Consider the following 57,519-nt stretch of genomic DNA (forward strand, 5'->3'; position numbering starts at 1 on the left):
CGGCTGGTCGGCATCCGGAAGCAAGCCCATGGAAAAATTGAAAGAATATATCAAGGATCAAATCTGGATACTTGAATATCCAGTCAGGTTTGCGGGCATGGATATATTTGGGCGCACAACGATTATCCGATTAGAAAATGGAGATTTAATCGTTCATGATCCATGCAAAATTGATGACGCTACCAAACGAGAAATTGACGAAATAGGGAAGGTAAAATACATCATTGCACCTGGCTCTTATCATTATTTATTCGTTACGGACTTCCAGAAGCAATACCCAGACGCAGAAACGTTTATATGTCCCGGATTAGAGAGAAAGCGGCCGGATATTAATTTCGATTGGATTCTTGGAAACAAGCCCGACCACAGATGGGAAGACGCAATTGAACAAGTCCTGGTGCAGGGAACCAAAATTATCTGGGAGGTGGCCTTTTACCATAAATCCTCCAGGACACTTATTCTCGTTGATTTACTAGAAAATATCGGAGACGACTATGGGCACGAAGCGGGGCTTTTGCTTCAGTTCTGGTGGAAGGCGATATTGAGAATGTGGAACAACCCAAAACCCGCCCCCGAATATCAAATGGGTTGGGGGAAAAAAGAAGTAGTCAAAATCGCGCTCGAAAAAATTCTTAGCTGGGATGCGAAAAGGGTGATTATTGCGCATGGAGAAAATATTGAAGAACAGGTAAACGAAACGCTTGCTAAAGCATGGAAGCGGGTACTGAATGACTAACAGAAGAATACATTCAGACAAAGTGCCTGCTTAGCCAGAGATTGAGTAAGAGCAGAGTGTCTTAATTGGTTCGTTTCTCGTCGCCCATCGAATTCCAACATGCATCAATACGGATTAGTAACTCCTAGATAACTGATGCAGGTCAACATTGCCGATGTTCCAGCATGGTTTAATTAAGTTTTTCGGCCAGCATTAACCGTATAAGCAAGGCGCGTTGTCCGTCGTGGCGCCAATGAAGAAAGGAGCTTCACCATGACGCAGCCCATCCAGCGACTGGCTCACCTGCAGACTGGAACCGTTGATCTTCACGTGCAGCACGTGGAGGGCAGTCCCTGGAATGCACTGTTGTGGATCTTCTTCGGTCGTGAGCGCATCGAGGGGCTACCGCTCAGCGTCTTCGTCATCGAGCACCGCGACGCGCTCATCCTAATCGATGCGGGCATATCGCCGCGAGCTGTGACCGACCCCGAGTTTTGGCCTGATCCGGTCACGCGCGTCATCATGAACAATATTTTCCGCTTCCACGTCGAGCCCGAGGATGCGCTCGGGAAGCAGCTGAGTCGCGCCGGTTACGTGCCGGAACACGTCGACAAAGCCATCATCACGCATCTTCACTTTGATCATGTCGGCGGAATCGCGGATATTCCTGGAGCAGAGCTCATTACCTCCAGAGAAGCATGGGAACACATGCTCGGTCCTCACCCGGAGCGAGAGGGCGTGCTGCGTCGCGACATCGAGATCCCGGGCGCGAAGTGGCGACAGATCGAATACGGTCCAATCGAAGACGCCACGCTGCAACCGTTCACCCACGGGCACGATCTCCTGGGCGAGGGCTCGATCGTGCTGCTGCCGACCCCGGGACACCTCGATGGATCCTTGTCGGTATTCCTGCGCGTCGATCCACCCATCCTCTTTGCTGCAGATCTCTGCTACCGCACCGATCTCCTCCTCAATGAACAGTTCCCCGGTACCGGGGAGCACGATTTACTCGCAGAGAGCTGGGCCAGGGTACGCGAACTAAAAGCGCATTTGCCCGATCTTCTTATCGTGCCGAGTCACGAAGAAGCCGCGGTGGCTCGGCTTCTGGCGCATCCCTTGGCCACCGGGGGACGATGACGATCCGGCAGCAAAGGCTATGTCCTGGACGATGCCCCCGCCATCGTCAAGGAACGGTCCGCATAAGTAGGGGAGACGAATACGATGTCCCTAATCTCAATACTGCTCTAAAGCATAAATTGGATAAGTTACGGGTACTATCGACAGACATGCGAATGTATAAAGGGAAGGGTGCCGTTAAATGACAACTAAGCAATCAGCAAACGAGTTCGATGTCATTGTCATTGGCTCAGGTATGGGTGGAATGACGACGGCCACTGCACTTTCCCGGCTTAAGCATAAAGTCCTGCTGCTAGAGCAAGCGCAGAAGATTGGCGGGCTAACTCATACTTTCAGTCGCGAAGGTTTTACTTGGGATGTCGGTCTCCACTATTGCGGCACATTCGGTCATGACCAATTTGGGGGCCAGATCCTTGACTGGCTCAGCGGCGGAACAATCGATTTTCAGTCGGTTGGCACCATCTATGACACGCTGCACTTCCCGGACGATTTCGAGATCTCTGTAGGGCGCCCGGCTGAAGCCTACAAGATGGAGCTTAAGGACCGTTTTCCCGATAATGCTTCCGAAATAGATGCTTACTTCGAGGCGTTGCTGTCTGCGGAGGAAGCCGGACATATGATTGGTGCCCACAGAGCGATGCCCGAACCATTTCGTTCTGCCCATCAATGGTGGAATAAGAGGAAGATCCAGCGCTGGTGCGGTCGTACCACCGGTGAGGTCATCGATGAGCTCATCAGCAACCCGAAGCTTGCCGCTGTGTTATCGGCACAGTGGGGCACCTATGGTGGCAAACCAAAGGAAGCGAGTTTTGCCGTTCATGGCACCATCATGGGCCACTATCTCGAAGGCGCCGCCTATCCCGTCGGGGGTGCCAGCGCCATCGCAAAGGGGCTTGTTCCGGTGATCGAGGCAGCGGGTGGCAGTGCACAGGCTGGAACACCGGTTAGTGAGATATTGATAGAAGATGGCAAAGCGTTTGGTGTGCGTACTAAGTCCGGTGAAGAATTCTATGCTCCCGCTATCGTTTCGGCGATTGGCGCAAGAGAAACCGTGAAACGCCTGCTTCCGCAGGAAGTTAGCCAGCAGGACTGGGCCCGTGAAATAACTACCTTCAAGCCTTCGATCTGTCACTACGATCTCTTTCTTGGCTTCGAGGGAGACATTACCAAACATGGAGCCTCGCGCTCGAACCACTGGTTTTACGAGAGCTGGGACACCAGTGATGCTATCTGGGCAGGAGCGGGTGAGGATCCAATCCAGATGATGTTCGTGTCGTTTGGGTCTCTCAAGAATCCTGCTCATGACCCGGGGCCGACGAACAGGCACACTGGCGATATGTTGGTGTGGGCCGATTGGTCATCGGTGGCGGAATTTGCAAGTGGAGGTGCTGACGAACGTCCCGAAGAGTGGAAGGCATTCAAGCAGGCTATAGAGTCCAGAATGATGGACTTTTTCAAGGAGAAGTTCCCAAGTTTGGCGCCGCTTATCACCTACCATGAGCTTGGTACGCCGCTTGCCACTGCTGAATTTACCCGCCACGAGAAGGGCGGGTTCTATGGCGTCGAAACGTCCCCGCGCCGCATGTTGTCAGAAGCGCTTAACGCTCGCACGCCTGTTCCTGGTCTATTTCTGTCAGGCCAGGACGTTATGAGCCCGGGAATCGCCGGAGCGCTTTCGGGTGGCATTTTCGGCGCTGCGGCAATTGATCCGCGCGTATTTCAGAAACTCAATTAAGGGATGGGATCGAAATGACATACAAGCAAATCTTACCTCTCCACAATCTGAATTTTCAGATGAATCGCGTCCTAACTCATGGCGAAGAAGCCTGCCGTGAGGAGGAGTTATTGGAGATTGCGCCGAAACTTCAGGAGTTTGATCCGATAGCCTGGTTTGAGCAGTGGAACATGTTGGCGCAAAGAGCTGAAAGTGATGGCCGGTTGATGCACGCCGCTTACTACCACCGAATGTCCGAATTCTTCCTGTCGAACGGCCTACACGAGAAAGATGAAGCCTACGAGAATTTCTCCCGATGCTTTTATGCGGCTACGGAGGGCGAGAATCTGGAATTGTTCGATATTCCGTACTTGGGATACGAGTTACCGGCAATCAGACTAAAGGCCGAGGAAGAAAAGGGGGTAGTTCTCCTGCACGGCGGATTCGATTCATTCATCGAGGAATTCTACCTGTACCTTCGAGAATATCCCGCGGCCGGGTATACGGTCATCATTTTTGAGGGCCCTGGGCAGGGTCGCCCACTGCGAGACGGCCTGAAAATGACCCATGAGTGGGAGAAACCGGTAGCGGCGGTGATTGACTATTTCGAAATGAACAACGTCACGCTGATCGGGGTTAGCCTGGGCGGTTACCTCGCCCTTCGCGCTGCGGCATATGAGCCTCGGATTCAGCGCGTGGTTGCCTGGGACATCATTTGGGATGCACTCCAGGGCTTTAATCGCGACAAGCCCGAGAGCTTTATCCAGTTGATCCTCAACGGTGAGAGAGATACGGTCAATGCACTGGCAGCCCAGGCCAGGCAGCAAAACGATATGGTTGACTGGATGCTCACGCACGGCATGCACGTGACAGGGACGGAGACGCCATTTGATCATCTCTACGAATTCACAAAGTACCAAACCAGGGACTTGTCACCGTTGATCAATCAGGACGTGCTGCTATTAGCCGGTGAAAACGATCATTTTGTCCCCGTGGAATTCTTTGAGCTTCAAAAAGCCGCCCTGACGTCGGCTCGATCGGTTCGGGGCCGAATCTTTACTGCCGAGGAAGGGGGGGACCAGCACTGTCAGGTTGGGCGGATAGATTTGGCAACAGACGAGATACTGGATTGGTTGGACAGTCTCAACAAGATCGAGGAGCGTCGCGGAGCTTCGAACCAGGCCGTGTAAACGTCTGTCATTGGGAATTGACGCTTAGTTGAGAAAGTTCGACTCACAGATCCACGTTCGGTGGATTGCGTGCGCGTTGGCGCTGTTCAGAATTAAACACCTAGCAGCACTTATGTAAGATGGATATCGAAAACGGAAACTAATTACTGCTGGAGGTACACGCATGTTATACGCACTTGATCGAAGCGAACTGCAGCAACTTCGCAACGTCAACTGGACTGCAGAATTCACGGGTGCTGAAGTGCTCGCTGCTGTATTTCGGACTGACCCAAGTGTTCTGGCGCAAATACTGCCACGCCCGTTACGTCCACCGGCTAATCCTCTTGCGCTCACGTTCGTAGCGCACTACCCCCAGACCAGTTTTGGTACTGTCTACAACGAGGCCGCGTTGTTCGTTCAAGCCGAGTACCGCGGCCGCTCAGGGATGTATTGTCTGTCGATGCCCGTCGATGATGACATGGCGATGGCTGGGGGACGCGAAGTCTTCGGTTACCCAAAGAAGATGGCTGAATCGATCTCACTGGAAACGGTGGGTTCCAAAGTTATCGGAAGCGCTGTGCGTAAAGGGACCGAGATTCTTCGTATCGAGGTTGAGCCTAAAACAGCGGAGGGGATTGAAAGGCTCGCAATGACCGGCGTACTTGATCCAAATGGAGCACGGTCGTTTGAGGTAACCGCCTATATGTTCAAGTATTTCACGGCACCCAACATGCGTGGCTTTGACTATCTCCCTCGGCTAGTGGCGGAGCCCATTGTGCTACGTCCACGCCCCGATGTGCTATTCGGGGATGGGACTGTCACTCTAACTTCTTCGCCATTTGATCCATTGGGGGAGGTGCCAGTGGTTGAAATGGTCACCTGTGCCTATGGCTTACATGACAATACCATGTTACCGGGCAAGGTTGTCGGCCGGGTTTGGAATCCCATTGCCTTCGCCAAGCACGCCTTCTTCAAGGTTGATGTGGTGCCGGTGAAGCTCGGCTATGTGGAGACCTCTGAAGAGACGGGAGCAAGAGGATGAGCACACTGGGCAAGCTATTCAAAGTGATGGCCGCACGGATGCCGCGCGTTCGCGGCTTCGGGAGCAGGTTCTACTTCGGCCATCCGTTTTTGGACGCTTGGTTCGCTTGGTTCCCGCTGAACCAGATTCTGTACGACGGCGCCGCCGTGGGGGAGATCTACAACGTGGCCTCGCGGATCGATGAGCGGAAGGGTGCAAGTTGGATTGTCGAGTGGACCAAAGAGGCCGAACGGGTCTCCGCGTATGCGGAGACGCTCTGGAGTGCCAGGCATGCTTTCAGCGCCGCCAATACATTCCTGAGAGCCTACACCTACTACCGAACCGCCCACCTCGCCACCGATCCGATCAACTATTCCGAGGAGCTAAACGCCACCTACGAGGGGCTTTCCCGCTGCTACGCTCGTTTCGTCGAGCTGTCGGATGTCCAAGCCGAGTCCATCGAGATCCCGTTGCGGTCCGACGGCCCCGGAGATGCCCAGCACGTGCGTGGATGGTTCTTTCACACGGCAACATCCACCGACGAGACTCCGAAGCCGACGCTGCTATGGCTCAGCGGCGCCGAAAGCATCGCGGAAGACGTCTACTGGTGGTGCGGCGCCGAGGGCATCCGCCGAGGGTTCAACGTCCTCGCCGCGGACCTGCCAGGCGACACGGCCACGTTGATCAAGAATCCGAACGTTATGATTGAGGGGGCGGGAGACCGCGGCTTGCTTTCCGTCGTCGACTACGCGTTGGCTCGACCGGACGTTGATTCCAAACTGCTCTACGTCTACGGCATCAGCATGGGCGGGTACAGGGCGGGCCGGCTGGCGCAAATCGACCATCGGACCGCGGGCATCATCGCCAACGCGCCAATGCTGAACGCCTCCGGTGTACTCGCCGCGGTCAAAGACATCCACAAGAAGCCGGGGGAAGCACATGGATGGGCCTACCGGATGTTTTGGCAGTACGGCGTCGATCCCAAGCAGCATCTGAAGACCGCCTTGGAGGAGCTCGTGGATGGGGTATGGGGCCGATTCGTGGTCGATCCGTCTCAGATCTCGGTTCCGTTCCTCACCATGGCCGGCGAAAACGAGCTGGGTCACGAGGGAATACGCCAGGCCAAGGCGTTCCACGAAGGAAGTCGCAGCCGAGCGAAGGAACTTCGCATCACCACGGCCGCCGAAGGAGCCGGGGCGCATTGCCAGTTGGACAACTTCCCTCTTGCTCGGCAGATCGTTTTCGATTGGATCGAGGACCGGATGCGCGAAGGGGAACGATGACAATCCGTGAGAGTCGACTTCGGGTCGAACTCGGAAGCTCATTTTCCCATGACGAGGGTCAGCTTTCTCCAAAGGAGACGCTGAATCGCAGGTGCCGAGCTTCTCAGTTCGGCCAGGAACGGACACTCAGTAGAACCGCAATAAAAGAGCTATCGACCTAGAAGCCGTACAGAACCGTTGCTTTTTACATAGGCCTCAAAATTCAACTCGCTCCACCCAGATTTCTTGCTTCAAATTGTCAATTATTGAGTATCCAAATACCCAGGCACCGACTTCATCCGCAAGCATACCACCGGTAAAAACCTTTATATCCATTTGCAGCTGTACGTATGCGTCAAGCTCACGATCACTATCCAGACGGACGATGTAGGATGGCCGGTTCTCGCTTGGACTTCTCCCAAGTAGATAGACACTTTTGGCATTGGGTGCATCGAACGTCTCGAATAGCACCTTAAGATGCTCGGCCGCTGGGTGTAAGTAGGTGGAGCGGTTGCGTTTACCGGACCGATATTCATCAAAAGAGTAGCCAGAAACCTCTGATAAGCGCTTACCTGAATTGTTCTTTACAAGAACGCCATAACCGTCACCCACGGACTTGATCACATCCATGTTCCGGCCAGCAAACGAGTTACTCTTCTCCACCCTGGTTTCGTTGCCATGCTCGATCCCGTGCAGTCGCTGGTGGTCGGCAAATTCTTGCATGGCTGCCCTCGCATTTTCGGTTTTACTCAGTTTTTCAATACCGGACCAGATAAAACTCCGGTCTAGGCCTGTGAAGGCCTCTGAAACGGCGCCATCACGACCAAGATGCATGATACGTTTTTCAAAGTTGACACCGGGTGTCAGGGTCACCCCATTGATCGAATATTCCTCTGCAATAAAATTGGTCTTTATGGCCTCACCGGACTTGCGCCGCACTAACATCACAAGACCCGTACCACCGTCACTGGTTCGAAACCACGACTGCGGATAGATGATGTCTCCCTCTGAGTGAATCTCTCCATTTTTTACTAGGTCGCCATCTGTTGATATTGTAGCCCAGGCCGTTCCGGATTCGGGCGATGAGCTTAGGATCGACGAAAAATAAAGCAAATGGCCGGCCCCCGTGGTAATGCGTAGATCATTCTCACCCGGGGTCCTGCTAGCTACCCACGGCAATTTTGGTAGGTCTGCAGAGTTTTTTAGCTTCCTGTCCGACACGGACCATGTTTGCAGAACAGAATCATTGTCACCCTTGTTGTGACGGTTCTCGACAACCAGTTCATTAGAAGCCGGGCTCAGGCGGCCGACGATCATCCGTTCCTTTGGCAAGACGGCAACCAGATGTTGCACCACGCTTCCTGCTTTATCGGCTTCGATCACATAAATTCGAACGCGGGCATCTTCGCGTCCATACTGCTGTGGTGATGGACGGGTTACGTAGAGAATGCGGGCCTTGTCTTTGTACTTGTCAAAATCCTGAATCTCGGCCCGATACATGTCCTCATCACGTGCAACATATAGGCCCTTCAATGTGCTGCCTGTCGGGGGCTTCTGCAGCACTGCCGGTATCGGCATGACTTTTTCCGGCACGCGATTTTTCTCAAGTTTGGCACGCTCTGCGCGTTTGGCCTCAAGCTCTTCGCGCTGCTTCTCCCGCAACGCCTCGCGATCTTTTTTCTTCTGAGCGGCCACGGCTTCTTGCTCTTCTGCAGATCGCGTTGGCAACAGTTGCTCGAAGCCTTCCATCATTTTTTCGAGCGTCGCCGTATCGAGAAAACCACAGGATTGGAGCACGCTATCACGCATCTGCTTCGCAATATTAACTTTCTGATCAGAGTATTTCCCAGATTCGATTCGGGCATCGATATCCTTGATCGCGTCATTGCATTCCGATTCGGAAACTGCCGCGACATTACCAGCGATACCAATTACCAGCAAAAGCGAAATAATTCGGAGGATGAATTTGCACATGATTTTTCTTCTTTATTTAGGCTTGGGTACACATTATCTTTTAAAATTATCAAGGCCACAAATCTTGGAATAATAAAATCGATTTGAGCTTGTAGCTTACATCCTCATTTAATGTGGATTTTTATTAGAGTCTCAAATGGGTCGGAAGCCGACGCTTTTCAATAATTTCCGTGCGCCTGCTTTCAGAGAAAAATCTTATTGTCCGCCTCCAATATTTCCAGGGTTCAATCCCGAGTTCCTAATCCGCGTCAGTTTCGGGAACCTTAACCCGGAGTAGCAACAGGAATCCGGCGGCAAACAGGATTAACAGCGACAATATCGCGAGTCGCGGGCTACCGGTCAGCACGCCAAGCCAACCCATCATGATCGGCCCGATGACTGCCGCTGATTTGCCCACCATGTTGTAAAAACCAAACAATTCGGCTGCCTGACTTGCCGGAATCAGGCGCGCGAACAGCGAACGGCTCAGCGCCTGCACCCCACCCTGTACCAGGCCGATGATGGCTGCGAGCAGGTAAAACTCCCACACCGATTGCATCATTGAACCCCAGACCGTAACCAGCGCGTAAACCGTAATACCGAACAAAATGCCGTTACGCGCACCGATGGAATGCGACATCCGGCCGTAGAGGTAGGTTGCTGGAAATCCGACAAATTGGGTAATCAACAACGCCACGATCAGTTGCCTGGATTCGAAGCCAATCGAAATGCCGTAATCCACCGCCATGCGGATCACGGTAGCGACCCCATCGATGTACAACCAGTATGCGAGTAAAAGCATCGCTGCCTGACGCAATGCATGCAGTTCCCGCAGCGTTAGTAGTACTCGGCCTATCGCTGCGCGCAGCGATGCACTGGCCGCTTCAGGCGCGTGGTGTTGTTCCTTGACGAAAACCAGAAGCGGAATCGAAAATAACGCCCACCACAATGCGACCAGCACAAACGAGATCCTGACTGCGGCGACCTCATCGGCAATCCCGAACCAGGCAGGTTGCCGCGTTAACATCACGCACAACGCAAACAGCAGGCCGCCGCCGAGATACCCCAGCGCGAAACCGAGAGCTGACACGCGATCTGTATCTCGGCCGCTGTCACCACTGACCGTCAACAACAATGCATCGTAAAATATGTTGGCGCCGGTAAAGCCGAGCAATGCCAGCAAGTAAAGCACTACCGCCAATTGCCAGGCACCCTGGGCTGCGAGACTCAGAGCTGCGGTCATGACGATACCGAGGCTCGCCATCACCAGTAAAAATCCTTTGCGCCGTCCTAGATGATCTGCGATCGCGCCGAGCAGTGGCGCCAGCACGACGATGACCAGACTGGCCGCCGAATTGATTGCACCGAGCCAGAACGTCGACTCGGTCGGCGCCAGCGACGACGCCCAGTACTGTTTAAAAAACAGCGGAAAAAATCCGGCGATCACAACCGTGGCGAAGGCCGAATTGGCCCAGTCGTAAAACGCCCAGGCAAGTTGGCTGGATGGGTGCGCTTGCAATACGCCTTTGATGTTCCAAACCACGCTTTAGGAGATATTCGTTGCCAGAATTGATGAGTTCGAATTTAGGTGACAGTATACCTATTTCAGCCGATAAACCGCCGCTGAAAATATTTCTGTTAGTGGTAGCTAATGGCCGTGGTTTCAACCGCTCTTTGGGGTACATTGGTTAAATCGTTCTGTGGACGTTTCAAAGTTTAACGCTTTCCCAGGTCTTTCGTTGGCCAGGAACAGAAATTGGCGGGTTATTTTGGTCCAGTTGAGTTGCATCAATACGCCAAATCGAGATCCAGGTATAGTAAATTTTAACTAACTGGCATCAAGAGGAAGCCTGTCATGTTTAACAAAATACTATGTTCCATCGACGGATCAGACCATTCCAACAAAGCGCTCGATCTCGCGATTGACCTGGCTAAAAAGTATGGTGCTCCACTTGTTATATTGCACGTACCTCATCGTTCCGGGAATATCGATGCTCTGCAACGATTTGCCGAAATCGAGGGTCTGGCCGAACATGTCAACACGGAGATAAAACGCCTGCAATCAATGGAACCCGGGCTAAACCTGGCTACGGGATCGGCCTTCCAGGATACTGGGATATCATCCCGTTTACTGGTTGAAATAGGCCAGCATATTATTGATGGGGCAAAGGGTCGTGCTGAGCAAAATGGGCTGGAAAATGTCGATGCCCGACTTGGTGGTGATGATCCAGCCGATAGCATCCTGCGTTGTATTGACGAAGAAAACATTGATTGCGTGGTGATGGGTTCACGTGGGCTGAGCGATATAAAGGGTCTGTTTCTTGGCAGCGTGTCACACAAGGTAGCGAACCATGCGAGCTGCACCTGCATCACGGTCAAGTAGCTCCGTAAAGGAGAATGGGCTGAAGCCGACACTTAAGCCGAAGATCCATAAGCAGTAATCAAGGGGAGCTGACCTGACCACACTGAATTTGACCTCAATCAACTCGGTTGCCAACGAGTGCGCATAACATCAATATTCTATTTGAATACTGCAAGAGGAGATAGCAATGCGTGTTGGTGAATATTGTAATCGCGAAGTCGTTGTAGTCGAGGAAGAAAAATCAGTTACCGAGGCGGCTGCCATTATGCGGCAGTATCACGTCGGAGATGTCGTCATCTGCAAGGCGAAGTATGGAAAACAAATGCCGGTTGGCATCATTACCGATCGGGATATCGCGCTCGAAATTGTAGCCAAGGGTACCGATCCAGATAGTATACGAGTCGGTGACGCGATGAGCTTTGACCTGATCACCGTAACCGAGCATGACGACCTCATGCATGTTATTGAGTTAATGCGTGACAAGGGAATTCGCAGGGTTCCCGTCATCGACGCAGATGAAGCGCTGGTCGGTATTCTGACAGTCGATGATATTGTTGACTTGCTGAGTGAAGTGCTCGTTGACCTTGCTCATCTCGTGGATCGACAGAAAAGGCGGGAAACCAGGCTGCGGCCATAACTCGTAAGACCAGGCAGCTTAATGGTGGGGGCGGTAAGCGTTAGTTAATGGGTCTGGAGATTTCCCGGGTCGTCGGGATCTGGAACAACGACGGGTAGAACCTTCAGTCAGGGCGAGGTAATTGCTTTGATCAGTTCCAACAACGAATTCCAGCTAAGTTCAAGCTCGGTTTTAAACTCTTCCCACTTTTCATCTTGCGTTTGCTTGAGCAATTCAAATTTCTGCTCGGTTGTTTCGAGCTTCAAATGCAGTTCGTCGATTAGCGTGTAGTATTCAAGTTGCAGGTTGGTTTCCGCCTGGTCGGCTTTTTCCCTGAGTTCATGGATCTCTGCTTTCAACTCTTGAAGCTGGGCCTGCATTTTCGCTTCGTAGGTCTCTCGAATGCTCATTCGGGTTCCGTTGTTAACCTGCCGGCGGCAGCGCCAATGGCTCTACAAAGCTAATTATCTGCTCGGTACCATCAGCCGAGCGAACCTGGAGGCTGTTTATCCCTTCGGTCCCATCGGCGACAAATATCTGTTTCGGTGAGTGGATAACATGTTCGATTTCTTCAGTACTGATGATGAAGGCATCATCTTTCTTGTCATAGGTTAAGCCGTTAAGAGAGAGTTTGTCCAGTTCGGTCTGGGCGCCCAGTTCAAGGCTGTCGACTTCGATCTGGATAAGTTTGCCCTGTAACACCCTGGAAACCTGATCAAAAAAGCTTTGCCAATTGTCTTTTTCGATTTCTCTGGTCTGCATTATTTTTCTCCTTTCTGTAATCAGTCACTGGAAAATACCTGCCAATCTATATGAATTTGAAGCAGGTGGAGTTGATGATAGTCAATCAAACTATCTACTCTGCTTATAAGATGGTCATGTCATGTTGCGGTAGATAACTTATGCGAGATCCAGGTCGGGTGCTGCATCCAGCAACGGGTAAAATGGCTCCGGAACATAGTGATGACAACTCCCAGTGTAACTATTGATCTCGACAAAATTGAGCATAATGCTCGCACTATCGTCGGGCTGTGCCAGGCACATGGCATCGAGGTGTGTGGCGTTACCAAGGTAACTTGCGGTCATCCGGAAGTGGCCAGGGCCATGCTGCGCGGAGGCGTTACCACGATCGCGGACTCGCGCCTGGAAAATATTCAGCGGCTGCGGGCAGCGGGCGTCGATGCCTCATTTATGTTGTTGCGAATTCCAGCCCTGTCCACCGTGGATGCAGTTGTCGATGCAGTGGACGTTAGTCTGAATTCGGAGCCCAGCGTACTTGAAGCCCTGTCGGACGCGGCGCAACGCCTCGGTCGGATACACGATGTGATCCTCATGATTGATCTGGGCGACCTGCGCGAGGGAGTCTTGCCGGATGATCTGGTCCGCCTGGTAAAAGTCACGTCAGGATTACCGGGTATTCGAATCAGGGGCCTTGGAACCAATCTCGCATGTTTTGGGGGTGTCGTACCCAGCGAGGAAAATATGCGACGGTTGGTGGAGCTGTCGGTTGAGGTCGAGCAGGCTTTAGGCCTTGAACTCAACTGGATTTCCGGTATCAATTCCAGCGGTCTCGAGTTGATCGCTGCAGGCAAGATGCACACGCGGGTAAATCATGCCCGCATCGGCGAAGCAATCTTACTCGGTCGTGAGACTACAAAACGCAAGCCCTGGCCGAAAACCTCCCAGGATGCCTTTGTGATTCATGCTGAAGTACTGGAAGTCAAAAGCAAACCATCGCAGCCCATGGGCAAACGCAGCGAAGATGCATTCGGCAGCCTGGAACAATTCGAGGATCGTGGCAATGAACTGAGGGCGCTGTTGAATCTGGGGCGCGAGGATGTGGATTTAGCGGGCATTGTGCCGTGCGAACCAGGGGTTGAAATTCTGGGTGCCTCCAGTGATTATCTGGTTGTCGATGTCAGCGCTACAGCCGGAAAGATTCGCGTGGGGGATGAGCTGACATTTGTTCCCAACTATAGCGCTTTACTAGCGGTTATGACCTCGGAATACGTACAAAAGTATACGCTGAGTGAAGGCAAACGGATGGGCCGGTAACCATGAACGAATCAGCACAAATCATCATGTACGGGAGTTTTTCGGAAAAGACCTGGCTGCGCGAGAAAGCGATCAGCGCGTACGGACCGGCGGATCAACTTGCGACAACACACTATGAATTAGCAACCGGCATAGGACGCCATGTTCCACGACTTGAGGGGGCGACAAATGGCACCTGACCTGAAACAGCGAAACTTCTTGAAGTTACTTGATTTCGAATCGGACGAAATCCGGTATTTACTTGATCTGGCGGGGCAGTTAAAAGCCGATAAATACGCGGGAACCGAACAAGCGCGATTAACCGGTAAAAATATTGCGCTCATTTTTGAAAAGACCTCGACCCGCACGCGCTGTGCGTTCGAGGTAGCCGCCTATGATCAGGGTGCAAACGTTACCTATCTCGGTCCATCCGGTAGTCAGATTGGCGTTAAGGAATCGATGAAGGACACGGCCAGGGTATTGGCGCGAATGTACGACGGCATTGAATACCGTGGTTTCGAACAGCAAACAGTTGAAGAGCTGGGACGGCACGGCGTACCGGTCTGGAATGGCCTGACCAACGAATATCACCCTACCCAGGTGCTCGCCGATTTGCTGACCATGGAAGAGTTTTCGGAAATACCACTATCCGAAATCAGTTTCTGCTACCTCGGCGATGGCCGCGGTAACATGGGGGACTCACTGATGGTTGGCGCCGCCAAAATGGGCATGGATTTTCGAATGGCGGCGCCGGCCGAGCTGCATCCAGACACTGAACTGATCGCGAGATGTCACAATATTGCGCAACAAACCGAGGGGCAGCTCAACATAACCGATGAACTGAAAGCAGCGCTGCAGGGTGTCGATTACATTTATACCGATGTCTGGGTTTCGATGGGTGAACCCGAAACGGTCTGGGATCAACGTATCGAGCAGTTGAAACCTTACCAGGTAAACCGGGACGTGCTGGAGATAACGGGAAATCCGGCAGTGAAATTTATGCACTGCCTGCCGGCGTTCCACAATCGCGAGACTGAAATCGGCGAGAAGATTTACCAGAAATACGGACTGGAAGCGATGGAAGTTACCGAGGACGTATTCGAATCCGAAGCGTCGATCGTGTTCGCGCAGGCCGAGAATCGCATGCACACGATTAAGGCCATCCTCGTGGCGACGCTGGGGGATTGAATGCGCATCGTCATCGCGCTCGGTGGTAATGCCTTACTGCAACGAGGGCAGGCCCTGACGGCCGAAAATCAGCGCCGCAACATAAAGATTGCAGCCCAAGCACTGGCGCCGATCGCACGCGAGCATCAATTGATCATAACCCACGGCAATGGCCCGCAGGTTGGATTACTGGCGTTACAGGACCTGGCCTACAGGCAAGACACGCATTACCCGTTGGACGTTCTGGATGCTGAAACCGAAGGCATGATCGGTTACCTGATCGAACAGGAAATGGTCAACCTGCTGCCCGATAGTCATCGTTGTGCAACCCTGTTGACCCAGACCGAGGTCGATCCGCATGACCCAGCGTTTCAGCATCCCACCAAACCCATTGGTCCGGGTTACAGCAAGGCAGAGGCCGAGCGCACCGCTGCAGCGCGTGGCTGGACGATTGCGCCCGATGGCAAGGCATTCCGGCGCGTGGTGCCGTCGCCGCGCCCGCTGCGCATTCTCGAACTGGGTGTTATCAGGTTTCTTGCTGAAAAACAGGTGATTGTCATCTGTGCGGGTGGCGGCGGCATTCCCGTGGTACGTCGAGACGACGGGCACCTGGTTGGCGTCGAGGCGGTAATCGACAAGGATTCGGCCAGTTCGCTGCTTGCCCGCGAGCTTGGGGCGGATGCTTTTGTTATGCTGACCGATGTCGAGGCCATTTATAAGGACTGGGGCGAGACTGGCGCGGGTGCTATGCGGCGTATTTCTACTCAGGCTATCCGTCAATATTCGTTTGCGTCGGGTTCAATGGCGCCGAAGGTAGAGGCTGCCTGTGAATTTGTCGAACAATGTGCGGGATTTGCGGGGGTAGGACGACTTAAGGATGCGCAGGCAATTTTAGCCGGTCAGGCCGGCACCGTTATCACCCGCGAGGCAAACGATACGCTGTGGTGGGACTAACAGCCCAGTTTCTTTTTTTGCAGGAAGGTTTCAATCAGGCTGCCTAGCCCTGGCTCGCTATCATCGGCAAATTCGTAGCGGGCGCGCACGACCGGTTTATTGATGTCGATCAGCGCGCCGATGTCGCAGGGCGTTGCCGCAACCACGACATCGGCATCGACCGAATTGATGGTTGCGCGCAATGCCTCGAGTTGCGAAGAATGATAGCCCAGCGCGGGTAGCACATTACCGATATGCGGGTACTGGGCGTAAACCGGGGCGATCTCCTTATGTGCTGCAGCACGTGGATCCACGATTTCTGCCACCTGTGCCTGGGTGGCAGCAACGTAGCCAGCACCGTAAGACATACCACCATGCGTGATGGTCGGGCCGTCTTCCACTACCAGTACGCGCTTGTCGCGTACCGCCGTTGGATCGTCCAGTTTGACGGGTGAAGCGCCACGTACAATCGAGGCCTGCGGATTAATCCTGCGAACGTTTTCGGTCACGCTCTGGATGTCGGCATCCGCGGCCGAGTTTACTTTCGCAAGCACTACCACGTCGGCCATGCGCAGCACTGCCTCGCCGGGGTAATGACTGGTCTCGTTACCGGGTCGCAGCGGATCGGCCAGAACGATATGCAAATCGGGACGAATGAACGAATAATCGTTATTGCCGCCGTCCCACAGGATGATATCGGCTTCCTGTTCGGCCCGTGCGACGATCTCGGCATAATCGACACCCGCGTAGACGATCGTACCCACCGCCAGGTGCGGTTCGTATTCCTCGCGTTCCTCGATGGTGCAATCGGCGGCGTCGAGATCGGCAAGCTCGGCAAAGCGCTGTATTGCCTGTTTTTCGAGGTCACCGTAAGGCATCGGGTGGCGAATCACCGCAACCTGTAAACCCTTTTGCTTCAATAGCTTTGCCAGCCAGCGCGTGGTCTGCGATTTGCCGCAGCCGGTTCTGACCGCGCAAATTGCGATTACCGGCACGGACGCCGCTAACATGGTGCGCTCCGGGCCCAGTAACAGGAAATCAGCGCCTGTCGCAAGTGCCAGCGAGGCCCGGTGCATTACCTGGTCATGACTGACATCACTGTAGGCAAACACCACCTGATCGATGTTTTCTTCACGGCACAGGCTGTCCAGGTTTTTTTCGTCGACAATGGGAATGCCGTCGGGGTAGTTGGCGCCGGCGAGCGCGGGCGGATAACGGCGCCCGGCGATATCGGGAATCTGGTTTGCGGTAAAGGCGACTACATGACTGGAGGGGTCTTCGCGATACACCATGTTGAAGTTGTGAAAATCGCGCCCCGCCGCGCCCATGATGACAACACGGGTGGGTTTCTGTTTGCTGGCCATAGCGTTATGTCAAAAGAGACGGGTAGTCGACTCGTATATGGTACCCAAATCTCCTGTGCAGATGAAAGCTGTAGAAAGGGAACCGGGCTCTTTATTAGCAGCAAAGCTGATCCAGATCATTAATCGCGGTTCAATGCAGGCTAGCCTGAATTGTAATGCCATACGCTACATCTAACGGGAATTGTCAAGCAATGACAACGGCCAGATGGGAACACCTCGAACATGGGGCCGATATCGGCGTCCGGGGATATGGCAGTAGCCTGGCGGAAGCTTTCACCCAGGCGGCGTTGTCCCTGTCCAGTGTCGTTACCGAGCTCGATAAAATTAACCCGAGTGAATCGGTCACGGTTGAATGCGATGCTAAAGAATTCGATTTATTACTGGTTGACTGGCTCAACGAAATTGTTTACCAAATGGCAACCCGCAACATGCTGTTTGGCCGGTTTGAGGTACAGATACGGGACCACCACTTGCAGGCGCAGCTGTTTGGCGAAGAGGTGGACCAGGGTAAACATCAGCCGGCGGTGGAAATCAAGGGCGCGACTTTTACTGATCTCAAGGTATATCAGACGAACGATAACGAATGGATTGCCCAATGCATCATCGACGTCTAGGCCAACCAGGGATTAATCGATGAAAATAAACCTGTTTAGACAACGCGATGAAAATACCTGGGAAATTCCAGCCACAGGCAGAATGCGGGTTCCCGCCATTATCTATGCTGATCGCGCACTGATTGAAGCCATGGATGACAAGGTTTACCAGCAGGTTACCAATGTGGCCACCCTGCCGGGCATAGTCGATTACGCGTATGCCATGCCCGACGCGCACTGGGGTTACGGTTTTCCGATTGGCGGGGTTGCGGCCTTCGATCCCGATGAAGGGGGCGTTGTCTCGGCTGGCGGCGTCGGTTTCGATATTTCCTGCGGAGTTCGCTGCCTGCATACAGGGCTTGGCGCGGATGATATCAAGCAGGCGAGGGAGACGTTGGCGGATGAGCTATTGCTACGGGTGCCGGCCGGGGTTGGCAGTACCGGCCGTATCCATCTCGACCCCAATGAAATGCACGACATGCTTGTCGGGGGTGCGCGATGGGCGCTAAAACAGGGTTACGGTTTGCCCGAGGATCTTGAACGTACCGAAGAGCTGGGCTGCATGCGCGGTGCCGATCCCTCCCAGGTATCTGAAAGGGCAAGGCACCGGCAGCGTAATGAAATGGGAACACTGGGTTCTGGCAATCATTATCTCGAAGTTCAATACGTCGACCAGGTGTACGAAGAACGAATTGCGAAAGCATTTAACCTGCGTCAGGGTGACGCGGTGGTGAGTATCCACTGCGGGTCGCGTGGATTGGGTCATCAGATAGGCACCGAATTTCTGCGCATTATGGCCACCAGCGCCGGTCAACACGGCATCGTATTGCCTGATCGCGAGCTGGCCTGCGCCCCGATCAAATCGGAAATCGGCCAGTCTTACCTGGGCGCGATGCGATCCGCGATCAATTGTGCCCTCGCCAACCGGCAGATCATTACCCACCTGACCCGGCAGGTCTTTAGCGCCATTTTCCCAGGCGCCCAACTGCATATGCTCTATGACGTATCGCATAACACCTGCAAGCTGGAATCGCACGTAACACACGGGGAAACACGCCGGCTATATGTCCATCGCAAAGGCGCCACGCGTGCCTTCGGCCCAGGTCATGTGGAGTTGCCGGCGATATTGCGCGAGGCGGGTCAGCCAGTGTTGATCGGCGGCTCGATGGGAACCTGCTCCTATATTCTGGCAGGCACGCTGGAAAGCGAGCAGCGTGCCTTCAGTTCGGCCTGTCACGGCGCAGGACGCGCCATGAGTCGACGCCAGGCAAAACGGCAATGGCGCGGCCGCCAGATCATTGATGAACTAAAGCGTCAGGGAATCACCATTCGCAGCCCTTCTCTACGGGGCGTGGCCGAGGAGGCGCCGCAGGCCTATAAAGATGTTACCGTGGTCGTGGACGCGGCTGACCATGCCGGGTTGGCACGAAAAGTCGCGCGCTTGCGACCGCTGGTTTGTGTGAAGGGTTAAACCGTTTATTCTGGCTTCGGCACTGGTTGAGGCAGGGATTTGCCGGATGCCGCAAGCATCTATTAATTAACCTACCAGATGGTGTTTGCCGACAATATGTACCGTACTGGCCTGTGGGCCTTCATCTCCGGGCTCTTCCGCATACCAGACCTGATCACCAACTTCCAGTAGCTCGAAATCTCCGTCGACAACACTGTTGCGGTGAAAATAAATCTCTCTGCCATCCGAGGTCAGGATCCGGCCGAAATCCTGCATCGGTATAATTTCGCTGATCGTGCCATGGGGGGGCATTTCGTGGGTCTTGATTTTGCCCCGTTGCTTGCGGGCATAGTCCTGTAATTGCCGACGCGCGGCTTTAAAGGCATCACGAACCGCGACGTAAGGATCTTCATGCGCATGATGTTCCTTCGGCCCGCGCTTAATGACCAGCTCTTTGCCGGGTACCGTCAAATCGACCCTGATGTGATAGAGGTAGCCCTGGTGGTGATGTCCATGCGGTGCTTCTACCATGACGCGACAGGCCATGATCTTTTCATAAAACTGATCCAGCTTGGCCGCTTTTTCCCGGATATCCGCTTCGAGTGCCTCGGAACGAGGAATGTCGCGGAAAGTAATTTGCAATGGTTGTTCCATAATAAATTATCAAATCGTTGAGAATTAAATGTGTTTTCGTTTAATAATCGAAACTGAAATAGCTGTAAAAATTATGTCTAATCGATTTAAAAGATCAATCAAAACCAGTATTTAAAATAATTATCTCAGTAAAACGATTTCTGCTTCCTGATACAGGTCAACGTAACGAAGCCTGTATGGTTTAATTTTTGTCTTATCCGGATCCCGGATGATGTTTTTCGGCGCGAAGTAAAGTGACAGTTAATTAATAAGGCTTGTTAATATATTATTCTTCCCGAGCAAGTTGAATGGTCATAGAAATTCCGGAATTAGCCGAGGAACTACGAAATTACCCACCAGACCAGCGACCCCTTGCTGCAACCATTGCAGCTCAAGCACCTGACCCTGCGTAACCGGATCATGTCGACCAGTCACGCCTGCGGGCTCGAGGACCACGACGCGATGCCCGGTGAAGCATATCAGGCATACCATGAGGCCAAGGCGCGCGGCGGGCTCGCATTGACTATGTTCGGCGGTTCTGCCTTCGTCGACCGCGATTCGACCTGGGCCAACGGCCAACTCGACATGTCCGGTGACCGCGTCATCCCCTGTCTCGAGGCGTTCTCCGAGCGGATCCACGCGGCTGGTGCGGCCATCATGATGCAGCTTACGCACCTTGGCCGGCGGGCGGAGACCAATTCGCAGTACTGGCTGCCCGCGCTCGGGCCATCCCCGGTGCGCGAAACCCTGCACCGCGCTTTTCCGCGCGAAATGGACCGGCACGATATCGAACGCGTGGTCAAGGCCTTCGGCGCCGCGGCACTGCGCGCGCAGCAGGGCGGGCTGGACGGGATCGAAACCATGGTCGGCGGTCACCTGATCGGCCAGTTCCTGTCGCCGATGACGAACCAGCGCAATGACGAGTTTGGCGGCTCGATCGAAAACCGCTGTCGCTTCGGACTCATAGTGCACGAGGAGATACGCCGCCGGGTCGGCGATGAGTTTATCGTCGGCATGCGTTTCCTGATCGACGAGGCCGATGCCGCGGGCCTCGGTTTCGACGAGTGCGTCGAAATGGCGCGCCTGTTCGAGGATTCGGGTCTCATCGATTTTTTCAACGCCAACTACGGTCGCCTCGATACGATGCACCACATGGTCACCGAATGCATGCCGGGTATGGAATCGCCGATCGCGCCCTGGCTGCAGGCCGCGGGGCGTTTTCGCGGCGAGGTTCAGTTACCGGTGTTTCACGCCGCGCGTATCACCGACCTCGCGACCGCGCGTCACGCGATCCGCGACGGCCTGCTCGATATGGTGGCGATGACCCGCGCGCACATAGCCGATCCGGATATCGTCGCCAAGCTAGAACGCGGTGAGGAAGATCGCATACGCCCCTGTGTCGGGGTGACGCATTGCATGGGGAACAATCGCCCGACCTGCGTGCACAACCCGGCGAGCGGGCGCGAACTGCACTGGCCGCAGCGCATCGAGCAAGTCGCTGATGCGCCGCGCCGGGCGGTGGTGGTCGGTGCGGGACCCGCCGGCCTCGAGGCGGCACGGATTCTCGCGGAGCGCGGCCATTGGGTCAAGCTGTTCGAGGCTACCGATCAACCCGGGGGGCAGATGCGGTTGGCAGCCTCGGCGAGCTGGCGCCGGGACGTGATCGGCATCGTCGACTGGCGCGTGGTCGAACTCGAGCGCCTCGGTGTCGAGGTGCAATACAACACCCTGGCCGAGGCAGATGACGTGCTCGCGGAAAATCCCGATGTCGTCATCGTCGCGACCGGTGGCCTGCCAGACCTGGACTGGTTGCCGGGAGCAGATCTGTGCACGCCGGTCTGGGACATTCTGTCACGCGCAGTGAAGCCGGCCGCGAACGTCATCGTCTACGACGGTACCGGACGCCACCCGGCCGCGACCGCGGCCGAATTCTGTCATGATGCAGGCAGCCGGGTGCAGCTCGTCACCCTCGATGAAACGCCCGTCGCCGAGCTTGAGTATGGTGAACGCGTTATCTGGCGGCGCGAACTCGCGCGTCGCGACCTCGTCCCGCTCGCAGAATATGAACTGGTTGAATTGAGTCGAGGAGATTCAGGGCTCGATGCAATGTTTCGCAGCGACCTGACCGGGGAAACGCGCACCCTGCAAGCCGACCAGGTTATCGTCGAGCGCGGCACGCTGCCGTTCGACGAGGTATTCGATAGCCTGCGCGACAATGCCAGCAACAGGGGTGTGACCGACCTGGATGCGCTGACAACCGGGAAACCCCAACCGGGTCTCGACCAGGGGACGGGATATACGCTGTTCCGCATCGGCGACGCCGCGTCAAGCCGCAACCTTGCCGCGGCCATGTACGACGCACTGCGGCTGTGCTCGACAATTTAAAAATTGCCGTTGTGACAGGATTCAGTGAACTAAAAAAGGCCGGGTTGCCCCGGCCTCTTAATTTGAAAGTAAACCCGATTTAACTCAGAGGAACCACCACCGTTCGGCGTTCTTCATGCCGTCCAGTTCCCAGGCGTTCCCGATCTGCTCGGGAAGGCCGAGTTTGTCATTCACCGCCATCACGTCGCTGAGAAACAGCGGTAATATCAGGCCGCCATCGTTGTGCACAATTTTCTGCATTTCGACATAGATTTCGCGTCGTTTCTCCGGGTTCAGTTCGGCACGGCCCTGGATGAGCAATTTGTTGAAGCGCTCGTTTTTCCAGAAAGTTTCGTTCCATTTGGCATCCGCCGAGTAAACCTGGGAAAACATCCAGTTTTCGGTAGGCCGCCCGCTCCAGTAGGAGCCACACCATGGCTTTTTCAACCACACATCGGACCAGTAGCCGTCATTGGGTTGGCGTACCACATCGATATTGATACCGGCGGGTTTGGCCGATTCGCGCATCAGCTGTCCCGCGTCGACCGCACCGGCGAACGCGGTATCCGCGGCGTGGAACTCCACCGAAAGGCTGTCCATTCCGGCCTGCTTCAAGTGCCACTTCGCCTTGTCGGGATCGTATTCCCGCTGCGGTAGTTCTTCGGTGGTCGCACGATATACGTTGGCCGGGCCGATCGGATTGTCGTTGCCGAGCTCACCGTATCCAAATGCGATTTTGTCGAGCCACTCCTGGCGTTGGACGATCAGCTTGAGTGCCATGCGCACGTGATTATTGTCATAGGGCGCCAGGTCCGTGCGCATCGGCAGCGTGATCTGCTTGTTACCCGTGGTGGCGATAACTTTCACGCCCGGCAGCTTGGCCAGCCGGCTCGCGGTTTTCAATTCAACTTTCTGGATACAGTCCACCGCATCCGTGCGCAGGGCGGTGGTACGCGCTGACGGGTCTTCGAGCCCCAGTGACTCGATTTCGTCGAAGTGCGCCCTGCCTTGTTTCCAGTAGTTGGGATTGCGTCGCGTCAAGGAGTTAATGCCGGGTTTGTGTTCCACCAGGGAGTAGCCGCCGGTACCGATGCCGGATTGCCAGTCAATGCTGCCGTCTCCGTTTGAGGGACAGATCAGGACGTGATAGTCGCTGAGAATGAACGGAAAATCGGCATCGCCGCCCTTGAGGCTCACTATGACCTTGTTCGACCCGTCCGCCTTGACATTATCGACGCCGGTGAGAATGCCGGCCGCACCCGATGTCGATTTCTCGCCCAGGTGATGGTTCAGTGAATCCACCACGTCCTGCGAATCCAGGGATTTACCATTGTGAAATTCCACGCCCTTGCGAATATTGAAAACCCACTGGGTAGCGTCGGCGTTGGCTTCCCAGCTCTCGGCCAGCTCCCCGACTAGTTCTCCACTGGCCGCGACCTCGGTCAGGTTGTTACGTAACTGGCCGAACTGCAGGTTGATCATGTAGGAATCCAGGATCTGGCCCGGGTCCATGACATCACTGGTCGCGCCGCCGGTCAGCCCCTGCCTGAGCCTGCCGCCTTTCTTCGGCGCGGCCCGGGCCGCTTCACTGTATAGAGCTGGCGCCATCGCTCCTACGCCCATGGCCATTGCCGCGGAAAGGAATTTACGGCGGCTCAGGCCGTTTTCGGTAACCAGTCGTTGCAGAAATTTGATGTCGTCGTCTCTGTTCATGTGCTCCTCCGGTAGAGATCTATTTTTTGTTGCGATACAGGCCGTCAATGTCAACCACGCTCGCTTTCTCCGGCGATTATAACCCCGAACACGTATCGAATCGAAGAAATATCTTCCTGGTTAAATTCAGGGTTCAGCACACCCTATGCCATTCCTTAGATCCTGCGGTCGGAAAATAAGCATACTGTGCCCGGAAATATTGGTCTATTGTCCCCACTTCGTCTGTTTTTAACTGCGAGCTAGCTTGTTTTTCGGGTACTAAGAGCAGATTGAAAATGGTCGTCCCAAATAAATAAGGTGACGGAGGGAGCATTTAATAATACCTCCGACACTTTTTTCTTTTTCCCTCTTACCTTCCTACCCGAATAAACCGAGCGCGTGAGATCTTCGGAGAAATTGATCTTCATCAAGGATGCACGCTGGTTTTGCAGTTTAATAGCCATAGGATTTTTAATGTTAATGAGTATCTTAATCGTAAAGCGTTGATCGAAATGGTGAACACGGTTAAATCAACAATAACCATGAACATAAAATGAGGAGCACCGTTATGAGCAGTTTGCTTAAAATCGCAGCAAGTGGGATTGTCGTCCTGCTAATAGGGGGCGTTGGTCCCAGTCAGAGTTATGCCGCCGATGCGGTCCCGCGCGCCGAGTTACTGGCGTCTATGTGCAGCACCTGTCACGGCACCAATGGTAAAGGCGCCAAGCCCATGCCCGGGATTAACGGCGAGGAACCCGACGATTTCATCGATCTGATGCAGGCCTTCGCCAATGGTGAAGAGCCAACCAGCATCATGGATCGCCACGCCCAGGGTTATACCGAGGCCGAGCTCAAGCTGCTCGCCGAATATTTCAGCAAACAATAATTCAGGAGAAAGACAATGAAAGCATATGATCGCAGAGACTTTCTCAAGGTAATCGGAGCTGCCGGCGCGGTAACCGGTTTCGGTAGCCTGGTCTGGCCAATGGAAGCCCTGGCCGCAGCCAGCGGAAAAGTGGTTGTCGTCGGTGGCGGTTTCGGTGGAGCAACTTGCGCGCGCTACTTAAAGCGCTGGGGGCCCAAACTCGACGTTACCCTGGTCGAGCGCGATACCAGCTATATCACTTGCCCGTTTTCCAACGAGGTGCTCGCGGGTAACCTGGAAATGAGCAAGATTACTCACGGCTACGGCAACATCGCCGCCCAGGGTATCGATGTGGTGCATGACGAGGTCACCGCTATCGATGCCGGTGGCAAATCGATCAGCCTCAAGTATGGCGGTTCGATGAAATTTGACAAGCTGGTGGTATCGCCGGGTATCGCGTTCAGGTGGGGTGCGATTGAAAATGACCAGGTGGCGGTGCAACAGGCAATGCCGCACTCGTGGAAAGCCGGTGAACAGACGCTGTTGTTGAGAAAACAGTTACAGGCCATGCGTGACGGCGGCACCGTCATAATCGTGCCGCCGAAAAAGCCGTTTCGCTGTCCGCCCGGGCCCTATGAGCGCGCCAGCCTGATCGCGCATTACCTCAAGTCGAACAAGCCGAAGTCCAAAATTCTGATCGTCGATGCCAATCCGACCCATTCCAAGCAGGCTGCGTTTCACGAAGGCTGGAAAAAGGAATACGGCACCATGATCGAATGGATCAAGGATACCGACGGTGGCGTCATCACAAGCGCGGATCCGGGCGCCATGACCCTGCGTAACGATTTTGGCGACGAGTACAAGGGCGACGTAATCAACCTGATCCCGTATCAAAAGGCGGGTGAACTGGTCGAAACCGCCGGCCTGACCAACAAGGATGGCTGGTGCACGGTTAATATGGGCACCTTTGAATCGGCCGAGGCCAGCGATGTGCATATCATCGGGGACGCTTGTGTTGCCGGCGCCATGCCCAAATCGGGCCACTCCGCCGCGTCGCAGGCGAAGAATTGTGCCGCTGCGATTGTTTCCATGCTTGCCGGAGATACACCGCCCGAGCCGACCTATGCCAACACCTGTTACAGCCTGATCGGGCCCAGGTACGGTATTTCGGTGGCCGCAGTTTACCGCCTCAAAGACGGGGTCATCGTCAAGGTTTCCGGCGGCGTCAGTAAAGTGGGCAACAAGGATCGGGTACATAAGAACGAGGCCAAGTATGCCCGCGGCTGGTACAGGTCAATCACCTCCGACACGTTCGGTTGAGCTGATCGATATCTGGTAATGAGAGGGGTGGCGTTCGCGCCACTCCGTATTTGAATAGGTAGTTAATGGGCCGATGAGAAGACGAACTTTATTGCAAAATCTATGTGCAGTTGCGGTCACCTGGGTTGCCGGCGGCAGTGGTATTTTAAATTCGATGCTGGCGAATGCGGCACCCAGGCCGGACGCGGCGTTTCTAGCCAGGGATGTCGACACGGCGATGATGGAGGTGCTGGGTACCCGCGAAGCCACCGCCAGCGATCAGATCAAGCTCGATGCTCCGCTGCAGGCGGAAAACGGCGCGGTGGTTCCAATCGAGGTATCGACCACCCTGCCGTCTCCCGAATCGATCGCCGTGGTGGTGCCCAATAACCCGACACCGTTGTTGAGCGTCATCGAGACCACGCCTCGTACCGGCAACTACTTCAGAATGCGAATCAAAATGGCGGGCACCGATAACGTCATGGTATATGTCAAATCAGGCGGCCAGTGGTACGTCACCTCGCAGGAAGTACGAGTTGCTATCGGCGGCTGCGGTGGTTGATGCATTGATTTTGCTGAGGAATTTGCACTATGGCGAAAAGACGTACAAGGCTCAAAACGGAAATAACGGACAACGGTATCCGCGCTACCTGTTTAATCAAACATCCGATGGAAACGGGCAATCGGCTCGATTCTGACGGCAACAAGATCCCGATTCACTACGTCAAATACGTGAAGTTTTCGATCAACGGCGAGCATGTCGGCACGCTCAACCTTGGCCCCGGGGTGTCGGCAGATCCTTATCTATCGTTCGAAATCGCCGACGTCAAGGTGGGTGATACGCTCGCCTTGCAGTGGGAAGACAACAGGGGCGAATCGGACGCCGTGGAACGCGTCGTCAAGTAGGCGTTTCAGGGTTTACCGGGGGGCTAGAGTTATGCGTAAATCGGGACTTTTGGTTATATTGCTGGCGGTTATTATCCACCCCGGAAGCGGGTTTGCTCAGCAAGGCTCGGGCACGGATTTGCCGGCCAGCGTGGCGGCGGAACTTGCGCCCAATTTCGAGTCTGGTCCGCGTCTGATCCAGGACTTGTCCGAGGAGGCGCAAAAAATTCGCCGCCAGCAGCTGATGCGTCAATCGAATCGCGTCATGCCGCCGATACCACGGGAGCAAAAAAAGGCGCTTTTCGACATGATGACCCCGGCGAGCAGCATGTCGATGCGTGATCTGTTCAATTTCATGACGGATAAAATCAAGGCTGATCCGGAATTGACCTTCGACGATGTCGTCGAGGCGATGGAACTCAAGGCCAACGAAGTCAACTTTAAGAAAGTAGGACATAACGAATTCTGGAGGGACGTCAGCGCTTATTCGGGTTTGCCGACTCTGCGGCTCGAGATACTCCAGTTCTGTGATGCCGACGTCGGTCGGCGCATGCTCGACTTCAGCCCTGAGTTTTCCATTTTCATTCCCTGCCGGATTACCGTGATGGAAGACGCCACCGGCGAAATCTGGTTGATGACGCTTGACTGGGACGTCAGTTGGCTGTCGCGCGCCTGGCAGCCGGGATCCCGGCTGGATCCGAAGCTGGTCAAGGATGCAATCCGTATCCGTGATGCGATGACGCAAATCATGCAGGCCGGTGCCTCCGGAGACTGGTAAGGCAGGCATGATCGCGGTTTGCGTTATGGCCTCGAGGTAATGCCATTATCATTTTTAATTTATTTGAAAGGTGACAGCTTGCAGGCACTGGCTTTTCACCGCTCGCTGGCATATTGCGTGAGTGTCTTGTTACTCGCCACACTGGCTTTTACCGCGCGGGCCGAAAGCCGCGCGACCCTTGAAATCAATGACGAAATCGAAATCGATATCGTCACGTTCGGCGAACCGGCGAAGACCGGCATTATCTGGTTTGCCTGCAGACAAGGGGAGGATGCGATCGAGTTTGCAATCGCAAGAAGGCTGGCAAGCAAGGGCTATCAGATTTATTTCCCCGATATGTTAAGTGCGCATTTCCAGTCGTCCCTGCCGTCGAATATCGCTCGGATTCCAGCTGCAGAGGTTGTCGCCGTTATCGAGCATATCATCGACAACACGAGTGCCGAGCGATTGTTCTTGCTGGCCGGTGCACGTGCCGCGGTGCCGGTAATCCGCGGCCTGGCCGATAAAAAATTGCAGCAAATGGACTCGAAACTGAAAGGCGCATTATTGATCACCCCCCGAATTTACAAAACAACGCCCGATCCCGGCTCCGAGCCGGTTTATATCGATGAAGCCGGATTGTCAATCCACCCAATCTTGGTACTGGAAGGCGAACGTACCCCCAACCGTTGGGGATTGCCGCATTTGGCAGCAACGCTAAAAAAATCAGGCAGCCGGGTGCAAACCGATCTGATTGACGGGGTACGCGGCTATTTTTATCTGCGCGACTATCAGACCCCGGCCGAGAGGGAAATGACCCGCCAACTCGATACATTGATTCATGATAATTTGCAGAAACTCGGAGCAAATTGAGAATGGATTTTTACCGTCACCTGATATTTAGCCTGTCGCTGGTTTTAATGGGCCAGCAGGCACAGGCTGCCACAGGTCAGTTAAAAGAATACTGGGGTGACTTGACGTCACCCGAGATCGAATTACCCGATTTGCAGGGTCGGCAGCATTCATTGACCGACTATCGCGGTAACGTCGTGCTAATACAGTTCTGGGCTACCTATTGCACGTCTTGTCGTACCGAAATGCCGACCATGAATCGGCTGATTAAAAAGATGCGAGGCAAGCCATTCAAAATCGTCACCGTCAACATGGCCGAATCACCTGGGCAGGTGCGGCAGTTTTTACAGGAAGTGCCGGTGGACTTTCCAGTGCTAATGGATAGCGATGGCAGCACCCTGAGCCGATGGAAGGTTTTTGCCGCTCCGGCAAATTTTATTCTCGACAAGCGGGGTAAAATCATCTTCACGCTGTACGGTGAAATCGAATGGGATTCGGATGAAATGGTCAGCCGGTTAAACGCGCTGAGCGAAGAATAAATTCATCCAGCAGGCTTAACTAGCCGAGGCATAGAAATTCAGCAGCGCCTCGATGTCCGCCTGATCCAGTTTTTTTAACTGGTTTGACATGCGCCGTGACACGAGGCGTTTGCCGCTCTGAATATTGTTGAACTGCAACCTCAGGTAGGGCGTCCACTGTCCGGCGAGGATGGGCGCGTCATCTACCGGTTGGGTGCCGTTTTGCAGGTGACATCGTTCGCAATGGTTCTCGTGTAGAATTGCGCCGCGACTGGCAAGTTCCGGATTAAACGCCTGACTTCTTGGGATATATTTGCGCTTGGAAAAATAATTCGCCAGCCCCTTGAGATCCGCGCCGCTCAATTGCTGCGCGATATTCCTCATGACGGTCTCGGGCTCGCCGGGCCGCTGAAATTCAATCGCGATACGCGCGTTTTCACGATACTCTTCCATGGTATAGAGAAATCCCTCGTAGGAAAAACCGGAGATACTCGGAAAAATCGGTAACACGCTGTTACCATCCTGCCCATGGCAGATCTCGCAACGTTTGACCAGGTCGCTAAAATCTTCGGCAGCCCCGGGAGCGGTAAATATCGCAAGGCCGGCTGTTAGTAGATAAGCGAGAGCACGGTACATGATCCGGACCAAAATCATCTCTTATCAAAATTATCATATGTATGCTCGATAATAATGCAAGCTTGCCGATCCCGATCAGGTAAGCCGGGAGATAATCATCGGTCAGGTAAATCGGGCCCAGGTCTTTGGCGCCGATGAAAACAAGCGGTACTCTATTGTGCGGGCATCGGCAGCGGCATCGGGGTGCCGGGCACCATGCCCCATGGCCAGCTGTGCATGCCCGGTAGTGGATCACCCGGATTGAGGCCGTATTTCTCCTCGACCGCGCGTTGCCAATATTCGGCGGCTTTCGGGTCCTGCATCGACGCCATCATGTCGTTGTAGGCTTGCGGATTAGCCATCGTCATCGGATTCATCATCGCCGAGACGTAAGGGCCGAAGAATTGCTGATAGCGGCCTACGTCCTCGTTGTCATGACAGGCCGCACAGCTGCTGATCGGATTGGCCCAGATGCGCGGATCCATCGACATCGTCATCATCATGGCCCAGGAGTTGGGATCCATCGTTTTGGCTATGGTTTGAGCGGCCCGGTTAACTTCGTCGGTGTCGGACGCTGCCTGTTGGTCTTGCGCCTGCAACGGATTGCTGGCCAATACCGTTACCAGCAACACAAGAAATAAACCACCGGCTAAACCCGTACTCTGCGTTGAATGAAACAATTGGTTAAGCTTGATCATAGTGAAGGCCATCACCGTGAATTGTGGATGATATAGTCGACCGCGGCCCTGACCTGGTCGTCGGTGAGATTCCAGTTACCGCCACGCGCCGGCATTCGTTTACCGGAAGCGCCGGTCCAGCCATTGATCGCGTGACGATACAAAACCGTCCTGCCGCTATCGATACGGTCTTTCCAGGCATTTTTATCGCCGATCCGAGGTGCGCCACCTACGCCCGGCCAGTGGCAGACCGTGCAGGTGCGATTAAATACGGTCCAGCCTTCTTTCAAGCGCTCGGTTGAGGGTTGCTCCTCGGCAAATGCCGATCCCATTAATAGCGCCAGGCTGGCGCCGAGCCCTAGTAACCAGTTGCGTAAATGATGGTTCATGCGTCTTCTCGCTGCCTTATCTCGACTGTTACATTGGTCCGCTGCAATATTCCGGTTTGATCACTGGCCGGATTCGGGCTCGGCCTGCGATCGCGGCATGTAGGTCGATGGATCGAATGGATTAAAAAATGACTGCCCCTGGGGTGCCTGGCCAGGTGCCTGTCCCGGTTGCATCATCGGATTCCAGGCATTGGGATCAAACCAGTTGTACGCCGGCGCCTGGGCCGTTGTTGGCAACGAATAAGCCGCCGGATTCATCCATTGCATGTAAGTCGCGGGATTCATGTACATCGCGTAATTCCCGGGATTCATCAACTGCATATAGGTAGAGGGATTCATGAAGGTCATGTACTCCATCGGATTCATCATCGCCATATAGGTAGAGGGATTCATAAAGGTCATGTAAGACGCCGGATTCATCCAGCTCATCCAGTTGTTGGGATTGGCGAATTGCATGTAGAACTGCGGTGTCATGAATTGTCCATAGGTTGCCGGGTTCATGAAGGCTCCATAGGTGCTGGGGCGCATGAAAGCCGACCACCCACCCGGTGTCGCCAAATTCATCTGCAACGGAGCGCCTGGCATACTCGGCATCGTCGTCGCCCCTGGCATCGCCATCCAGGTTGACGGGTCGAACCAGTTGGGGGTAACGGGCTGCGCCTGGGCCGCGGCGGTACCCGTCGGTAATGTAAAGTACAAAGAAGTTATCGGCGGTGCCGCCCACAGCGCGCTAATCAATGCGAGGGGTGCAAATATTTTCCTGATCATGGGGACCTCCAGCAAAACCTCAACAGACGCAATCTTATTTGACAACGTCACGATTGACAGCTTTTTACTTTAAACGTTGTTGGAAGCCAGATAAATACCCCGCAAGATATATGGTTACCTGCCGAAGGAACTAGGATTGGATAGTTCAACCGCATAATTGCTGCTGGAGCGAAAATCCAGTCCGGCAATCATCAAAAATTTCTTCGCTTTTATTGATCTGCGTCAACTGAAACGGAACCAGCAATTGTCTCGAGTTAGCAGATAATAAGAACATAAGACTTTATCCAAAGAAGTTGTCAATTTAAAACGACTCAATATCAACCGGGGGAAACGTTAATGCATATCAAACAAATCGCCAGCTGGCTTCTTGCTTTTACATTTATAACCTGTTCACAACTTGCCTATGCCGATGAAGTTTCGTCGATTGTACGCGGTGGAAAGTTATACGATAAATGGTACGCGGTTATCGGTGCCGCCAAGCCTGATGGCACGCATCCGGCCTGGCCTGCATCCAACACTAAAAAGAAGGGCGCCACGACCCATCGCTGCAAATCCTGTCACGGCTGGGATTTAATGGGCAAGGATGGTGCCTATGCATCGGGTTCGTACAAAACCGGCATCGGTGGACTCACGCAACTGCAGGGTGCCGCAAACGCCAAAGTGATTGCGGCGTTGAAAGACTCGACTCACGGATTTGCCGGCAAGATGAGTCAGCAGGATTTCGACGATCTGGCCAATTTCCTGACCAAGGGGCAATTCGATATCGACGCGGTAATCGATCGTAAATCGAGAATGGCCAAAAATGGTGACCGCGCCAAGGGTGAGTCTATTTACAATACTGTCTGCGCTAACTGCCATGCAGAATCTGGCACGGAACCGGAGGGAATGCCTCCGCTCGGCGCACTTTCGAACAAAAATCCCTGGGAGACGATCCAGAAGATCATGAATGGCCAGCCGGATTCCGAGATGCCGGCGATGCATGCGTTTGGTCTTCAGGTCGGAGTTGATATTCTGTCTTACGTGCAAACCCTGCCGAAGGAATAATAGCGGCCGGTCCCTGGCTAAGGCATGAACCGTTTTTTACCGGCCTGCAAGATTAGTCGGCCAGGCGGGTGGTCATCGGGTTGGTTTTGTACTGCGTCCACTGGTGCAGCGAACCGTCGTACAACTTGACGTCCTGCTTGCCGACTATTTCGCGCAACACGAACCAGGCTGATGAAGCTTCATATCCGCTGTTGCAGTACAGGATCAGGCTATCGCCAGTATCGATGCGTAGCGAATCGAGCAGATTTAGGTAAGATTCGCGGTCGAAGTAACGATTGCCACCTTTCATCGGATTCAGAAACTTATACGGCATATTGCGTGAGCCTGGAATATGCCCGGGGGCGTATACGTAATCCTTCTTTTCGAGACCGACATGATAGCGTAGCTCACGCGTATCGATCAGCGTCACCGCATCATCCTGCAGCGCTGCCCGAACCTGCTCCATGGTCGCCACCACGTCCGGCTTTTCATCGCCAACCACGTAATTACCGGGCGTTACCACGGCTACTTCGGTAACCAGCTCTTCGAGCGAGGCGACCCAGCCCGGATTGCCGCCATCGAGCAACGCTACCCGGTCGAAACCAAAATATTTCATCTGCCAATACAGGCGCGCGGCACCGGTGACCTGCCCGGAGGTTTTGCCGAGATGCGTTAAAACCACCGTGCTGTCATTATTAACCCCGTGCGCGCGCATGAATTTTTCGAAGCCGGCGGGATCTGGCCGCATCCGCGTCATGTTCTTGTCATTGATCTCACGCTCGATGCGGATCTCCTTCACGTTGACGAGTATCGCGCCCGGGATATGCCCGTCAGCGAAGCTCTCAATATCCTTGCGCACATCGAGGACCAAAACCTCGTCGATATTATCGACCAGCCATTCGCCTGTGATCAGCGGCCCGGGTAGTTCGGCCGCGGCCAATCGTGACCCATAAAAAAGGCCAAGCATTACCAGCATCACTAATTTCTTCATAACAACACCTCATTTCAATAATACAATGATGCTGAGTCTGGGGGACGCAACCATGACCTTAATCAATTAAAACCATCAGGATCAGGTGCGGCCTGTCACTAGACCGACTTAACTGTAAAACATGTCGCGGTACATGCCCTCGGCCCAGGCCAGGCTGGCCTGCCCACCCTGCGTATCCCAGCGCTCGATCAAATGCGTACGGTCGAACGCGAACTCGCCGGTTTGGTCGCTGAACTTGTAGTAGGTAATGATGCTCATCGCGCGCAGTGGTTCTATGTCGACCGCGGAAAAACACATGGTTTGTGGACTGCGCCAGCGCACCTCCTTGTCGAGGGCGTGTGCGGCGATCACCTCGGCGACATACTGTGCTTCCGAGTGCGCGGTATGCCCACCCTTTGAAAAAGGTTGTGAACGCGAATCGCCGGTCACGTAAACGCGTTCGTCGTCGAGCAGGTGATAACGAAACGGGTCGGTATTGGCCGCCTTTTGCGAGCTGATCGGGCTGGCGATGCCGTTATCCTCGATCAGGCGCGACGCGCGCACCGGCGGGTAAATAATCGCGTCATCGAAATCGTACTCGTCGAACTCGGTTTCGACGCGGCGCCTTTCAATGTCGACGTTGCTGATCTCGGAACTCGACAGATACTCGATGTAATCGCCGTAGAGTTCGGCGAAGGCGCGCGCAAAACCGTGTTTCTTGATGCGGATTTCGGCATTCATGTCGAGCAGCAGAATTTTTGCGCGAACGCGCTGGCGCTTGAACAACGCTGCTATCATGCAGGCGCGCTCGTAGGGTGCGGCAGTACAGCGAAAGTCACCATTGGGTACGTTGAGCAGAAATGTGCCGCCGTTGAAGCGGTGAATCTTGCGCTTGATTGTCAACAGTTCCGAGCTTGAGACAAAACCGCCGGGATAGCGGTGAAACAGCAGGTTTTGCGACTCGGTATCCTCGACCCCAATACGCGCGTAGTCGTATTCGATACCGGGTGCGAGCACGAGATAGTCGTAGTCGACGAAGCCTTTTTCGGTGTAGACGCGGCGGGTCTCGCGGTCGAAACCGAGTACGGTTGCCTGCATGAAGTGGTAATCGTGGTTATTCGCGGCATCGAAAAAACTGTGACTCAGAAAATCGAGATCGACCTGGTCGGCGAGCCATGAATTGCTAATTGGAAAGGATACGAATGCCGACTGGCGGTCGATCAACAGCACGTCAAAGCCGGGATTGAAACGGCGCAGGTACTTCGCCATCGTCAGTCCCGACCAGCCACCACCAACGACCACGACGCGTTGCCCCCGGGCCCGTGGCAAAGTGGCCTTGCGCAACAGGCTGTTGAGCGCGGGCGCCTGCTGTATTTCGTTCTTATCCGCACCCGTCGCGACGTTGGTGCTAACCGTGGTTGCCGCGAGCGCGACGCCGGAGGCTTGCAGAAATCTACGCCGCTCGAGATTAGTGTTTATTTTCATCTTTGGGGCCTTCATTTGAAATCGGGATTACGCCAGGCCGTATCGGGCGCGAGATCGGATGCCGGCACCGGCAGATGCGATACGTAATTCAACACCTGGTCGAAATCCTGTTCCGACAGCGTCGTGAACAGGTTGGCCATCACCGGCCCGACCCGGCGCAGGCGGTCGCGCGCCAGGCGGGCCTGGCGTTTCATGTAGGTATAGTGCTGTCCCTGCAGGCGCGGATAGGACAGCTCGTTGTTACCCTCGCCGGACTGCCCGTGGCAGCTACTGCAGTATTGCAGGTAGAGCTTTTTACCGGATTCGTATTCGTCGCTGTCCCCGGGCCAGGGTCCGCGGTTGTGCGCCGGGTTCATCGGCAGCGTCGAAATATAGGCAACCACGTCGCTCAGGTTCTGGTAACCGCCGATGGTGCGCTCCTGCACGAACGGCTGCATTGACGGGTTGTCGCGGCGCCCGCTGCGTATATCGAGCAATTGTTTCATAAGTACGTTGACGTGCTGACCGGCGATTTGTGGATAGGTGCCGTCGTCGTTACCCCAGGCCTCGGGCAGGTGGCAGCGCGCGCAGATTTCGAAACTGCGACGACCATTGTCGTGGTCGGGTATGAATTCGAGCACCACGCGAATCGGTTCGGTAGCAACCAGTTTCGATGAAAACACCAATACAAGTATGCAAAGGCTATGGCAAAGCGTTAGACATATCCTGTTCATCAACGGTGGCCGAATTTCCCCGGTTTAAGCTAATATTCACAACAAATTCTAGGGAAGTTGCCGATGTATCGATTGATCGGCGTCAGGGATTGGGCGATTGTCCGTCATACCCCTTAAACGATAGTTAACCCGCATTTCGGATCGAATCCTCAGAGACAAAGATGTCGAAGCGAATAACGCTCACCCCACCATCGCTTTATTCGTGCCTGTCAGGATCGTGGTAGCGTGTTTTCCGGGTCGTAGAGCGGCTTGTAGCCGACCGCCTCGATCCTCATCGGAAACTGTTCACCGAGGTATTCCGTAACCAGCTCACGGCCTTCCTGGCAATACTCGTGGGGCAGGTAGCCGAGCCCGATATTCTTGCCAAGGTTTGGACCGTAGGCGATGCTAGTGATGTAAGAGCGACGACCCTTTGAATCGATCGGCACTTCGCCTGTCTCGGGGTCCATCAGCGGCAGCTGACCCACGGGATAGCGAGCGATACCGTTCGAATCCACGTTGTCGGGCATGACCAACGTGCACAGGTAGGCGGCCTGGGTTTTAAGCTCGCGCTGCTCGAGGTAGGGCGCCTTGCCGTGGAAATCTGCCTGCTTGACCACGGCGCGCGCGAGGCCCGCTTCGTACAGGTTATACTCGGTCAGCAGGTCGGCGTTCTGCAGCCGCAGGCTCTTTTCCATGCGCCGGCTGTTGGCATAGGTTTCAATCCCGACCGGTGTCGCGCCCTGTGCATAGACCAGGTCCCAGAGCGACATGCCGTAACTGAACGCCACGTGCAGTTCCCAGCCCTGTTCACCGACGTAGGAGATGCGGAAAGCCTCGACCGGGATGCCTTTGAGGGTGAGTTGCCGGGTTGCGGCGAACGCAAAGTTTTCATCTTTCCAGGCGGCTGGATCGTCCGCGATCGCCTGGATGGCCTTGCGCGCGTTCGGTCCCCACACGCCGAGGCAGGCCATGTGATCCGAGCGATCGTCGATATAGACATTCCAGTTGTTATCTTCGGCCATGCGTTTGAGCCAGATGTAATCGCGGTGGCCGGCATCGGCGCCATCGATCACCCGAAAACGGTCTTTGGCATGGCGAATCACCGTGAGGTCGGCCCGCACGCCGCCGCGCTTGTCGAGGAAATGTGTGTAAACCCCCTTGCCGATGGCGGTATCGCCGCCGACCCTGGCGACACAGGCATACTCCATCAGAGTCTCGGCGTCAGGGCCAATGACATCGTACACGGCGAAATGCGACAGGTTGATCATGCCGACGTTTTCCGACATCGCCAGTTGCTCGGCATTGGATACGCGCCAGAAGTGGCGATTGTCCCATTCATGCTCGCGTACGGGCACCTTGTCGCCGTATTTCTCGAGCAGGTGTTCGTTGGAAGCATAACCGTGTGCGCGCTCCCAGCCGGACAGTTCCATGAAGTAGCCCCCCAGTTCCTGCTCGCGCGCCCAGAAGGGGCTGCGGCGCAGGTTGCGGCCCTTGGTGTAGGGTTCACGGTTGTGCACGGCCGGGTTGTAAATTTTGAACGCGGATTCAAAACAGCGATCGTAAATATAAGACGGTGTTTTCTGAATCGGATAGTGACGCGCAGTGTCGATACCGAAGTAATCCATCTCGGCGACGCCGTCGGTCATCCAGTCAACCAGCACCTTGGCGATACCGGGGGCATCCTTGACCCAGACCGCGATCGCGTACCAGAGCCCACGGGTTTGCGATGATTCGCCAATCGACGGTCCGCCGTCGGAAGTCACCTGCAGCAGGCCGTTGAACGAGTGTTTCTCGTTGTAGCCGATTTCGCCGAGGATCGGGGTCAATTCCATCGCGCGCTCCAGTGGCTCCATGATCTGCTCGAGTTCGAGATCACGCTGCGACGGCGACCAGTGGGTCTCGCCTTTTTCGGGAAGGTCACGCGGATGCACCAGGCGGGGCTCCTTTTCCTCGTAGTAACCCCACTCGATCTGGCCGCCTTCCGGTGTTGTCGGGTCGCCGGTGTCGCGCATATAGGCCGAGTTGCCCTGGTCGCGCAGCAGCGGGTAACCGATGTCCTTGCCGGTACCTTCAAATTCGGTGTAAGGGGCGAAGAAGGAGAGCGGGTGATCGACCGGCATGACGGGCAGATCTTCACCAGCCATTTCGGCGATAGTACGACCCCATAGTCCGGTACACACAATGACGTGGTTGGCGGCAATATAGCCGCGGCTGGTTTCGACGCCGACGATGCGGCCTGCCTTTATATCGAGCCCAGTCGCGTTGGTGTTGGCAAAGGATTGCGCTTTGCCGGTTTTGACCGCGTTATCGACCAGGATACCGGCAACCGTCTGCGAGCGGGGTTTCACCAGGCCGGCGTCGGGGTCCCACATCGCACCCTGGATCATGTCCTCTTCGAGCAGCGGAAACAGTTGCTTGGCTTCCGCCGCGCTGATCATTTTCACGTTGGTGCCGAAGGCCTTGCCGGAAGCGACCTTGCGCTTGAGTTCCATCATGCGGTCGTCGTCGCCCACACGTGCTACCTCGAGACCGCCGACACGGTCGTAATGGCCCATCTGGTCGAAGAATTCGATGCTGTAATGCGTGGTATAGCAGGTGAACTTGCTGTGATCGGTGGCATAGCAGAAATCGGACGCATGCGAGGTTGAGCCGCAATCGGTCGGAACCGACGTCTTGTCGATACCGACAATGTCTTCCCAGCCGCGTTCGACGAGGTGATGCATCACCGAGGCGCCGACAATACCGCCGAGGCCGATAATGACGACGTTGGATTTATCTGGAAATTGTGCCATTGCTATTCTCCCGATGGCAGCCGGCCGGTGCCGACATTGCCAAAAGTATACTTATCTGCCGCAGGGACCGGGAAGTATAAACACCCGATTTCCACTTCTCCAACCATTTTGAGGTCGGGAAGTCGCGGCGCTGTCCGAGCGTGTCGCATCTGAAATCTGGCTGAATCGCACCAACCACAGATAGGCCCCAATCAATTGTGTCGATGATATTGATCACGCAACGTAATCCAAATTAGCTTATTATATGGGTTCCGGTTGCAAGATCGGGATTAACTAAACCAATTCATACCTGGGGTAAGTTAAATGAAACTAGCTGAATTGATACGTGGCAAAGGCCATGAAATCGTTAAAATCGGGTCAGATAAAAGTATTGCCGAAGCCGCGCTCGCACTCACCGAAAACAAAATTGGAGCGCTACTGGTCGAGGATCAGGCTGGTGAAATCGCCGGCATCCTATCGGAACGAGACATCGTCGGCGGCATGGCACCGCATGGTGCCGACCTGCACGACGTGGCGGTGTCAGAACTGATGACCCGGGACGTCATCCGTTGCTCTCCTAGTGACACGGTTAACGAGGCCATGGCGATGATGACCGATCGGCGCATCCGGCATCTGCCCGTATTCGATGGCGATGAACTGGTTGGATTTATCAGTATCGGCGATCTCGTCAAGTGCAGGATCATGGAAGTGCAGTCCGAAGCCGAGGCGCTGCGCCAGTACATCGCAACCTGATTCTGATTCGCAGTTAAGCGAAGCTGTCGCGGCTTTTGCAGCACAATGTCATCCCGCGACTTGACCGCGGGATCCACTATCGAATGGCCCTTGGGTAATCTTTTGCGGAAATCGCCCAGGGTGATTTCCGCAAAGGCTTGTTACTTCGCAGCGTCTAGCGCCTGGTCGATGTCCGCAATAATATCCTTGACGTTCTCGATGCCGATCGAAAGGCGCACGAGGTCTGGCGTTACGCCCGAAGCCGCCAGTTCGTCGTCTGCCAGCTGTCGATGCGTGGTCGATGCCGGGTGACAGGCCAGCGACTTGGCATCACCGATGTTGACCAGCCGAGTTATTAATTGCAGCGCATCGATGAACCTGGTCCCCGCTTCGATACCACCGTTGATACCAAACGACAGTATTCCGGAGGCCTTGCCACCCAAGTACTTGTCGGTGAGTGCTTTATGCGGACTGCTTTCCAGGCCAGCATAGCGCACCCATTCGACCCCGGATTTACCCTCGAGGTGCTTTGCCACAGTGAGTGTATTCTCACAAATTCGATCCATGCGTAGCGGTAGCGTTTCCAGTCCCTGCAGCGCGAGGAAGGCATTCATCGGCGCCAGCGACGCACCCATGTTGCGCAGTGGCACCACCCGTGCGCGTAAGATATAAGGCGGTAGTCCTGTCTCGGTATAAACAACTCCGTGATAAGAAACATCCGGCTCGTTTAAACGCCTGAATCGGTCCTTGTTCGCTACCCAGTCGAAATTATTGGAATCAACGATGATGCCACCGATGATGGTGCCATGCCCGCCGATATACTTGGTCAGTGAATGCACCACGATATCTGCGCCATGTTCGATCGGTCGACAAAGATAGGGTGACGGTACGGTATTGTCGACAATGACCGGAACCCCGTGTGCATGGGCAATTTCACAAACCCTGGCGATGTCGACAATGTTGCCGGCAGGATTACCCAGTGATTCGCAATACACCGCCTTGGTCTTGTCATCGATGAGAGCCACCATGTCATCGAGCTTCTCGGGATCAGCGAAGCGCACCCCGATGCCCATTTGTGGAAAGGTGTGGGCAAACAGGTTATAAGTGCCACCATAAAGCGTGGACATGCTGATGAAGTTGTCACCGGCCTCGGCGATGGTTTGAATCGCGTATGTCGTCGCTGCCTGGCCCGATGCCAGTGCCAGGCCGGCAACGCCACCTTCCATATCGGCGATGCGCTGTTCCAGTACATCGTTGGTCGGATTCATGATACGGGTGTAAATATTGCCGAGAACCGCGAGATTGAACAGATCGGCGCCATGCTGGGTGTTATCGAATGCATAGGCCGTGGTCTGGTAAATCGGAACAGCAACGGCGTTGGTTGTGGGATCCGGGCTATAGCCCGAATGCACTGCTTTGGTTTCGATTTCCATTTTATTCTCCCCTTTGAATTTTTATGGTTGTGAATGTATATCCCGCAGCTAATTTAAACCCTATCTCGGGTATCTGCAACTCGGCCGCGGACAGCTTTTGTTATTTGGCGGGAGGCGGGCAATATTCCGACCGGTGGTGAGGCAATCCCGATCGTTCTTAAGCGTTGGCGGCCAGTTTCGCTTCGCGATGAAATACGTACATTCCCGATCCTACTATGATCGCCACCCCTGCCCAGGTTACGGCATCGGGAAATTCGTTGAAAATGAGCAAACCAAGCACCGTCGCACCGATGATTTCAACATACTGAAACGGCGCCAGTATGCCGATCGAGGCCTGCCGATAGGCGTAGACAACGAGCAGGTGGCAGACTGTTGCAATGAGCCCGAGCGCGCCGAGTAGTGCCCATTGATGGGCTGTCGGCCAGGCGGCGGTCAGTATCGTAACCTGTTGGCTGGTGCCGTACGCTAGCGCGACAGTCATGATCAGGCAGCCGAATATACCGGCGAAGAACTGCAACCGAATCGGGTCCTCATGCCTGACCAGTTTGCGCGTCAGCACGATATAAAATGAAAAACAAAACGCCGCCGCAACCGGGTACAGCACCGCGTATCCGACTTCGCTAAAGGTGGGACGAATAATGATCAACGCACCGACAAATCCGAAACTGATGGCTGTTATGCGACGCCAGTGGATTGCTTCCTTGAAAAACAGGGCTGACAGCAAGGTGACCAGTAGTGGTTCGATAAAGAAGATCGAGATCGCATCGGCCAGGGGCAGATACGCAAGCCCGGAGAAAAAAAACAGCGTCGCCAGCGCGATCAGCGAACCGCGCACGGCATGCAGTACCAGGGCCGACGTTAACCACGGTCCGCGCGTTCTCAGCAGCAGGGGAGACATCAGTATGATCTGGAAGAAAAAGCGGCTCCAGGTAACCTGTCCCGAGGAAACCGATCCGGATAGCCATTTTGCAATCGCATCGATACCGGGCAGCATTAGCATGGCGGTGATCATCATCGCCATTGCGCTGGCAGTAGAATTCCTGTGGATCATCGGAAGGTTTGAATTCGAAAAGCGAGGCCTGCAGTCTAGTTGAATAACCTGTTTTCGGGAACCGGGAGGGCCTGTATCAAATGCGCCACTGATTTAGCTTTATCCGACCCCTCGAGCGCTCCCGTTGCTTTTTGCTTTACCCGCTGTTGGCAGGCTTGATATGCTACGCGCCTCGAAAATCCGGGTAAATGAATGAGCAAGTACTCAATTTTTGCACTGGTACGAAACGCGATCAGTTACCATGAAAACTGGGCTGCCGTCTGGCGTAGTCCGGAGCCTAAATCGGAATATGACGTACTGGTCATCGGTGGCGGTGGCCACGGGCTTGCGACCGCTTACTATCTCGCCAAGGAGCACGGCATCACCAATGTCGCGGTGCTGGAAAAAGGCTGGATCGGCGGCGGTAACACGGGCCGCAACACCACGATCGTGCGCTCTAATTACCTGTGGGATGAATCTGCGCATCTGTATGAAAAATCGATGCAGCTTTGGGAAGGCCTGAGCCAGGATTTGAACTACAACGTCATGTTCAGCCAGCGCGGGGTTTATAACCTCGGTCATAATTTGCAGGACATGCGCGACATACAGCGGCGCGTCAACGCCAATCGCCTGAATGGCATCGATGGGCATGTAGTTACCCCTGAAGAGATCAAGCGCGCCATACCCGAAATCAACATCGACCAGGGTTGCCGTTACCCGATCCTGGGTGCTTCGTTTCAACCGCGCGGTGGCATCGCCCGCCACGACGCCGTGGCCTGGGGATTTGCTCGCGGAGCCGATCTACGTGGCGTTGATATCATTCAGAATTGCGAGGTCACCGCAATCCGCCAGAAAAACGGGGCGGTCACCGGGGTCGAAACCACGCGCGGCAAGATCAAGGCGAAAAAGGTTGCCGTGGTTGTTGCCGGACATTGCTCGGTGCTGGCGGACATGGCCGGTTTTCGTATGCCGATCGAAAGTCATCCGCTGCAAGCGCTCGTATCCGAGCCGATCAAGCCGGTTATCAACACCGTCATCATGTCAAATGCCGTACATGGTTATATCAGTCAGTCCGATAAGGGTGATCTCGTCATCGGTGCCGGCATCGACAGCTACAATGGCTATGGCCAGCGTGGTAGTTTCCCGACGATTGAACATACGGTTGCGGCGATTTGCGAAATGTTCCCCATCTTCAAGCGCGTGCGGATGAACCGCCAGTGGGGGGGTATCGTCGATACCGCGCCCGACGCCTGCCCGATCATCGGAAATACCCCGGTCAAGGGGCTTTATTTCAATTGCGGCTGGGGCACCGGTGGTTTCAAGGCCACCCCGGGTTCCGGTTGGGTGTTTGCCCACAATGTCGCAACCGGCGAACCCCATGAGCTCAACCGGGCCTTTGCGCTGGATCGTTTCGTCAGCGGGTTCCTGATCGATGAGCACGGCGCTGCCGGTGTTGCGCACTAGGAGACCTGCGACATGTTATTGATCGAATGCCCCTGGTGCGGCGAACGTGATGAGACCGAGTTTTCTTGTGCGGGTGAAGCACATATCGCGCGACCGCTCGAAACCGAAAAGTTAAGCGACGAGGAATGGGCCGACTACCTGTTCATGCGCAAGAATCCAAAGGGAGCACACCGTGAGCAATGGCTGCACGCCGCCGGTTGCCGCCGCTACTTCAACGCTGAACGCGATACCGTGACGTACCGGATCAGCGCTACCTATAAGATCGGCGAAAGGCCTCCTGGCGGGGACAAATGAGCCAGCCATTTCGAATTGAACAGGGTGGACGCGTCGATCGCGAGCAGGAGATCGCGTTTACCTTTAACGGTAAGCCCTATACCGGGCTGGCGGGGGATACGCTGTGCTCGGCGCTGCTTGCCAATGGCGTGCACCTGGTTGGGCGCAGCTGGAAATATCATCGCCCCCGCGGTGTCATGAGCGCAGGCTCGGAAGAGCCGAACGCGATTTTCCAGTTGGAAAAGGGTAATCGTACCATTCCGAATGCACGTGGCACGCAGGTAGAGCTATACCAGGACCTCGACGCCCGCAGCGTCAATTGCTGGCCCAGCCTGGAATTTGATTTTCTGTCAATCAACAGCTGGTTCAGCCGCCTGATGCCGGCTGGCTTTTATTACAAGACTTTCATGTGGCCGAAATCGATGTGGATGAAATACGAGCATTTCATTCGCAAGGCATCGGGTCTCGGTGAAACGCCGCGAGAAAATGACCCCGACCGATACGAGCATACCCACCAGCATTGTGATGTGTTGGTCGTTGGTGGCGGTGTTGCGGGCCTCTCGGCAGCGCTTGCAGCTGGTCGCGCCGGCGCGCGCGTGATCATCGCCGACGAACAATCCGAGCCGGGTGGCTTGACACTTTCCAGTATGGCCCAGATCGACGGCATCGCTGCCAGCCGGTGGATCGAAAGCGCGGTGGCGGAACTGGACAGTATGCCGGAAGTTACGCTGTTATCTCGCAGCACGGTGTTTGGTTACCATGATTACAACTTCCTGACCATCAATCAGCGCCTTAGCGACCACTTGCCCGTTAACGCACGCAGCGGTGGGCGCGAGAAACTGTGGCAGGTCAGGGCTCGGCAGGTGGTGCTCGCGACAGGTGCGGCCGAACGTCCGCTGATATTTGCCAATAATGATCGCCCCGGAATTATGCTGGCCTCCGCGGTATCGACCTACGCCAATCGCTACGCGGTAAAACCGGGTAAACAGGCCATTGTCTTTACCAATAATGACAGCGCTTACCAGACAGCGCTCGATCTGAAAGCGGCCGGGGTGGACGTGGTTGCCGTGATCGATGCACGCAACGAATCCGCCAGCGAGGTCGCCAACACCGTGCGCGATGCTGGTATTCAGGTTATCAATGGAAGCCTCGTGGTTGATACTGCTGGCCGCAAGCGTCTGCACTCGGTGCAGGTTATGCGCCTGTCGGCGGACGGTTCGTCCGTGAGTGGCAATGTCAAATCACTCGGCTGCGATCTGCTCGCTGTTTCCGGTGGCTGGAGTCCGGTGGTGCACCTGAACGCACAGTCCGGTGCAAAACCGGTATGGGACGAGGCCAGGGCGATGTTTCTCCCGGGTGCGGCGACGCAACCGCAGTTCGCGGCAGGTGCGGCCAACGGCAGTCTCGACCTGGCCGGATGCCTCGAGGAAGGAACCGAAGCCGGTAACAAGGCCGCGGCAGCCTGTGATTTCGACGAGACCATGACTGCACCGTCTGCCAAAGTATTGGACAGCGAGGCAATGCTGCCATTGTGGACTGCACCATCTCCGTACACCCGAGGGCGTGGTCCCAAGGCTTTCATCGACATGCAAAATGATGTCGGTTCAGCAGATATCGAACTCGCGGTACGCGAAGGATTTCAATCCGTCGAACACGTGAAACGTTATACCGCGATGGGTTTTGGCACCGACCAGGGCAAGCTCGGCAATATCAATGGTATGGCTATCCTGGCCAAAACCATGGGACAAAGCATCGCCGCTACCGGTACCACGACTTACCGCCCGAACTATACGCCGATCAGCTTCGGCGCTTTCGCCGGACAAAACCTGGGCGACAAGCTATTCGATCCGGTGCGCAAGACCGCAATGCACGCCTGGCACGAGGAAAACGGCGCAATGTTTGAGGATGTCGGGCAATGGAAACGGCCGTGGTATTACCCAGAGTCCGGGGAGGACCTGCATGCGGCGGTGAATCGCGAGTGTCTCGCGGTGCGCGCAAGCGTCGGAATTCTCGATGCGTCGACCCTCGGCAAGATAGAAATCAAAGGGCCCGATTCGGCCAGGTTCCTCGAAATGATTTATACCAATAACTGGGCGAAACTCGAGGTCGACAAGGGCCGATATGGCTTCATGCTCGGTGAAGACGGCATGGTCATGGATGATGGTGTAACCATACGAATCGCCGAGGATCATTTCTTCATGCACACCACCACCGGTGGTGCCGCGGGCGTGCTCGCGTGGATGGAGCGCTGGCTGCAAACCGAATGGCCAGAGATGCAGGTTTTTCTGACCTCGGTAACCGATCACTGGGCGACGGCCGCCGTGGTGGGCCCGAAGAGTCGCGATGTCGTTTCTGCGGTATGCGAGAATATCGACTTCTCCGCGCCCGCGTTTCCGTTTATGGCGTCAAGAACCGGCACCATCGGAGATGTCGAATGCCGTGTGAATCGCATTAGTTTCTCCGGTGAGCTCGCCTACGAGGTCAACATTCCGGCCAATCAAGGCCGTTACATGTGGGAAAAGTTGATGCAGGCGGGGGAACCCTTTGATATCACTCCTTACGGCACCGAAACCATGCACGTGCTGCGCGCCGAAAAAGGCTACGTCATCGTCGGGCAGGACACCGACGGTTCGATTACGGTTGAAGACCTGGGACTCGGCTGGGCCTTATCGAAAACCAAGGACGACTTTCTCGGCAAACGTTCGCTGAGCCGACCGGACACGGTGCGCAAGGATCGTAAGCAGCTCGTCGGCCTGGTGACTGAAGATCCCCAGACGGTTATTCCGGAAGGCGCCCAGCTGGTCAATGATCCGCGGGCGCCGGTGCCGGTACCGATGGTGGGCCACGTGAGCTCGAGTTACTACAGTGCCTGTTGCGGCCATTCGATTGCGTTGGCACTGGTAAAGGGCGGGCATCATCGCATGGGTGAAACCGTGTACGCGCCGCTCTCCAATGGCCGGGTAATCAAGGCCGAGATTACCGATCCCGTATTTTACGACAAGGAAGGAGCCAGGCAGAATGCCTGATCTTTTCCAGCAGGAAAGTCCCCTGGTACAGGTTGAACTGGGTGAGCCGGTCGGAAATGCACCCCGGATCGAAGAGAAGCCTTTCCTGGGTTACATCAACCTGCGGGGTCGATCCGACGATACCCGGTTCCTCGCCGGTGTTTTGAAGGTACTGGGCTGTGAGCCACCCACGAAAGCCAATACCGTGGTAGCTTCGAAGGAAACTCGAATATACTGGCTGGGTCCGGATGAATGGTTGATCGTGACGCCGGCCGGGATGCAAGGCCAGTTAAAGGCTGACCTGCTGTCTGCCTTCGGCGATGCTTTTTGTTCGGTTGTTGATAACTCAAGTGGATTAACCATGCTCCATATTACTGGCGAGAACGCGGCCGCATTACTGGCGACCGACTGCCCGCTGGATTTGCATCCCCGTGAATTCAAGCCCGGACAGTGCGCACAGACTCGACTCGCCAAAGCCGGGATGACACTATCGCCGCTGGCCGATAATTCCGGGTTCGAGGTCATTATTCGTCGCAGTTTTGCCGATTACCTGCTGTTGTGGCTGCAGGATGCCGCAATCGCTTTCGAGTAGTCCGTGTAATTACTCGGTAGAATAGGTCGATTCAACCCGTCGAATATTGATCGGTATTCGATCGTCAAGCTTGTGTGGTTTCAGGGGATCAAATCCGAACAGGTTCGATACTTGACGAAAGTTCGAATCGAAAATCCACTGGGTGGTCATTCCGGCGGCATGCCCGACCATGCGTATCTTTGGAAAATCACTCTGCCAGCGGGTCATCGGTATGCGCCGCGCGAGGATCATAGTCTTCTGCGCGTGCAGTTCCTGCGCACTCAGTGCGCTCGCCTGGGACGCCGAATATTTTGCGCGAGCGGCGATAATTCTTTGCAGGTCCTGCGTGCGTTGTCGGGCCCGGGTGGTATCCAGCAGGCTATAGGTAAACTCGTTGGGCAATATGCGTTCGTCATACCCTTCGGAAACATAATTGCAGATATCGGGTTTTCTTATCAGCTTCAGGCGCCCATCTTGATCGCGTCCAATCATGGGTGAGTTTCCGGTAAAGAAATCGCTGTAAAATTGCACCCCTGCCAGGTTGGCCTCGATATCGGCGTAACTGACAATTCCGGTGAGGCGAGTCCCCATGTAAGTTTCTTCGAAAGTCAGCGATAGTTGCCTGATATCGTCAGGCTCGAATTTATTGCGCTTGCTGCGCAGCGCGTTGAAATAGTGAAAAGCATCGTCAAAAAAATGGGTTAACTTGTCGGCACCCATACGAATCCCACAGACCTGGACCACCGAGGCGAGATGAAACCTGGACGGGATGAAACGCCACCTGGCGGCATAGTAGATGCTTTCCTCGGGATACATCTGGATGCGTTCAAACTGAGGCCAGTCGGAGCAGTTGTTGGTGCCGATACACTTCTCGAACATGCCCCAGGCCACGTCGCGAATATAGCGGGATTTGAACTCGGTAAAGAAAGCGAATTCCAGCGCGGTGTCGTCAAGCGAATGGAGCTCCTCAATCGGCCTGGCATTGATCGTATTGATCACGGTCTGGAGCGATTTTTGCAACTGTACGCTAACCAGTGCCGACGAATCCGACAACGGGATATGGGCATATGTCCAGAGGTCCGATTCGCTCGCAGACAAATCGCGCCCGCAGGCAAGCAGCATAACCGCGGTGAGTACGAAGGCCGGTTTTGATAGGCGGCCAGTGTTTTTCGGGTTCATTTCCCTAGCTACCTGGATGTCAAGCTACGAAGGTGCATGCTGCTACAGGGAATTGTATTATGCAACTGACTACCGCATAGTAGCGAGATCCGGGACTTACAGTAGCACTGAATAATACGATGCGGCAAACCAACCTCATCATTGAAACGCTGAAGCGGGAACTTCGCAGGCAGGACATAAAGTACCGGCAGGTCGCACAGACGCTCGGACTATCTGAAGCCAGTGTAAAACGGCTGTTCGCAGAGCGGTCGTTTACGTTAAAACGCCTGGCGCAGGTTTGTGAATTGCTGAACCTCGAGTTTTCCGACCTGGTTCACCAGATGGAAAAAGATATCGAGCTCACCGAACAATTGACGCTCGAGCAGGAAACAGAACTGGTATCTGATATCAAGCTGCTGTTGATGGCGTATTTCCTCTTGAGCAAACTTGAGTTCGAAGACATTATCCGGATCTACGATATTTCCGAAACCGAGGGTATTCGTCTGCTGGCAAAACTGGATCGCATGAAATTAATCGAACTGCAGCCGGGTAACCGCGTGAAACTGATGATTGCTAAAAATTTCAGTTTTATTCCGCGCGGTCCGATCGAGCGTTTTTATGAACGCGAAGTCCAGGCCGAGTTTTTCGACTCATCGTTCGATGGCAATGGCGAGTTCCGAATTTATATCTCGGGCGTTTTTTCGCGCGCTGCGAACGCCGAAATCATCAAAAAGATAAAGCAGCTTGCAATTGACGCGCATCAACTCAGGCTGGATTCCGAATCCGTGTCGTTGGACGATCGCTTTGGTTGCAACCTGATAATGGCGATCAGGCCCTGGGAAGTAAAAGTGTTTGACGAATTGCGCCGCGTACCCAACGAGAAGAAATTTTAATTTAAATCACTGACCAGCGGGTAACGGATTATTCAGCCCAGGCTTTCCGGTGGCGGGCTCATGGCTTATCGAACCAGATTCGTCTTGATCCAGATGCTTTCGTTGTTCCTGCTTTGTGTCGAGCTGTAGCTGGCAGTTCCGCTTTGCGAACGCTTGATTTGTTCGCTTGCGCCCCCGATCAACAACCACTCACCGATCCGTCCGGTTATGGTAGTATTGGCATACTGGGTTTCGATGTTGCCAGCGCGTGCATTACCTTGTGAATTCTTGAACGGGCTGACCTGCAGCGTGACGTTGTCGCCGTGGATACGCGCAAGCACGTAGAAGCCGGTAGTCAAATCCTTGTATTCAATACCCCCTATGACTGCGCCGGGTACGATCCAGTGGGTGCCTGAAAAATAGGGGATTTGTTCGCCGGTTTCTATGTAAGCCTCGGTGCCCTCGGTGACACGTATTTGATGTATCGGATTGTCTTCCAGGCGCATGCGGGTGCTGGTGCTGTTGATATTGCCACTGCTGTTATTGCTACGGTAGGTGATGCTGCCACCGCCATCACCGCTATTGTTTCCGTCGGTTCCAATATCGACACTTGCATCGCCACTTTCAATCTGAATGTTAGCGTCGAGACCGAGTGCGCTGAGACCCCGGGTATTGCCCTGGAAAACGGATATCTGCAGTGTTTTTGCGGCGATATCGAGAACCTCGATCATGTCTTTAACCTGCGACAGGGTTTGCGGTGATGATCGCAGGAATATTCTGAATCCCTGACCCGATATCGCGTCATCCGCTCCCAGCATCGGTTTGACGATGGGGATGATTTCCTCGGCTGGACGATTCTGCAGTTGTATCGTAGTAATGGAAGCTGCCTGGACCGAGGATACCAGCAGAGCCAGACCAAGCAGCTTGTAACGTAGTTTCATCAGATTTTCAATTACCCGATTTTTTTATAACCGGTCCAGATCGGTATTGAACAGGAAGGTTTCCTCTAAACTGTCGTCGATATCCAGGTCCATCATTCCAAGCGACTCCATTACCTCTAGCCATTGTTGGTCGGCCAGGCGGCAGGCAATGCCGATCTGCTCGGAGGTACATTTCGAATTTTCCCAATTCGGTATCATCGACAAGATGCCAGATACCCGTTCCTCTTCCTCCTGTTCTTCTTCTTGCGCTCCATCGCTCAGGTCGAGCCGACTCAATTGATTTGCCAGGGATACGATACTGGTTTCCACGGACAAGGGTCCAATGTGATCTCTGTTATGATGTTTTCTTACACATTCAGTAATCAGGCCGGGAATACCCCATTTCTCCAGTAAGGCAACACCGACATCGATATGTGTGACGCCCAGTTTTTCGGTTTCGACCTGTAGGACTTCCTTATTTTCTTCTTTCGCAAGCTGGGTAATTTGCACGTAGGAGCCCGGGTTCACCTTTGCTATCACCAACCAGCCAACGTCGTGTAACAGTCCGGCCGTGAAAAATGCATCGTGATCGATGATACGTGCATTTTGCATCGCGAGCTGCCTGCCGATGATCGCGGTTTTGATGCAGTGTTGCCAGAAATCCCGCAATGGGAAATGGGTGACATCAAAATCTTTAAAGACGCCTGCTAAAACGGATCCCAGCAGGACCTGTTTCAACTGTTGCCGACCCAGTAAAGTGACGGCCTGGGAAATGGAGGTAACCGGATTGCGCAATCCGTAATAGGCGCTATTGATCATTTTAAGGACTCTGGCAGTTAGCGCAGGATCGGTCTGAACCGCTTCTCCAATTTTTAAACCGCTGGCATTTTCGGTTTCTAGTAGCTCAGTTACCCGGATATAGACTTCAGGCAGCGCAGGTAATTCACCTGCCTGCTTAAGCAGGGGTTCCAGCATTGGCATCCCTCAATTCATTTCAACGATAAACATCGAGTATAGCAGCGGTAAAATCTCATAAGATAAAAAAGGGTCAGAAAGAAATTTCAACCGATTTAAAGTGGTTCTTCTAGTGAGACCTAAATAATGCAAAACAGTGTAACGCCTTGCGGATTAGGATTAGTATTGGTCCAGAGCAATGTTATAACCTGCATTCGCGATGAAAATTGTTGCCTATAACATTCATTACGCCATCGGCAAAGACAATCGCTACGATCTGCAACGTATCATCGACGCGGTTCGGGGTGCTGACATCATCGCGCTGCAGGAGGTCGAAAGAAATTACGGACTACCGGATCGGCCCTTGCAGCCCGAGGACATTTCCACGTTGCTACCGGATTATTACTGGAGCTTTGACGCAGCATTCGACATCGATGGTAGCGAGAGGCGTGCCGATGGCACGATTCTCAATCGACGTGTTGAGCATGGGCAAATGCTGCTCAGTCGTTGGCCTATCCTGAGTAAACGATACTTTCCGCTGCCACGCATCGATATCGAGTCTGATTTCAACATGCAGATGGGCGTGCTCGAGGGCGTGATCGACACACCGCTCGGAGCATTGCGAGTCTACAATTTGCATTTTGGTTCGGTCTCAAGTGAGGAACGCGAGCGTCAGGCCAGTTTCGTGGTTGCGCTGGTGCGGGATGCACCTTCCGAGGGTGGTGCCTGGACCGGCCCGGTCACATCAGCGGCCGAGCGTGATTGGACGGCCGGCATGGCGCAACCGCCGATGCCGCAGAGCGCGGTGGTTCTTGGCGACTTCAATATGCACCCTGAAAGTCCGGAGTACGCCATTATCACCAGCTCAATGACAGAGGGTAACGAGCCGTTACTGACCGATATCTGGGCGTATATAAATTCGGACAGTCGTGTTTTAACCTGGCATCCGAATCCCGGGCGTCCCGGACACGAGCGCAGCGCCTGCCTCGATTACTGTTTTGTCACCACCGATCTCACCGCTCGAGCCCGGGCATCCTGGGTTGACGAGAAAGCGCAGGGATCTGACCACCAACCTTTGTGGGTCGAATTTGGAAAGGGAGCAGGTTAATGGCAGGCAATCATTCTGCAAGCTTGATGAAAGCTATTCGAGAAGGTGAATTCGTGCCGATGGATGGTGCACTCGGTACCGAGCTGGAACGACGCGGTGTGCCGATGGAAGGAACGGGCTGGAGCGCGTTCGCGGTGCGCGATCATGGTGACGTAATTCGCGAAGTGCACGAAGATTATATTCGGGCAGGGGCGCAGCTGCACATCGTCAATAGCTTTGCCCTGGCGCGCCACGTGCTTGAGCCGATAGGTCTCGGAGACCAGTTTGAGTACCTGAATCGGCAGGCCGTAGTTTTATTCGACGATGCGGTAGCCAATTCGGGTGTTGATCGCCATTCGCTCTGGGTAGCAGGCTCGATGTCGACTTTTGCTGCGAATTCCGATCGTTCACTGTTACCCGGTGATGAGGTCCTGGTTTCGAATTACCGGGACCAGGCCCGGATTCTGCATGACGCGGGCGTGGATTTGTTTGCGCTCGAAATGCTGTTTGATATCGATGTGAGCCTGGCGATGTTTGAGGCGGCGGCAGGATTTAATCTCCCCATTATCATGGGTTTTACCTGCGATCTGACCGATAGTAGTGAACCAGGGGTATGCACCGGGAGCGGAATGGGCTATCCAGGGATACCCCTCGAGCAAGTTTTGCGGACTGTTATTGACAGCATAGATACGAACAACGTGATTTTTTCGATCATGCATTCCGAGGCAGATGTCACCGATGTCGCCTTAAAGGTATTGAAGACCTGTTGGGATGGCCCGGTCGCGATCTACCCGAATTCGGGGCAGTTCGTCGATTTACGCATGCAGTTCGATAGCGTCTGCAGCCCGGACGAATTTCAGCAAGCGGCCGGCCGCTGGGCTGACGCAGGTGTACAGATAATCGGTGGTTGCTGCGGCATCGGGCCCACGCATATTGAAAGGCTGAAAGAATCGGTCCACAGTTGGCAGGGGATTCGCTGAATAGGGTAAGATGCAAGAACCATGAGGGAAGGTTTTAGTCCAATTTTCATGATGCGATCAACAGTCACCCTTGCCTTGTTGTTAACGGGATGCTTATTGTTTCCCGCCCACGCAGAGGTCGTGCATAAGTGGATCGATGCAGATGGCGTCACGCATTATTCGGACACGGCACCCGTATCTTCTACAACACAAGTATTAGTGATCGGCATCCCGGCGCGTAACTTGGTAAAAACCGATGTCGATACTAATTATTACTCAATCAAGAATCAGTGGCAGCGTTTATATAAAGAACGTCTCGAGAAACAGAAGCTGGAGTTGGAAAAAGCCAGGCAAAAAGCTGCGTTAGAAGCCGCAACCCCGCAAGTCGTCTACATTAAGGAGTCGCACGAAAAGCAATATGCGATTGGCTACCCGGGCTCGTTTCATCGCCGGTATGGACGCAACCGGTGGCATAAAAAGCACAAACATCACTATGGTTATTCGCGTAATAGATACTATCGCGGTAAAACCCCGATCGGGCTGCACGCGGGACGGCTAGAGCTGGGTTCTTACAGGCTATCGCAGTAACGCGGACACCGGTGCTAACCTTCGCTCTAGTCGATGACGATCAGTTCGCGCGCGACATCGCATAGGCGTTCACCACCGTTCCCGGTAACCACGAAAGGCTCCGAAACCGCGGCGCCAAAGTCATCAAGCCAGACGCCGGACTGGAAGTGAAAGCACATCCCCGCCTGTAGCTCGGTCGTGTCACCGGGACGCAGGCTTGCGGTGCGCTCGCCCCAGTCCGGAGGATAATTCAGTCCGATGGAATACCCGACACGGCTTTCTTTGCTGTACCCGTTCCGCCTCAGAACATCCTGCCATATAGCCTCGATCTCTTCGCAGGTTGCACCAGGCTTCGCCGCGCGCAGTGCGATGTCACCCCCTTCGATAATGACCTCGGCCAGTCGTGAAACCTCGGTCGGTGGCTTGCCGATGTGAGCCGTGCGCGTTAACGGGGCGTGGTAGTGACGTCTTGCCGCACCAAGCTCCATCACGACGAGGCCGTGGTCTGGCAGCGGTTCATCGGTCCAGGTCAAGTGCGGCGTGCTGGTTCCCTCGCCGACCTGGATCAGCGGGCACAGGCTTGTGTAATCGCCAAACTTGTTATCGAACCCGGTAATTTGCGCATGGTAAACCTCGGCAATAATTTCGAACTGACCTACCCCGGGCTTCAGCCTGGCGAGCGCCTGGTTCATGGTGTCGGTGACGATGCGCCCGGCTTCGCGCATGTAAACCAGTTCGGCTTCTGATTTGATCAGTCGAGCCCAGTTAACGAGCCCCTGGTTATCCGAGATATTCGCATTCGGCAAACCCATGACGATGTGCTGGTGGGCGCGTGCCGTGTAGTAATGGGCGTCGAGCTCTACCCCGATATGTGCCGAATCCCAGCCGCGCGCTATCACCAATGCGCACAGCTCATCGAACGGGTGTCTGACGGGGTGATGTACCAGTGGCTCGGAGAAGCCCACGATGTTTTCGCCAGGCAGATCGGTAGTGATGTGGGCCGATTTCGCATCCTGGGCGCGTCCGAACCAGATTGGCGATGCTTCTTCGAGGTGTACCAGGACCGCCTGGGGCGTATAGAAAGACCAGCCATCGAAACCGGTCAGCCACCCCATGTTGGCCGGATCCTGGCAGATCAGCAGATCAAAACCTGCGGCCTCCATGCGCTGTTTTACGTTTTTGACACGCTGCTCGAACTCTGCTTTCTGAAACGGCTTGTTGAAGCCCATCTACACCACCGGTCGGTTTACCTGTGGATAATATTACCCGAAAAACCCAAGTTATTTACATGTCGAAACTATTCGCTTGATTACCCGACGGGCTGTGTTTAGGATGCGCCACAACCAAACAGATTAATAACCAGGAACTTCGAATGACTTCTGAATTGCGAAAGTATTTGACTCATTTATCTTTTGTTTTGCTATTTGGCACCACTGTCACAACTGCACTGGCCGATGAACACCAGCCATTGCTGGATCGAAACCTGTTTTCGATCGGGGTAGGCATTTCCAGTAACTCGATCGATACCAAGAAAAATGACGAGGATGACGAGGTTGGTTTCCAGTTTTTCGGGGCTTATGACCTGGTTGAAATTAATCTGATGGAGGGTGTGAACAGCTCGGTCGAATTTGGTTTGATGGATTATGGTTTCAAGCGCGATAGCACCGGGGTCTGGGCAACCTATACGGTGGATGGAATTATCAGTGGAGACCTGGGCTGGTTGGCGCGTGCGGGTTTCGATATCGGTGACGACAGTGGCCTTATGATCGGCGCGGGTCTTAGCTACATCATGGACGAGAGAAAGGAACTCCGATTTGAGTACGTGGCGCGTGACGATGTGGATTCATTGCAGTTCAATTTTCTGTACCACCTGTAACTAAGTTTCTGAAAAACAAGGCCAGCTTGACTAGAGGGACAGTGACAGGGTTTTGACACCATCCTCCAGCCTGGTTTCAAGCGGTAGCCCGGTATTACGCAGGAGCTTTGACATGCGTATGTTCTGTGCGAGAACGGTGGCGTCCAGATGGCGAATCCCCAGGTCGCGTGCGCCGATTATAAGGTGGGTCAGCAGTATTTTACCGATGCCTTTGCCCTGCATTTCATCAATAACGGTAATGGCCATTTCCGAGTGATCGGGCCGTTCTTTGCTGGCCACGAACCTACCGACACCCACCGGGCTGCGTTCTGAACCAATTTGCAGTTCGGCTACCACGGCAACATGTCGCAGGAAATCGACCTCGGTAAAATAGGTGAGTTCCTCGGGAGTCAGGTCGCGCTTGATGCTGAAAAATCGGTCGCGCACCGAAGTTTTACTGAGCTTGAAAAATCCCTCGCGCAGTTCCCCCCGGTCGTCTGGCCGGATCGCGCGTAGATGCAGGAGCTGCCCGTCGGGCAGGGTCGCCGTGGCCTGGTAAGCTGCGTTAATCCTTGTCATGGAGCTATCTTATAAGGATTTATGTTGCAGTGCAACATTCCATATTTTTTAGCTAGGCCTGCACCAGATCGGGTCGCCTTGCCGACTTTATTCAAGATTCCGGGGCATAGGTTTTTACCCGGTTTCCTGATAACGTGGCGCGGCCCTGAGCTTGCACGATCAAACCTAATCAATGCTTGTTGACTATTGGCGTTTTGCCCGGTCGAATCCGCGTTTTCTCGGGTTCGGATTTTTCCTTGCGTTCATGTCGAGCGCGGGGCAAACCTATTTTATCGGCGTGTTTGGTGCCGGAATCCAGGCGGATTTCGGCCTAGACCCCGGTAGCTGGGGACGCCTCTATATGGTTGGCACCCTGGCATCGGCGCTCGTCATCAACTGGACCGGTGCGTTGATCGATCGACTCGATCTGCGCGTGTTCACCGCCCTCGCACTGCTCGGGTTGAGTTGTGCCTGTGCAGTGATGGGCTCGGTCACGTCACCGTTGCTGCTGGTGGTGGCGATTTTCATGCTGCGGCAGTTCGGACAGGGACTGAGCAGTCACGCTGGCATTACGTCGATGGCGCGCTACCACAGTACCGACCGTGGTAAGGCAATCGCGCTTGCGGCGATTGGCTTCGCCTTTGGTGAAGCCCTGTTGCCGGTGTTCGGCCTTTATGCTTCGCAATTGTGGGGCTGGCGTCAGACCTTTTATATCGTTGCCGCGGTCGTGCTGGCTTCGATAGTGCTGGCCCTGTGGTTGCTGAAAGGGCATCGCCAGCGTCATGCCCGACATAATGAGGCACTCGAAAAACGGGAGCGCGAACAAACTGCCCGCGGCGACTACACGCGACGCCAGATGCTGGCCGAGGCGCGATTCTATTTCATGCTGCCGGCGATGATCGCGCCGTCAATGATTGGTACCGCGCTATTCTTTTTCCCGTCTGAAATCGCAAATGCCAAGAACTGGAGCAGCCTCTGGTTGACCGGGAATTACTGGCTTTATTCGCTGGTGTCGGTCGCGACTACCATATACTCGGGCGTCCTGATCGATCGTTTCAGCGCGAGACGCGTGGTGCCTTTGTTTCTGTTGCCGCTGGCATTGGCATTGGTCGTGTTGAATACATCCGATCATCGGTTCATTGTCTGGCCTTACATGCTATTGATGGGCTTCAGTTCGGGGCTTTATTTCACCGGTTTGAGCGCGCTGTGGGCAGAACTTTATGGAGCCAGGCACCTGGGTGCGATCAAGTCGATGACCAATGCGATCATGGTGTTTGCCTCGGCACTCGGGCCTGCCCTGGTAGGCACTCTACTCGAGTGGCAACTGTCATTT

At 54.6% G+C, this 57,519-nt stretch carries 57 protein-coding genes (1 of these 57 only partly in view); 35 read left to right on the forward strand and 22 right to left on the reverse strand.

All coding sequences use genetic code 11. From position 1 onward, the window contains the following. The 6 genes from OES20_10485 to OES20_10510 all read left to right on the forward strand — a co-directional run. On the forward strand, positions 1-736 hold a 736-nt coding region (locus tag OES20_10485; protein MDH3635122.1), incomplete at its 5' end, for a DUF4336 domain-containing protein. Between the two features lie 252 nt (positions 737-988). After that, a complete protein-coding gene (locus OES20_10490; protein ID MDH3635123.1) occupies positions 989-1,852 on the forward strand; it encodes an MBL fold metallo-hydrolase in 864 nt (287 codons plus the stop codon). A gap of 181 nt (positions 1,853-2,033) precedes the next feature. After that, positions 2,034-3,587 carry an NAD(P)/FAD-dependent oxidoreductase gene (locus tag OES20_10495; GenBank protein MDH3635124.1) on the forward strand — a complete coding sequence of 518 codons (1,554 nt, stop codon included), beginning with the start codon at positions 2,034-2,036 and terminating at the stop codon, positions 3,585-3,587. A 14-nt stretch (positions 3,588-3,601) separates the two neighbouring features. Continuing rightward, positions 3,602-4,756, forward strand: coding sequence for an alpha/beta hydrolase (locus OES20_10500; protein ID MDH3635125.1), 1,155 nt, complete (start codon positions 3,602-3,604; stop codon positions 4,754-4,756). A 163-nt stretch (positions 4,757-4,919) separates the two neighbouring features. Beyond that, positions 4,920-5,777, forward strand: a complete 858-nt coding sequence (locus OES20_10505; GenBank protein ID MDH3635126.1) for an acetoacetate decarboxylase family protein — start codon at positions 4,920-4,922, stop codon at positions 5,775-5,777. Next, on the forward strand, positions 5,774-7,039 hold the full coding sequence (locus tag OES20_10510) for a hypothetical protein (GenBank protein MDH3635127.1): 1,266 nt from the start codon (positions 5,774-5,776) through the stop codon (positions 7,037-7,039). Before OES20_10505 ends, OES20_10510 begins: the two co-directional genes overlap by 4 nt. Positions 7,040-7,234: 195 nt before the next feature. Here the strand turns inward: OES20_10510 and OES20_10515 are convergent, their stop codons facing one another. Both OES20_10515 and OES20_10520 read right to left on the reverse strand, forming a co-directional pair. Further along, positions 7,235-8,992, reverse strand: coding sequence for a hypothetical protein (locus OES20_10515; GenBank protein ID MDH3635128.1), 1,758 nt, complete (start codon positions 8,990-8,992; stop codon positions 7,235-7,237). A gap of 238 nt (positions 8,993-9,230) precedes the next feature. Further along, entirely contained in the window at positions 9,231-10,514 is a 1,284-nt protein-coding gene (locus OES20_10520; GenBank protein ID MDH3635129.1) for an MFS transporter, read from the reverse strand. A gap of 312 nt (positions 10,515-10,826) precedes the next feature. On the opposite strand from OES20_10520, the gene OES20_10525 reads away from it, so the two are divergent. Continuing rightward, positions 10,827-11,354, forward strand: coding sequence for a universal stress protein (locus OES20_10525; protein MDH3635130.1), 528 nt, complete (start codon positions 10,827-10,829; stop codon positions 11,352-11,354). Between the two features lie 166 nt (positions 11,355-11,520). Next, positions 11,521-11,970 (forward strand): CBS domain-containing protein, encoded by a 450-nt coding sequence (locus tag OES20_10530; protein MDH3635131.1) that lies wholly within the window; start codon positions 11,521-11,523, stop codon positions 11,968-11,970. Between the two features lie 107 nt (positions 11,971-12,077). On the opposite strand, the gene OES20_10535 is transcribed toward OES20_10530, so the two are convergent. Next, positions 12,078-12,359 (reverse strand): coiled coil domain-containing protein, encoded by a 282-nt coding sequence (locus OES20_10535; GenBank protein MDH3635132.1) that lies wholly within the window; start codon positions 12,357-12,359, stop codon positions 12,078-12,080. Positions 12,360-12,372: 13 nt separating this feature from the next. Further along, the gene (locus OES20_10540; GenBank protein MDH3635133.1) at positions 12,373-12,711 is read right to left on the reverse strand and encodes a DUF5335 domain-containing protein; all 339 of its coding nucleotides are present in this window, start codon (positions 12,709-12,711) and stop codon (positions 12,373-12,375) included. Positions 12,712-12,912: 201 nt separating this feature from the next. Here OES20_10540 and OES20_10545 point away from each other — a divergent pair, with 201 nt between their 5' ends. Genes OES20_10545 through arcC form a run of 4 tightly spaced genes read left to right on the forward strand, consistent with a single transcriptional unit; the run spans position 12,913 to position 16,104 of the window. Continuing rightward, on the forward strand, positions 12,913-14,004 hold the full coding sequence (locus OES20_10545; GenBank protein ID MDH3635134.1) for an alanine/ornithine racemase family PLP-dependent enzyme: 1,092 nt from the start codon (positions 12,913-12,915) through the stop codon (positions 14,002-14,004). Positions 14,005-14,006: 2 nt separating this feature from the next. Continuing rightward, positions 14,007-14,183 carry a hypothetical protein gene (locus OES20_10550; protein MDH3635135.1) on the forward strand — a complete coding sequence of 59 codons (177 nt, stop codon included), beginning with the start codon at positions 14,007-14,009 and terminating at the stop codon, positions 14,181-14,183. After that, positions 14,173-15,171 (forward strand): ornithine carbamoyltransferase, encoded by a 999-nt coding sequence (argF, locus tag OES20_10555; GenBank protein MDH3635136.1) that lies wholly within the window; start codon positions 14,173-14,175, stop codon positions 15,169-15,171. The genes OES20_10550 and argF overlap by 11 nt, the downstream gene beginning before the upstream one ends. Next, positions 15,172-16,104: a carbamate kinase gene (gene arcC / locus OES20_10560; GenBank protein ID MDH3635137.1), complete on the forward strand. Its 933-nt coding sequence runs from the start codon at positions 15,172-15,174 to the stop codon at positions 16,102-16,104. It abuts the gene before it with no gap. On the opposite strand, the gene OES20_10565 is transcribed toward arcC, so the two are convergent. Further along, complete coding sequence (locus OES20_10565; protein ID MDH3635138.1) at positions 16,101-17,447, reverse strand: cyclic 2,3-diphosphoglycerate synthase; 1,347 nt, start codon at positions 17,445-17,447, stop codon at positions 16,101-16,103. The two genes, arcC and OES20_10565, sit on opposite strands and share 4 nt — an antisense overlap. Positions 17,448-17,638: 191 nt before the next feature. Between OES20_10565 and OES20_10570 the strand changes: the two genes are divergently transcribed. Then, the gene (locus OES20_10570; GenBank protein ID MDH3635139.1) at positions 17,639-18,061 is read left to right on the forward strand and encodes an archease; all 423 of its coding nucleotides are present in this window, start codon (positions 17,639-17,641) and stop codon (positions 18,059-18,061) included. A 19-nt stretch (positions 18,062-18,080) separates the two neighbouring features. After that, positions 18,081-19,511 carry an RtcB family protein gene (locus tag OES20_10575; protein ID MDH3635140.1) on the forward strand — a complete coding sequence of 477 codons (1,431 nt, stop codon included), beginning with the start codon at positions 18,081-18,083 and terminating at the stop codon, positions 19,509-19,511. Between the two features lie 66 nt (positions 19,512-19,577). On the opposite strand, the gene OES20_10580 is transcribed toward OES20_10575, so the two are convergent. Next, positions 19,578-20,144, reverse strand: a complete 567-nt coding sequence (locus OES20_10580; GenBank protein MDH3635141.1) for an HPF/RaiA family ribosome-associated protein — start codon at positions 20,142-20,144, stop codon at positions 19,578-19,580. A 327-nt stretch (positions 20,145-20,471) separates the two neighbouring features. Between OES20_10580 and OES20_10585 the strand changes: the two genes are divergently transcribed. Further along, positions 20,472-22,508, forward strand: a complete 2,037-nt coding sequence (locus tag OES20_10585; GenBank protein ID MDH3635142.1) for an NADH:flavin oxidoreductase — start codon at positions 20,472-20,474, stop codon at positions 22,506-22,508. An 84-nt stretch (positions 22,509-22,592) separates the two neighbouring features. On the opposite strand, the gene OES20_10590 is transcribed toward OES20_10585, so the two are convergent. Then, the gene (locus OES20_10590; protein ID MDH3635143.1) at positions 22,593-24,200 is read right to left on the reverse strand and encodes an ABC transporter substrate-binding protein; all 1,608 of its coding nucleotides are present in this window, start codon (positions 24,198-24,200) and stop codon (positions 22,593-22,595) included. A 547-nt stretch (positions 24,201-24,747) separates the two neighbouring features. Here OES20_10590 and OES20_10595 point away from each other — a divergent pair. The 7 genes from OES20_10595 to OES20_10625 all read left to right on the forward strand — a co-directional run bounded on the left by OES20_10595 (position 24,748) and on the right by OES20_10625 (position 29,376). Next, positions 24,748-25,065: a cytochrome C gene (locus OES20_10595; protein MDH3635144.1), complete on the forward strand. Its 318-nt coding sequence runs from the start codon at positions 24,748-24,750 to the stop codon at positions 25,063-25,065. Between the two features lie 15 nt (positions 25,066-25,080). Next, positions 25,081-26,364: an NAD(P)/FAD-dependent oxidoreductase gene (locus OES20_10600; protein ID MDH3635145.1), complete on the forward strand. Its 1,284-nt coding sequence runs from the start codon at positions 25,081-25,083 to the stop codon at positions 26,362-26,364. A 73-nt stretch (positions 26,365-26,437) separates the two neighbouring features. Beyond that, positions 26,438-26,905, forward strand: coding sequence for a thiosulfate oxidation carrier protein SoxY (soxY, locus tag OES20_10605; protein MDH3635146.1), 468 nt, complete (start codon positions 26,438-26,440; stop codon positions 26,903-26,905). Positions 26,906-26,934: 29 nt separating this feature from the next. Next, positions 26,935-27,249 carry a thiosulfate oxidation carrier complex protein SoxZ gene (gene soxZ / locus OES20_10610; protein ID MDH3635147.1) on the forward strand — a complete coding sequence of 105 codons (315 nt, stop codon included), beginning with the start codon at positions 26,935-26,937 and terminating at the stop codon, positions 27,247-27,249. A 31-nt stretch (positions 27,250-27,280) separates the two neighbouring features. Next, on the forward strand, positions 27,281-28,006 hold the full coding sequence (locus OES20_10615) for a DUF302 domain-containing protein (GenBank protein MDH3635148.1): 726 nt from the start codon (positions 27,281-27,283) through the stop codon (positions 28,004-28,006). A gap of 117 nt (positions 28,007-28,123) precedes the next feature. Continuing rightward, a complete protein-coding gene (locus OES20_10620; GenBank protein MDH3635149.1) occupies positions 28,124-28,858 on the forward strand; it encodes a hypothetical protein in 735 nt (244 codons plus the stop codon). Between the two features lie 2 nt (positions 28,859-28,860). Beyond that, a complete protein-coding gene (locus OES20_10625) occupies positions 28,861-29,376 on the forward strand; it encodes a TlpA family protein disulfide reductase (protein MDH3635150.1) in 516 nt (171 codons plus the stop codon). A 15-nt stretch (positions 29,377-29,391) separates the two neighbouring features. On the opposite strand, the gene OES20_10630 is transcribed toward OES20_10625, so the two are convergent. The 4 genes from OES20_10630 to OES20_10645 all read right to left on the reverse strand — a co-directional run bounded on the left by OES20_10630 (position 29,392) and on the right by OES20_10645 (position 31,804). Next, the gene (locus OES20_10630; GenBank protein ID MDH3635151.1) at positions 29,392-29,991 is read right to left on the reverse strand and encodes a c-type cytochrome; all 600 of its coding nucleotides are present in this window, start codon (positions 29,989-29,991) and stop codon (positions 29,392-29,394) included. Between the two features lie 152 nt (positions 29,992-30,143). Continuing rightward, the gene (locus OES20_10635) at positions 30,144-30,668 is read right to left on the reverse strand and encodes a hypothetical protein (GenBank protein MDH3635152.1); all 525 of its coding nucleotides are present in this window, start codon (positions 30,666-30,668) and stop codon (positions 30,144-30,146) included. Positions 30,669-30,679: 11 nt separating this feature from the next. Beyond that, positions 30,680-31,036 carry a c-type cytochrome gene (locus tag OES20_10640; GenBank protein ID MDH3635153.1) on the reverse strand — a complete coding sequence of 119 codons (357 nt, stop codon included), beginning with the start codon at positions 31,034-31,036 and terminating at the stop codon, positions 30,680-30,682. Positions 31,037-31,096: 60 nt separating this feature from the next. Then, entirely contained in the window at positions 31,097-31,804 is a 708-nt protein-coding gene (locus OES20_10645) for a hypothetical protein (protein ID MDH3635154.1), read from the reverse strand. A 336-nt stretch (positions 31,805-32,140) separates the two neighbouring features. Here OES20_10645 and OES20_10650 point away from each other — a divergent pair, with 336 nt between their 5' ends. Continuing rightward, positions 32,141-32,848 (forward strand): cytochrome c, encoded by a 708-nt coding sequence (locus OES20_10650; GenBank protein MDH3635155.1) that lies wholly within the window; start codon positions 32,141-32,143, stop codon positions 32,846-32,848. Between the two features lie 52 nt (positions 32,849-32,900). On the opposite strand, the gene OES20_10655 is transcribed toward OES20_10650, so the two are convergent. The 4 genes from OES20_10655 to OES20_10670 form a co-directional block, all read right to left on the reverse strand. Further along, positions 32,901-33,818, reverse strand: a complete 918-nt coding sequence (locus OES20_10655; GenBank protein MDH3635156.1) for a rhodanese-like domain-containing protein — start codon at positions 33,816-33,818, stop codon at positions 32,901-32,903. 108 nt (positions 33,819-33,926) lie between these two features. Next, positions 33,927-35,282 carry an NAD(P)/FAD-dependent oxidoreductase gene (locus OES20_10660; GenBank protein ID MDH3635157.1) on the reverse strand — a complete coding sequence of 452 codons (1,356 nt, stop codon included), beginning with the start codon at positions 35,280-35,282 and terminating at the stop codon, positions 33,927-33,929. A gap of 11 nt (positions 35,283-35,293) precedes the next feature. After that, a complete protein-coding gene (locus OES20_10665) occupies positions 35,294-35,944 on the reverse strand; it encodes a c-type cytochrome (GenBank protein ID MDH3635158.1) in 651 nt (216 codons plus the stop codon). Between the two features lie 260 nt (positions 35,945-36,204). Further along, on the reverse strand, positions 36,205-38,769 hold the full coding sequence (locus OES20_10670; GenBank protein MDH3635159.1) for an FAD-dependent oxidoreductase: 2,565 nt from the start codon (positions 38,767-38,769) through the stop codon (positions 36,205-36,207). 303 nt (positions 38,770-39,072) lie between these two features. On the opposite strand from OES20_10670, the gene OES20_10675 reads away from it, so the two are divergent. Continuing rightward, complete coding sequence (locus OES20_10675; protein ID MDH3635160.1) at positions 39,073-39,501, forward strand: CBS domain-containing protein; 429 nt, start codon at positions 39,073-39,075, stop codon at positions 39,499-39,501. A 140-nt stretch (positions 39,502-39,641) separates the two neighbouring features. Here OES20_10675 and OES20_10680 read toward each other — a convergent pair whose 3' ends face one another. Both OES20_10680 and OES20_10685 read right to left on the reverse strand, forming a co-directional pair. Further along, positions 39,642-40,913: an aminotransferase class I/II-fold pyridoxal phosphate-dependent enzyme gene (locus tag OES20_10680; protein MDH3635161.1), complete on the reverse strand. Its 1,272-nt coding sequence runs from the start codon at positions 40,911-40,913 to the stop codon at positions 39,642-39,644. A 157-nt stretch (positions 40,914-41,070) separates the two neighbouring features. Further along, positions 41,071-41,907, reverse strand: coding sequence for a DMT family transporter (locus OES20_10685; protein MDH3635162.1), 837 nt, complete (start codon positions 41,905-41,907; stop codon positions 41,071-41,073). On the opposite strand from OES20_10685, the gene OES20_10690 reads away from it, so the two are divergent. The 5 genes from OES20_10690 to OES20_10710 all read left to right on the forward strand — a co-directional run bounded on the left by OES20_10690 (position 41,816) and on the right by OES20_10710 (position 47,277). Continuing rightward, positions 41,816-42,007: a hypothetical protein gene (locus tag OES20_10690; GenBank protein MDH3635163.1), complete on the forward strand. Its 192-nt coding sequence runs from the start codon at positions 41,816-41,818 to the stop codon at positions 42,005-42,007. The genes OES20_10685 and OES20_10690 overlap by 92 nt on opposite strands. A 149-nt stretch (positions 42,008-42,156) precedes the next feature. Further along, on the forward strand, positions 42,157-43,407 hold the full coding sequence (locus tag OES20_10695; GenBank protein MDH3635164.1) for a sarcosine oxidase subunit beta family protein: 1,251 nt from the start codon (positions 42,157-42,159) through the stop codon (positions 43,405-43,407). 12 nt (positions 43,408-43,419) lie between these two features. Continuing rightward, positions 43,420-43,701, forward strand: coding sequence for a sarcosine oxidase subunit delta (locus OES20_10700; GenBank protein MDH3635165.1), 282 nt, complete (start codon positions 43,420-43,422; stop codon positions 43,699-43,701). After that, positions 43,698-46,706, forward strand: coding sequence for a sarcosine oxidase subunit alpha family protein (locus OES20_10705; protein ID MDH3635166.1), 3,009 nt, complete (start codon positions 43,698-43,700; stop codon positions 46,704-46,706). The genes OES20_10700 and OES20_10705 overlap by 4 nt, the downstream gene beginning before the upstream one ends. Next, positions 46,699-47,277 (forward strand): sarcosine oxidase subunit gamma, encoded by a 579-nt coding sequence (locus tag OES20_10710; GenBank protein ID MDH3635167.1) that lies wholly within the window; start codon positions 46,699-46,701, stop codon positions 47,275-47,277. Before OES20_10705 ends, OES20_10710 begins: the two co-directional genes overlap by 8 nt. 9 nt (positions 47,278-47,286) lie before the next feature. Here the strand turns inward: OES20_10710 and OES20_10715 are convergent, their stop codons facing one another. Beyond that, on the reverse strand, positions 47,287-48,435 hold the full coding sequence (locus OES20_10715; protein MDH3635168.1) for a hypothetical protein: 1,149 nt from the start codon (positions 48,433-48,435) through the stop codon (positions 47,287-47,289). A gap of 119 nt (positions 48,436-48,554) precedes the next feature. Here OES20_10715 and OES20_10720 point away from each other — a divergent pair, with 119 nt between their 5' ends. Further along, positions 48,555-49,307 carry a helix-turn-helix transcriptional regulator gene (locus OES20_10720; protein ID MDH3635169.1) on the forward strand — a complete coding sequence of 251 codons (753 nt, stop codon included), beginning with the start codon at positions 48,555-48,557 and terminating at the stop codon, positions 49,305-49,307. Positions 49,308-49,372: 65 nt separating this feature from the next. Here OES20_10720 and OES20_10725 read toward each other — a convergent pair whose 3' ends face one another. Further along, on the reverse strand, positions 49,373-50,227 hold the full coding sequence (locus OES20_10725) for a hypothetical protein (GenBank protein MDH3635170.1): 855 nt from the start codon (positions 50,225-50,227) through the stop codon (positions 49,373-49,375). 24 nt (positions 50,228-50,251) lie between these two features. Beyond that, positions 50,252-51,181 (reverse strand): HDOD domain-containing protein, encoded by a 930-nt coding sequence (locus OES20_10730; GenBank protein ID MDH3635171.1) that lies wholly within the window; start codon positions 51,179-51,181, stop codon positions 50,252-50,254. Positions 51,182-51,380: 199 nt separating this feature from the next. Here OES20_10730 and OES20_10735 point away from each other — a divergent pair, with 199 nt between their 5' ends. The 3 genes from OES20_10735 (at position 51,381) to OES20_10745 (ending at position 53,794) form a co-directional block, all read left to right on the forward strand. Continuing rightward, positions 51,381-52,268, forward strand: a complete 888-nt coding sequence (locus tag OES20_10735) for an endonuclease/exonuclease/phosphatase family protein (GenBank protein MDH3635172.1) — start codon at positions 51,381-51,383, stop codon at positions 52,266-52,268. A 26-nt stretch (positions 52,269-52,294) separates the two neighbouring features. Continuing rightward, a complete protein-coding gene (locus OES20_10740) occupies positions 52,295-53,227 on the forward strand; it encodes a homocysteine S-methyltransferase family protein (protein ID MDH3635173.1) in 933 nt (310 codons plus the stop codon). Positions 53,228-53,323: 96 nt separating this feature from the next. Beyond that, complete coding sequence (locus OES20_10745; GenBank protein MDH3635174.1) at positions 53,324-53,794, forward strand: DUF4124 domain-containing protein; 471 nt, start codon at positions 53,324-53,326, stop codon at positions 53,792-53,794. A 26-nt stretch (positions 53,795-53,820) separates the two neighbouring features. On the opposite strand, the gene OES20_10750 is transcribed toward OES20_10745, so the two are convergent. Then, on the reverse strand, positions 53,821-55,002 hold the full coding sequence (locus tag OES20_10750; protein ID MDH3635175.1) for a M24 family metallopeptidase: 1,182 nt from the start codon (positions 55,000-55,002) through the stop codon (positions 53,821-53,823). A 143-nt stretch (positions 55,003-55,145) separates the two neighbouring features. On the opposite strand from OES20_10750, the gene OES20_10755 reads away from it, so the two are divergent. Next, positions 55,146-55,649, forward strand: coding sequence for a porin family protein (locus OES20_10755; GenBank protein MDH3635176.1), 504 nt, complete (start codon positions 55,146-55,148; stop codon positions 55,647-55,649). Between the two features lie 30 nt (positions 55,650-55,679). Here the strand turns inward: OES20_10755 and OES20_10760 are convergent, their stop codons facing one another. Beyond that, positions 55,680-56,207 carry a GNAT family N-acetyltransferase gene (locus OES20_10760; protein ID MDH3635177.1) on the reverse strand — a complete coding sequence of 176 codons (528 nt, stop codon included), beginning with the start codon at positions 56,205-56,207 and terminating at the stop codon, positions 55,680-55,682. A 172-nt stretch (positions 56,208-56,379) separates the two neighbouring features. Between OES20_10760 and OES20_10765 the strand changes: the two genes are divergently transcribed. Continuing rightward, positions 56,380-57,519: the 5' portion of an MFS transporter gene (locus OES20_10765; protein MDH3635178.1), read on the forward strand. The gene runs 84 nt beyond the window's last position; only the first 1,140 of its 1,224 coding nucleotides appear in the window; the start codon lies at positions 56,380-56,382; the stop codon falls past the right edge of the window.

Source organism: Gammaproteobacteria bacterium (assembly GCA_029862005.1).
Taxonomy (GTDB): Bacteria; Pseudomonadota; Gammaproteobacteria.

Excerpts from the sequence above, each read along its gene's own strand:
- OES20_10625 (MDH3635150.1), top strand. The coding sequence starts at position 28,861 with ATGGATTTTTACCGTCACCTGATATTTAGCCTGTCGCTGGTTTTAATG.
- OES20_10660 (MDH3635157.1), bottom strand. The coding sequence starts at position 35,282 with ATGAAAATAAACACTAATCTCGAGCGGCGTAGATTTCTGCAAGCCTCC.
- OES20_10590 (MDH3635143.1), bottom strand. The coding sequence starts at position 24,200 with ATGAACAGAGACGACGACATCAAATTTCTGCAACGACTGGTTACCGAA.
- OES20_10635 (MDH3635152.1), bottom strand. The coding sequence starts at position 30,668 with ATGATCAAGCTTAACCAATTGTTTCATTCAACGCAGAGTACGGGTTTA.
- OES20_10655 (MDH3635156.1), bottom strand. The coding sequence starts at position 33,818 with ATGAAGAAATTAGTGATGCTGGTAATGCTTGGCCTTTTTTATGGGTCA.
- soxZ (MDH3635147.1), top strand. The coding sequence starts at position 26,935 with ATGGCGAAAAGACGTACAAGGCTCAAAACGGAAATAACGGACAACGGT.
- OES20_10650 (MDH3635155.1), top strand. The coding sequence starts at position 32,141 with ATGCATATCAAACAAATCGCCAGCTGGCTTCTTGCTTTTACATTTATA.
- OES20_10740 (MDH3635173.1), top strand. The coding sequence starts at position 52,295 with ATGAAAGCTATTCGAGAAGGTGAATTCGTGCCGATGGATGGTGCACTC.
- OES20_10540 (MDH3635133.1), bottom strand. The coding sequence starts at position 12,711 with ATGCAGACCAGAGAAATCGAAAAAGACAATTGGCAAAGCTTTTTTGAT.
- OES20_10710 (MDH3635167.1), top strand. The coding sequence starts at position 46,699 with ATGCCTGATCTTTTCCAGCAGGAAAGTCCCCTGGTACAGGTTGAACTG.
- OES20_10750 (MDH3635175.1), bottom strand. The coding sequence starts at position 55,002 with ATGGGCTTCAACAAGCCGTTTCAGAAAGCAGAGTTCGAGCAGCGTGTC.
- OES20_10510 (MDH3635127.1), top strand. The coding sequence starts at position 5,774 with ATGAGCACACTGGGCAAGCTATTCAAAGTGATGGCCGCACGGATGCCG.
- OES20_10600 (MDH3635145.1), top strand. The coding sequence starts at position 25,081 with ATGAAAGCATATGATCGCAGAGACTTTCTCAAGGTAATCGGAGCTGCC.
- OES20_10565 (MDH3635138.1), bottom strand. The coding sequence starts at position 17,447 with ATGGCCAGCAAACAGAAACCCACCCGTGTTGTCATCATGGGCGCGGCG.
- OES20_10495 (MDH3635124.1), top strand. The coding sequence starts at position 2,034 with ATGACAACTAAGCAATCAGCAAACGAGTTCGATGTCATTGTCATTGGC.
- OES20_10760 (MDH3635177.1), bottom strand. The coding sequence starts at position 56,207 with ATGACAAGGATTAACGCAGCTTACCAGGCCACGGCGACCCTGCCCGAC.
- OES20_10695 (MDH3635164.1), top strand. The coding sequence starts at position 42,157 with ATGAGCAAGTACTCAATTTTTGCACTGGTACGAAACGCGATCAGTTAC.
- OES20_10530 (MDH3635131.1), top strand. The coding sequence starts at position 11,521 with ATGCGTGTTGGTGAATATTGTAATCGCGAAGTCGTTGTAGTCGAGGAA.
- OES20_10675 (MDH3635160.1), top strand. The coding sequence starts at position 39,073 with ATGAAACTAGCTGAATTGATACGTGGCAAAGGCCATGAAATCGTTAAA.
- OES20_10680 (MDH3635161.1), bottom strand. The coding sequence starts at position 40,913 with ATGGAAATCGAAACCAAAGCAGTGCATTCGGGCTATAGCCCGGATCCC.
- OES20_10715 (MDH3635168.1), bottom strand. The coding sequence starts at position 48,435 with ATGAACCCGAAAAACACTGGCCGCCTATCAAAACCGGCCTTCGTACTC.
- OES20_10535 (MDH3635132.1), bottom strand. The coding sequence starts at position 12,359 with ATGAGCATTCGAGAGACCTACGAAGCGAAAATGCAGGCCCAGCTTCAA.
- soxY (MDH3635146.1), top strand. The coding sequence starts at position 26,438 with ATGAGAAGACGAACTTTATTGCAAAATCTATGTGCAGTTGCGGTCACC.
- OES20_10700 (MDH3635165.1), top strand. The coding sequence starts at position 43,420 with ATGTTATTGATCGAATGCCCCTGGTGCGGCGAACGTGATGAGACCGAG.
- OES20_10690 (MDH3635163.1), top strand. The coding sequence starts at position 41,816 with ATGATCTGGAAGAAAAAGCGGCTCCAGGTAACCTGTCCCGAGGAAACC.
- OES20_10490 (MDH3635123.1), top strand. The coding sequence starts at position 989 with ATGACGCAGCCCATCCAGCGACTGGCTCACCTGCAGACTGGAACCGTT.
- OES20_10725 (MDH3635170.1), bottom strand. The coding sequence starts at position 50,227 with ATGAAACTACGTTACAAGCTGCTTGGTCTGGCTCTGCTGGTATCCTCG.
- OES20_10720 (MDH3635169.1), top strand. The coding sequence starts at position 48,555 with ATGCGGCAAACCAACCTCATCATTGAAACGCTGAAGCGGGAACTTCGC.
- OES20_10730 (MDH3635171.1), bottom strand. The coding sequence starts at position 51,181 with ATGCTGGAACCCCTGCTTAAGCAGGCAGGTGAATTACCTGCGCTGCCT.
- OES20_10595 (MDH3635144.1), top strand. The coding sequence starts at position 24,748 with ATGAGCAGTTTGCTTAAAATCGCAGCAAGTGGGATTGTCGTCCTGCTA.
- OES20_10670 (MDH3635159.1), bottom strand. The coding sequence starts at position 38,769 with ATGGCACAATTTCCAGATAAATCCAACGTCGTCATTATCGGCCTCGGC.
- OES20_10525 (MDH3635130.1), top strand. The coding sequence starts at position 10,827 with ATGTTTAACAAAATACTATGTTCCATCGACGGATCAGACCATTCCAAC.
- arcC (MDH3635137.1), top strand. The coding sequence starts at position 15,172 with ATGCGCATCGTCATCGCGCTCGGTGGTAATGCCTTACTGCAACGAGGG.
- OES20_10735 (MDH3635172.1), top strand. The coding sequence starts at position 51,381 with ATGAAAATTGTTGCCTATAACATTCATTACGCCATCGGCAAAGACAAT.
- OES20_10570 (MDH3635139.1), top strand. The coding sequence starts at position 17,639 with ATGACAACGGCCAGATGGGAACACCTCGAACATGGGGCCGATATCGGC.
- OES20_10505 (MDH3635126.1), top strand. The coding sequence starts at position 4,920 with ATGTTATACGCACTTGATCGAAGCGAACTGCAGCAACTTCGCAACGTC.
- OES20_10550 (MDH3635135.1), top strand. The coding sequence starts at position 14,007 with ATGAACGAATCAGCACAAATCATCATGTACGGGAGTTTTTCGGAAAAG.
- OES20_10645 (MDH3635154.1), bottom strand. The coding sequence starts at position 31,804 with ATGATCAGGAAAATATTTGCACCCCTCGCATTGATTAGCGCGCTGTGG.
- OES20_10640 (MDH3635153.1), bottom strand. The coding sequence starts at position 31,036 with ATGAACCATCATTTACGCAACTGGTTACTAGGGCTCGGCGCCAGCCTG.
- argF (MDH3635136.1), top strand. The coding sequence starts at position 14,173 with ATGGCACCTGACCTGAAACAGCGAAACTTCTTGAAGTTACTTGATTTC.
- OES20_10575 (MDH3635140.1), top strand. The coding sequence starts at position 18,081 with ATGAAAATAAACCTGTTTAGACAACGCGATGAAAATACCTGGGAAATT.
- OES20_10515 (MDH3635128.1), bottom strand. The coding sequence starts at position 8,992 with ATGTGCAAATTCATCCTCCGAATTATTTCGCTTTTGCTGGTAATTGGT.
- OES20_10580 (MDH3635141.1), bottom strand. The coding sequence starts at position 20,144 with ATGGAACAACCATTGCAAATTACTTTCCGCGACATTCCTCGTTCCGAG.
- OES20_10545 (MDH3635134.1), top strand. The coding sequence starts at position 12,913 with ATGACAACTCCCAGTGTAACTATTGATCTCGACAAAATTGAGCATAAT.
- OES20_10685 (MDH3635162.1), bottom strand. The coding sequence starts at position 41,907 with ATGCTGCCCGGTATCGATGCGATTGCAAAATGGCTATCCGGATCGGTT.
- OES20_10630 (MDH3635151.1), bottom strand. The coding sequence starts at position 29,991 with ATGTACCGTGCTCTCGCTTATCTACTAACAGCCGGCCTTGCGATATTT.
- OES20_10615 (MDH3635148.1), top strand. The coding sequence starts at position 27,281 with ATGCGTAAATCGGGACTTTTGGTTATATTGCTGGCGGTTATTATCCAC.
- OES20_10755 (MDH3635176.1), top strand. The coding sequence starts at position 55,146 with ATGACTTCTGAATTGCGAAAGTATTTGACTCATTTATCTTTTGTTTTG.
- OES20_10500 (MDH3635125.1), top strand. The coding sequence starts at position 3,602 with ATGACATACAAGCAAATCTTACCTCTCCACAATCTGAATTTTCAGATG.
- OES20_10705 (MDH3635166.1), top strand. The coding sequence starts at position 43,698 with ATGAGCCAGCCATTTCGAATTGAACAGGGTGGACGCGTCGATCGCGAG.